General features: G+C 72.3%; 44 protein-coding genes and 1 pseudogene (2 of these 45 only partly in view). 22 read left to right on the top strand and 23 right to left on the bottom strand.

Features of this window, described 5'->3' with window-relative positions:
• Both SKED_RS02965 and SKED_RS02960 read left to right on the top strand, forming a co-directional pair.
• A protein-coding gene (locus SKED_RS02965; RefSeq protein ID WP_012865636.1) for a ribonuclease J crosses the window boundary here: on the top strand, positions 1 to 1,638 show its 3' portion. The gene continues 33 nt to the left of window position 1, outside the view; only the last 1,638 of its 1,671 coding nucleotides appear in the window; its start codon lies beyond the left edge, outside the window; its stop codon occupies positions 1,636 to 1,638.
• Between the two features lie 125 nt (positions 1,639 to 1,763).
• On the top strand, positions 1,764 to 2,309 hold the full coding sequence (locus SKED_RS02960; RefSeq protein WP_012865635.1) for a hypothetical protein: 546 nt from the start codon (positions 1,764 to 1,766) through the stop codon (positions 2,307 to 2,309).
• A gap of 20 nt (positions 2,310 to 2,329) precedes the next feature.
• Here the strand turns inward: SKED_RS02960 and SKED_RS02955 are convergent, their stop codons facing one another.
• A complete protein-coding gene (locus tag SKED_RS02955; protein ID WP_012865634.1) occupies positions 2,330 to 3,274 on the bottom strand; it encodes a glycoside hydrolase family 26 protein in 945 nt (314 codons plus the stop codon).
• A 242-nt stretch (positions 3,275 to 3,516) separates the two neighbouring features.
• Between SKED_RS02955 and cds1 the strand changes: the two genes are divergently transcribed.
• From cds1 to SKED_RS02940, 3 genes are all read left to right on the top strand, one after another.
• Entirely contained in the window at positions 3,517 to 4,599 is a 1,083-nt protein-coding gene (cds1, locus tag SKED_RS02950) for an L-cysteine desulfhydrase Cds1 (RefSeq protein WP_012865633.1), read from the top strand.
• A 100-nt stretch (positions 4,600 to 4,699) separates the two neighbouring features.
• Entirely contained in the window at positions 4,700 to 6,403 is a 1,704-nt protein-coding gene (locus SKED_RS18835; RefSeq protein ID WP_012865632.1) for a SpoIIE family protein phosphatase, read from the top strand.
• Positions 6,400 to 7,218 (top strand): HAD hydrolase family protein, encoded by an 819-nt coding sequence (locus SKED_RS02940; RefSeq protein ID WP_012865631.1) that lies wholly within the window; start codon positions 6,400 to 6,402, stop codon positions 7,216 to 7,218. Before SKED_RS18835 ends, SKED_RS02940 begins: the two co-directional genes overlap by 4 nt.
• A 6-nt stretch (positions 7,219 to 7,224) precedes the next feature.
• Here SKED_RS02940 and SKED_RS02935 read toward each other — a convergent pair whose 3' ends face one another.
• Together SKED_RS02935 and SKED_RS02930 are read right to left on the bottom strand one after the other, a co-directional pair.
• Entirely contained in the window at positions 7,225 to 7,890 is a 666-nt protein-coding gene (locus SKED_RS02935) for a hypothetical protein (protein WP_012865630.1), read from the bottom strand.
• A 44-nt stretch (positions 7,891 to 7,934) separates the two neighbouring features.
• Positions 7,935 to 8,225, bottom strand: a complete 291-nt coding sequence (locus tag SKED_RS02930; protein WP_012865629.1) for a hypothetical protein — start codon at positions 8,223 to 8,225, stop codon at positions 7,935 to 7,937.
• Positions 8,226 to 8,484: 259 nt separating this feature from the next.
• Between SKED_RS02930 and SKED_RS18830 the strand changes: the two genes are divergently transcribed.
• Positions 8,485 to 9,126: a GntR family transcriptional regulator gene (locus tag SKED_RS18830; protein WP_169310126.1), complete on the top strand. Its 642-nt coding sequence runs from the start codon at positions 8,485 to 8,487 to the stop codon at positions 9,124 to 9,126.
• Between the two features lie 51 nt (positions 9,127 to 9,177).
• On the opposite strand, the gene SKED_RS02920 is transcribed toward SKED_RS18830, so the two are convergent.
• The 7 genes from SKED_RS02920 to SKED_RS02890 form a co-directional block, all read right to left on the bottom strand.
• Positions 9,178 to 10,476, bottom strand: a complete 1,299-nt coding sequence (locus SKED_RS02920; RefSeq protein ID WP_012865627.1) for a GNAT family N-acetyltransferase — start codon at positions 10,474 to 10,476, stop codon at positions 9,178 to 9,180.
• Between the two features lie 42 nt (positions 10,477 to 10,518).
• A complete protein-coding gene (locus tag SKED_RS02915) occupies positions 10,519 to 11,769 on the bottom strand; it encodes a P-loop NTPase family protein (RefSeq protein ID WP_012865626.1) in 1,251 nt (416 codons plus the stop codon).
• 90 nt (positions 11,770 to 11,859) lie between these two features.
• Positions 11,860 to 12,681, bottom strand: coding sequence for an ABC transporter ATP-binding protein (locus SKED_RS02910; RefSeq protein WP_012865625.1), 822 nt, complete (start codon positions 12,679 to 12,681; stop codon positions 11,860 to 11,862).
• The gene (locus SKED_RS02905) at positions 12,678 to 13,475 is read right to left on the bottom strand and encodes an ABC transporter ATP-binding protein (RefSeq protein WP_012865624.1); all 798 of its coding nucleotides are present in this window, start codon (positions 13,473 to 13,475) and stop codon (positions 12,678 to 12,680) included. Before SKED_RS02905 ends, SKED_RS02910 begins: the two co-directional genes overlap by 4 nt.
• Positions 13,472 to 14,392 carry an ABC transporter permease gene (locus SKED_RS02900; protein ID WP_012865623.1) on the bottom strand — a complete coding sequence of 307 codons (921 nt, stop codon included), beginning with the start codon at positions 14,390 to 14,392 and terminating at the stop codon, positions 13,472 to 13,474. Before SKED_RS02900 ends, SKED_RS02905 begins: the two co-directional genes overlap by 4 nt.
• A complete protein-coding gene (locus SKED_RS02895) occupies positions 14,389 to 15,354 on the bottom strand; it encodes an ABC transporter permease (RefSeq protein WP_245534602.1) in 966 nt (321 codons plus the stop codon). Before SKED_RS02895 ends, SKED_RS02900 begins: the two co-directional genes overlap by 4 nt.
• Before the next feature lie 125 nt (positions 15,355 to 15,479).
• Complete coding sequence (locus tag SKED_RS02890) at positions 15,480 to 17,003, bottom strand: ABC transporter substrate-binding protein (RefSeq protein WP_012865621.1); 1,524 nt, start codon at positions 17,001 to 17,003, stop codon at positions 15,480 to 15,482.
• Positions 17,004 to 17,606: 603 nt separating this feature from the next.
• Here SKED_RS02890 and mtr point away from each other — a divergent pair.
• Positions 17,607 to 19,040 (top strand): mycothione reductase, encoded by a 1,434-nt coding sequence (mtr, locus tag SKED_RS02885; RefSeq protein WP_012865619.1) that lies wholly within the window; start codon positions 17,607 to 17,609, stop codon positions 19,038 to 19,040.
• Positions 19,041 to 19,142: 102 nt separating this feature from the next.
• Here mtr and SKED_RS02880 read toward each other — a convergent pair whose 3' ends face one another.
• Complete coding sequence (locus tag SKED_RS02880) at positions 19,143 to 20,759, bottom strand: methyl-accepting chemotaxis protein (RefSeq protein WP_012865618.1); 1,617 nt, start codon at positions 20,757 to 20,759, stop codon at positions 19,143 to 19,145.
• Positions 20,760 to 21,005: 246 nt separating this feature from the next.
• On the opposite strand from SKED_RS02880, the gene SKED_RS02875 reads away from it, so the two are divergent.
• The gene (locus SKED_RS02875) at positions 21,006 to 22,451 is read left to right on the top strand and encodes a hemolysin family protein (protein WP_042438477.1); all 1,446 of its coding nucleotides are present in this window, start codon (positions 21,006 to 21,008) and stop codon (positions 22,449 to 22,451) included.
• The gene (locus tag SKED_RS02870; RefSeq protein WP_012865616.1) at positions 22,448 to 23,476 is read left to right on the top strand and encodes a hemolysin family protein; all 1,029 of its coding nucleotides are present in this window, start codon (positions 22,448 to 22,450) and stop codon (positions 23,474 to 23,476) included. The genes SKED_RS02875 and SKED_RS02870 overlap by 4 nt, the downstream gene beginning before the upstream one ends.
• An 84-nt stretch (positions 23,477 to 23,560) precedes the next feature.
• On the opposite strand, the gene SKED_RS02865 is transcribed toward SKED_RS02870, so the two are convergent.
• On the bottom strand, positions 23,561 to 25,114 hold the full coding sequence (locus SKED_RS02865; RefSeq protein ID WP_012865615.1) for a GAF domain-containing protein: 1,554 nt from the start codon (positions 25,112 to 25,114) through the stop codon (positions 23,561 to 23,563).
• Between the two features lie 271 nt (positions 25,115 to 25,385).
• Between SKED_RS02865 and SKED_RS20905 the strand changes: the two genes are divergently transcribed.
• Positions 25,386 to 26,444 carry a GNAT family N-acetyltransferase gene (locus SKED_RS20905; protein WP_012865614.1) on the top strand — a complete coding sequence of 353 codons (1,059 nt, stop codon included), beginning with the start codon at positions 25,386 to 25,388 and terminating at the stop codon, positions 26,442 to 26,444.
• Positions 26,445 to 26,619: 175 nt separating this feature from the next.
• On the top strand, positions 26,620 to 27,567 hold the full coding sequence (locus tag SKED_RS02850; RefSeq protein ID WP_012865613.1) for a CPBP family intramembrane glutamic endopeptidase: 948 nt from the start codon (positions 26,620 to 26,622) through the stop codon (positions 27,565 to 27,567).
• Positions 27,568 to 27,638: 71 nt separating this feature from the next.
• On the opposite strand, the gene SKED_RS02845 is transcribed toward SKED_RS02850, so the two are convergent.
• The 4 genes from SKED_RS02845 to SKED_RS02830 form a co-directional block, all read right to left on the bottom strand.
• Entirely contained in the window at positions 27,639 to 29,210 is a 1,572-nt protein-coding gene (locus SKED_RS02845; RefSeq protein WP_012865612.1) for a rhamnulokinase, read from the bottom strand.
• Positions 29,207 to 31,276, bottom strand: a complete 2,070-nt coding sequence (locus SKED_RS02840) for a bifunctional rhamnulose-1-phosphate aldolase/short-chain dehydrogenase (protein WP_012865611.1) — start codon at positions 31,274 to 31,276, stop codon at positions 29,207 to 29,209. Before SKED_RS02840 ends, SKED_RS02845 begins: the two co-directional genes overlap by 4 nt.
• Before the next feature lies 1 nt (position 31,277).
• Positions 31,278 to 32,453 (bottom strand): L-rhamnose isomerase, encoded by a 1,176-nt coding sequence (gene rhaI / locus SKED_RS02835; RefSeq protein ID WP_012865610.1) that lies wholly within the window; start codon positions 32,451 to 32,453, stop codon positions 31,278 to 31,280.
• Between the two features lie 114 nt (positions 32,454 to 32,567).
• On the bottom strand, positions 32,568 to 32,909 hold the full coding sequence (locus tag SKED_RS02830) for an L-rhamnose mutarotase (protein WP_012865609.1): 342 nt from the start codon (positions 32,907 to 32,909) through the stop codon (positions 32,568 to 32,570).
• 179 nt (positions 32,910 to 33,088) lie between these two features.
• Here SKED_RS02830 and SKED_RS02825 point away from each other — a divergent pair, with 179 nt between their 5' ends.
• The gene (locus SKED_RS02825) at positions 33,089 to 34,132 is read left to right on the top strand and encodes a LacI family DNA-binding transcriptional regulator (RefSeq protein ID WP_012865608.1); all 1,044 of its coding nucleotides are present in this window, start codon (positions 33,089 to 33,091) and stop codon (positions 34,130 to 34,132) included.
• Between the two features lie 49 nt (positions 34,133 to 34,181).
• A complete protein-coding gene (locus SKED_RS02820) occupies positions 34,182 to 35,396 on the top strand; it encodes a Gfo/Idh/MocA family protein (RefSeq protein ID WP_012865607.1) in 1,215 nt (404 codons plus the stop codon).
• A gap of 98 nt (positions 35,397 to 35,494) precedes the next feature.
• Here the strand turns inward: SKED_RS02820 and SKED_RS02815 are convergent, their stop codons facing one another.
• The gene (locus tag SKED_RS02815; protein WP_012865606.1) at positions 35,495 to 37,081 is read right to left on the bottom strand and encodes an MDR family MFS transporter; all 1,587 of its coding nucleotides are present in this window, start codon (positions 37,079 to 37,081) and stop codon (positions 35,495 to 35,497) included.
• Between the two features lie 123 nt (positions 37,082 to 37,204).
• Positions 37,205 to 38,449 (bottom strand): MFS transporter, encoded by a 1,245-nt coding sequence (locus SKED_RS02810; protein ID WP_012865605.1) that lies wholly within the window; start codon positions 38,447 to 38,449, stop codon positions 37,205 to 37,207.
• A 234-nt stretch (positions 38,450 to 38,683) separates the two neighbouring features.
• On the opposite strand from SKED_RS02810, the gene SKED_RS02805 reads away from it, so the two are divergent.
• Genes SKED_RS02805 through SKED_RS02795 form a run of 3 tightly spaced genes read left to right on the top strand, consistent with a single transcriptional unit; the run spans position 38,684 to position 42,376 of the window.
• A complete protein-coding gene (locus tag SKED_RS02805; RefSeq protein ID WP_012865604.1) occupies positions 38,684 to 40,390 on the top strand; it encodes an extracellular solute-binding protein in 1,707 nt (568 codons plus the stop codon).
• 4 nt (positions 40,391 to 40,394) lie between these two features.
• Complete coding sequence (locus SKED_RS02800; RefSeq protein WP_012865603.1) at positions 40,395 to 41,435, top strand: ABC transporter permease; 1,041 nt, start codon at positions 40,395 to 40,397, stop codon at positions 41,433 to 41,435.
• Entirely contained in the window at positions 41,435 to 42,376 is a 942-nt protein-coding gene (locus SKED_RS02795; protein WP_012865602.1) for a carbohydrate ABC transporter permease, read from the top strand. The genes SKED_RS02800 and SKED_RS02795 overlap by 1 nt, the downstream gene beginning before the upstream one ends.
• A 26-nt stretch (positions 42,377 to 42,402) precedes the next feature.
• On the opposite strand, the gene SKED_RS02790 is transcribed toward SKED_RS02795, so the two are convergent.
• On the bottom strand, positions 42,403 to 43,068 hold the full coding sequence (locus SKED_RS02790) for a TetR/AcrR family transcriptional regulator (protein WP_012865601.1): 666 nt from the start codon (positions 43,066 to 43,068) through the stop codon (positions 42,403 to 42,405).
• A gap of 146 nt (positions 43,069 to 43,214) precedes the next feature.
• On the opposite strand from SKED_RS02790, the gene SKED_RS02780 reads away from it, so the two are divergent.
• The 6 genes from SKED_RS02780 to SKED_RS20640 all read left to right on the top strand — a co-directional run bounded on the left by SKED_RS02780 (position 43,215) and on the right by SKED_RS20640 (position 48,936).
• A complete protein-coding gene (locus tag SKED_RS02780; RefSeq protein WP_012865600.1) occupies positions 43,215 to 45,020 on the top strand; it encodes a glycoside hydrolase family 5 protein in 1,806 nt (601 codons plus the stop codon).
• Positions 45,021 to 45,087: 67 nt separating this feature from the next.
• Positions 45,088 to 45,432 (top strand): PadR family transcriptional regulator, encoded by a 345-nt coding sequence (locus tag SKED_RS02775; protein ID WP_012865599.1) that lies wholly within the window; start codon positions 45,088 to 45,090, stop codon positions 45,430 to 45,432.
• Positions 45,429 to 45,863, top strand: a complete 435-nt coding sequence (locus SKED_RS02770; protein ID WP_012865598.1) for an HAAS signaling domain-containing protein — start codon at positions 45,429 to 45,431, stop codon at positions 45,861 to 45,863. Before SKED_RS02775 ends, SKED_RS02770 begins: the two co-directional genes overlap by 4 nt.
• 197 nt (positions 45,864 to 46,060) lie before the next feature.
• Positions 46,061 to 47,185, top strand: coding sequence for an ice-binding family protein (locus tag SKED_RS02765; protein ID WP_012865597.1), 1,125 nt, complete (start codon positions 46,061 to 46,063; stop codon positions 47,183 to 47,185).
• A 156-nt stretch (positions 47,186 to 47,341) separates the two neighbouring features.
• Positions 47,342 to 48,145, top strand: coding sequence for an alpha/beta fold hydrolase (locus SKED_RS02760; protein WP_012865596.1), 804 nt, complete (start codon positions 47,342 to 47,344; stop codon positions 48,143 to 48,145).
• Entirely contained in the window at positions 48,142 to 48,936 is a 795-nt protein-coding gene (locus SKED_RS20640; protein ID WP_245534601.1) for an esterase/lipase family protein, read from the top strand. Before SKED_RS02760 ends, SKED_RS20640 begins: the two co-directional genes overlap by 4 nt.
• Before the next feature lie 604 nt (positions 48,937 to 49,540).
• Here SKED_RS20640 and SKED_RS20635 read toward each other — a convergent pair.
• From SKED_RS20635 to SKED_RS02735, 4 genes and pseudogenes are all read right to left on the bottom strand, one after another.
• Positions 49,541 to 51,097 (bottom strand): annotated as a pseudogene (locus tag SKED_RS20635) (transglutaminase-like domain-containing protein); the annotation flags it as partial.
• Between the two features lie 137 nt (positions 51,098 to 51,234).
• Positions 51,235 to 52,467 (bottom strand): DUF58 domain-containing protein, encoded by a 1,233-nt coding sequence (locus SKED_RS02745; RefSeq protein WP_012865593.1) that lies wholly within the window; start codon positions 52,465 to 52,467, stop codon positions 51,235 to 51,237.
• On the bottom strand, positions 52,464 to 53,459 hold the full coding sequence (locus SKED_RS02740; protein WP_012865592.1) for an AAA family ATPase: 996 nt from the start codon (positions 53,457 to 53,459) through the stop codon (positions 52,464 to 52,466). Before SKED_RS02740 ends, SKED_RS02745 begins: the two co-directional genes overlap by 4 nt.
• A gap of 139 nt (positions 53,460 to 53,598) precedes the next feature.
• Positions 53,599 to 57,671, bottom strand: partial view of a fibronectin type III domain-containing protein gene (locus SKED_RS02735; protein ID WP_012865591.1) — the 3' portion only. It continues 2,086 nt past the right edge of the window; the window shows 4,073 of its 6,159 coding nt (coding positions 2,087-6,159); the start codon falls outside the window, past its right edge; the stop codon is at positions 53,599 to 53,601.

Here is a 57,671-nt window from a genome sequence, read left to right as displayed (position 1 = left end):
GGTGGCCTGCGCATCGTGCCGCTCGGCGGCCTCGGCGAGGTCGGCCGCAACATGACCGTGTTCGAGCACGAGGGCAAGCTGCTCATCGTCGACTGCGGCGTCCTCTTCCCCGAGGAGCACCAGCCCGGCATCGACGTGATCCTCCCCGAGTTCACCTGGATCCGCGACCGCCTCAAGGACGTCGTCGCGATCGTCCTCACCCACGGCCACGAGGACCACATCGGTGGTGTCCCGTACCTGCTCAAGGAGCGCGCGGACATCCCCGTCATCGGGTCCAAGCTGACGCTCGCCTTCATCTCGGCGAAGCTCAAGGAGCACCGCATCCGCCCGCGCACCATCGAGGTCGAGGCCGGCGGCTCCTCCAAGCAGGGCCCCTTCGACCTCGAGTTCATCGCGGTCAACCACTCCATCCCCGACGCCCTCGCCGTCGCAATCCGCACGCGTGCGGGCCTGGTCATCAACACCGGTGACTTCAAGATGGACCAGTTCCCCCTCGACTCGCGCATCACGGACCTCAACCACTTCGCCCGCCTGGGCGAGGAGGGCGTGGACCTGTTCATGACCGACTCGACCAACGCCGAGGTCCCCGGCTTCACGATGTCGGAGCAGGACCTCGTCCCCGCCATCGAGCAGGTGTTCCGCACGGCCCCGCGCCGCGTCATCGTGTCGAGCTTCGCGAGCCACGTGCACCGCATCCAGCAGATCCTCGACTCGGCGCACGAGGCCGGCCGCAAGGTCGCGTTCGTCGGCCGCTCGATGGTCCGCAACATGGGGATCGCGGAGGAGCTCGGCTACCTCAAGATCCCCCGCGGCCTGGTCGTCGACCTCAAGAAGCTCGAGTCGATGCCGCCCGAGAAGATCTGCCTCGTGTGCACCGGCTCGCAGGGCGAGCCGATGGCTGCGCTGTCGCGCATGGCCAAGAGCGAGCACGTCATCAAGGTCGGCGAGGGCGACACCGTCCTCCTCGCCAGCTCGCTCATCCCGGGCAACGAGAACGCGATCTACCGCGTCATCAACTCGCTCACCGACCTCGGCGCGACCATCGTGCACAAGGGCAACGCGAAGGTGCACGTGTCCGGCCACGCCTCGGCCGGCGAGCTCGTGTACTGCTACAACATCGTCAAGCCGCGCAACGTCATGCCGATCCACGGCGAGTCCAAGCACCTGCGTGCCAACGGCGCGCTGGCGGAGAAGACGGGCGTGCCGTCGAACAACGTCGTCATCGCCCAGGACGGCACGGTCGTCGACCTCGTCAAGGGCAAGCTGTCGATCGTCGGCAAGGTCCCCGCCGGCTACGTGTACGTCGACGGCCAGACCGTCGGCACCGCGACCGAGGACACCCTCGCCGAGCGCCGTGCACTCGGCTCCAAGGGCATCGTCACCGTCCTCGCCCTCGTCGACCTCGACCTCGGCGTCCTCGCCGAGACCCCCGAGTTCATCACCCGCGGGTTCGTGCACGACGGCCACACCTTCGACGACGCGGTCGTCGAGATCGAGAAGGCCCTCGCGCAGATCCCCAAGAAGGACGTCGGCGACATCGACCGCCTCGAGGCGACCATCGCCAAGTCCGTCGCCCGCTGGCTCCAGCGCAAGTACCGCCGCGAGCCGCTCGTCAACGCCATCGTCGTCGACGCGTGAGCTGATCCAGCAGCGATGAACCGTACCGTCTGACGGTACGCACGCACCGAGGGCGCCGCCCGGTCCGAGAGGTCCGGTCGGCGCCCTCGCGTCGTCCTGAGACCTCCGTGCAGTACCTTTCCGACATGGCCAGCCCTCTCAGCGAGCTCCGGTGCCTCGGAGAGCCCACCCTCGAGCACGTCGACCTCGACCTGCTCGACGCGTACCGCTTCCCTGACGGGGGTGGCTTCCCACCGTCCTACCGCGAGATGGTGCGCCACGCCGGGTGGGGTCGGACCTTCGGGCTCTGGCTCGTCTACCCGCCGCTGCTGCCGGGGTTCGCCGACAGCTGGCAGGGGCGGGCCTCGGTGCTCACGCGGCGGGTCGTCGAGGCCTACGCCGACGGTCAGCGCGAGGACTTCGACTGGATGGTGGAGCCGGACGGCAGCTGGTCGCTCGTGGCGGACCTCTGCGTCTTCGGGTGGAGCGAGAACGGTGACGCTCTCCTCTGGGACACCGGGTCGCGCGGTGCCGACGGCGAGCTCCCCGTCTGGGAGTCGCGCGGCCTCGACTCCCTGCACCGGCTCGGTGGCTCCCTGGCAGACGCCCTCCCGCATCTTCGAGACCGCGGGGCGCTCGTGTCCGGGCCGCGCGAGCACGACGTCGAGCCGCTCCCCCCGGTCCGTCTCTGACGCTCACCAGCACCTGCGTGTCAGGAGGTCTGGAAGAGCTCGTCGGCGGCCAGCTCCCGCACCGCCGCGAGCGAGTCCTCCGACGAGCGGACCCTCCAGTCGCGCTCCTTGTCGACGTCGAACCACACCAGTGCGCGGATGTCGGGGAACTCGTCCCGCAGGGTCGGGACGATCCCCTCCACCCATGCCGCCTTGCTGCCGCCCTCCTCTGCCGACGCGGTCTCGCCGACGATGATCGGCTTGCCGAGCGTGCGGAGGTCGTCATACATGTCGCGGAAGACCTCCTCGAAACCCTGCCACTCGAAGTCCGGGTCGGAGGTCCCCCAGTTGTAGCCGTCGATCCCGGTCCAGTCGACGTAGTCGTCGCCCGGGTAGTAGTCCAGGGCCGGGGGCGCCCCGGCGCTGTCGACGTTGTTCGGCGCCCACACCCAGACGACGTTCCCGCCGTCCTTCCCGTCGAAGGCGTCGTGCACGTGACGGTAGGCGGCGACGTAGAGCCCGGGGTCGTGGCCGCCCCACCCTTCTTCTTCGTTCATCTCGGCGGCGAGGTCGAGGAAGGCCGGCTGGGTGAGCCCGGCGGCCTCGTCCGCCCGTCGGGCGAGCAGGTCGTCGTACCGGCCGTCGACGACGTCCTGGAGGTCGACACCGAAGGGCTCCCAGTTGACCAGCGACAGCTGACCGCGCTCGACGTCCTCGGCGAGGACGGCGTCGGTCGTCCAGGGGTCCTCCCAGCCGACGTAGGTGAGGTGCAGCTGCGGGACGCGGCCGACCGCGTCGTCGGTCTCGTCCTGGGTCCCGTCGCCGTAGTACATGCCGAGGTACACGCCGGTCTCAGGGACGAGCGGGGCGTCGAAGGACGTGGGAGCCCCGTGCGCTGCGGCGCCCGGTGGGACCGAGGTCCGGCTCGCGTCGGGTCCCCCAGCAACGGGCGACGCACAGCCCGCGACCAGGAGCACCGTCAGCACGCCTGCAGCACCAGCCGACGCCCGGCGGGGACGGGAGGATCGAGGCGCCATCGGACCACCAGGTGTGCGTGCGGGTGACCGACAGGTCCCCCGAGAGGACGCCTCGCGGTCAGGTCCCCGGGCGACGCACCAGGGAGCTCTGGCGCGGACCGCCAGCCTAGCCGCGCCACGAGCCACCGCGGAGGTGTGAGGATAGGTGCGGCACGACCGACGGGCAGCGCAGGCAGCAGGAGGCACAGACGGTGACAGGCGACGACAGCGCACGCAGGTGGAGCAGCGAGGCGGTGCGGCTGCTCGAGGCGGACGCGACGCGGAGCGCGGACACCCACCTGCTGGTGTTCCCGCTGCCGGCCGAGTGGGGCATCGACCTGTACCTCAAGGACGAGTCGATGCACCCGACGGGCTCGCTCAAGCACCGGCTGGCGCGCTCGCTGATCCTCTACGGTCTGGTGAACGGTCGGATCCATGAGGGCACGACCCTCGTCGAGGCGTCCAGCGGCTCGACGGCCGTGTCCGAGGCGTACTTCGCGCGGATGCTGGGCCTCGACCTCGTGGCGGTCATCCCGCGCGGGACGAGCGCCGAGAAGATCCAGCGCATCGAGTTCTACGGCGGCCGCTGCCACCTGGTCGACGACCCGGCGTGCATGTACGACGAGGCCGAGCGCCTGGCGCGGGAGTCTGGCGGGTACTACCTCGACCAGTTCACGCTGGCCGAGCGCGCCACGGACTGGCGCAGCAACAACAACATCGCGGAGAGCACCTTCGCCCAGCTCTCGGCCGAGCGGCACCCGGTGCCGTCCTGGGTGGTGGTCGGCGCAGGCACCGGCGGCACGAGCGCGACCTTCGGCCGCTACGTCCGCTACCGGCGCCACCCCACGCGCATCGCCGTGGTGGACCCCGAGGGGTCGGCCTTCTACGGCGGGTGGAGCACCGGCGACCTCTCGTACACCACCGGCCTCTCGAGCCGCATCGAGGGGATCGGCCGGCCACGGGTCGAGCCGTCCTTCGTGCCCGAGCTCGTCGACGAGATGATCCCGGTGCCCGACGCCGCGTCGCTCGCGGCGATCCGGCTGCTCCAGGAGCGCACCATGCACTGGGCGGGCGGCTCGACGGGCACCAACCTCGTGGGCGCCTTCCAGCTCGTCGCCCAGATGCTCGCCGCCGGCGAGCAGGGCAGCGTCGTCACCCTGCTGTGCGACGGCGGCGCACGCTACGCGAGCACCTACTACGACGACGCCTGGGTCGCCGCGCAGGGCTTCGACGTGGCCCCGCACCTGGAGCGCATGGAGCAGTTCCTCACGACCGGGGAGTGGTCAGAGGCCTGACCTGCCGAGGCGCTGCCGGACCGACGCCGGCCACGCGCTGGCACCGCGCCCGCCCGGCGCTGGCCCGGCGCCTGTCAGGAGCCGCCTGTATCCTCCCCGGGTGATCTCTGAGTGGTTCTCCCACACCGCCCACAGCAGCCAGTCCGGCCGTGAGGCGATGGCCTTCCCCTGGCACGAGACCCCGCTGGGGGACCCGTCCACCTGGGACGAGACGCTGCGGCAGTCCGTCCGGCTGTGCTTCAGCACGCAGTTCCCGGTGATGATCGCCTGGGGCCCGGAGATGACCATGATCTACAACGACGGCTACGCGCAGATCCTCGGGCCGAACAAGCGCCAGCACGCGATGGGCAAGCCCATCCGCGAGGTCTGGACCGAGATCTGGGACGACGTCGAGACCATGTTCGGGATGGTCTTCTCGACCGTCGCCCCCGTGGGCGGCGCGGAGCACAAGATCGTCATGAACCGGTCGGGCTTCGACGAGGAGACCTACTTCACCTTCTCGTGCAGCCCGCTCGTCGACTCCACCGGTCAGGTGGTCGGCGTCATGGACATCTCCGCGGAGATCACCGACCAGGTGGTCTCCGTGCGCAGGCTCTCCACCCTCGACGACCTGCACAGCCAGATGCAGACCAGCAGGGGCGACGGTGTCGACCGCATGGGCCTCGCCCTGGAGGTCCTGGCCGAGAGCGTCGACCTGAGCCGGAGCGCGATCATGCTCGAGTCCGACGGGCAGCTGGTCGCGGTCCCCGGCAGCGACGTCGGCCTCGACCTGACGGACCCGGAGGGCCTCTACGCCGCCGTGCTGCGCGAGGGACGCACGCAGTTCGTCGGGCACGACGTCGCCGTGCCGCTGGTCGTCGACGACCACGGCTCCATGGTCGGGCTGCTCGTGGCCGAGGGGTCCCCGATGCGCCCGGTCGACTCCTCTCTCGTCTCCTTCGTCGAGCTCATCGCCTCTGCGCTCTCGGGCGCGCTCCAGGCGGTCAGCGCGCAGCGAGCCGTCCTCGACGCCCGTGACGCGCGCACCGCGCTCATCGAGGCGACCGAGCGCCAGTCACGAGAGACCTCGATCGCGCTGCAGCAGTCGATGCTCACGCCGCCCGTCCAGCCCTGCGGTCTCGACCTCATGGCGTGGTACCAGCCGTCCCGCGAGGACCTGCAGATCGGTGGGGACTGGTACGACTCGTTCCTCACCAAGAACGGGTGCACCACCCTGGTGGTCGGTGACGTGACCGGGCACGACCACGTCGCCGCGGCAGCGATGGGTCAGCTCCGCGGCCTCGTCCGCGCGATCGCCTTCGACAGCGAGCAGAGCCCGGCGCGGATCTTCGAGCGGGCGGACACCGCCATCGCGGGCCTCGACCTGGGGAACCACAGCACCGCGACCGCGGTCGTGGCGCAGATCGAGGAGCCCGCGCCCGGCTCGACCGGCACCTCGCGCACCCTGCGGTGGTCGAACGCGGCGCACCCCTACCCTGCGGTCGTCCGTGCGGACGGCAGCGTCGAGCTGCTGCGCCGGACCAACGACATCCCGCTGGGCATCACCCAGGGCTTCGACCGCCGAGAGCACGAGGAGCTCCTGCACGAGGGTGACACCCTCGTGCTCTACACCGACGGTCTCGTCGAACGTCGGGGCGAGATCCTCTCGACGGGCCTCGCGCAGCTCACCGATGCCCTGGCAGACGGGCACGCACGCACGATCGTCGACCTCGCCGAGCACGTCCTGTCGTCTCTCGCGCCGACCCCCACGGACGACGTCGCGCTCGTCCTGGTGCGCGTGCTGCCCGCAGGTGACGCCCGATGAGCCGCTCCGACCGCAGGCTCGTGTTCGTCGACATCGACGGCACCTACGCCCACCACGGTGCGGTGCCCGCAGCCCACGAGGCGGCGGTGGTCGCCGCCCGTGCCGCCGGGCACCGGGTGCTGCTGTGCACCGGACGGTCGGCCGGGATGCTCCCGCGGGGCATCCTCGACATCGGCTTCGACGGGATCGTGGCCTCCGCGGGCTGCTACGTGGAGGTCGGGGGCACCGTGCTCGTCGACCGCCGCATCCCCGAGGACCTCGCCGTGCGGGTGCGCAGCGCCCTCGACAGCAGCGGGGCGGCGTACATCCTCGAGGCACCCGACGGCGTGTACGCCCACCCCGGCGTCCCCGACCGGCTCCGCGCCCTGCTCACCGCCCCCGGCGGCCCGGACGGGACCGTCGACTTCCTGGACATGGTCGAGGCTCGCGCCGACCTGTCGCAGACGTCCTTCGCGAAGGCGACCTACCTCGAGTCGGCGTGGACGGCGGCGGAGGTCCTCGACGCGGTCGGTCCGGGCCTGGGACACGTCCCCACCTCCCTCGCGCACGCCGACGACCACAGCGGCGAGATCCACCTCCTCGACGTGCACAAGGCCGTCGGCATCCGGGCCGTCGTCGACCACCTCGGGGCGCACGACGACGAGATCGTCGCCTTCGGAGACGGCATCAACGACGTCGAGATGCTCGAGCTGGCGGACACGGCCGTCGCCATCGAGGGCTCGCACCAGCGCGTCCTCGACGCCGCGGACCTGGTCGCCGCGCCGCCGCTCGAGGCCGGGCTGGCCGCCGTCTTCGCCGAGCTCGGCCTGCGCTGAGCACCGCTACCGCCGAGGGACCAGCACGTCCAGGAGGTTGAGCGGGAAGCGTTCGTCGTCGACGGCGAACGCGGCGCAGGCCTCGCAGCCGCGCAGGTGCTGCAGGTACCGCTCGGTGGCCGCAGGCCCGCGCAGCCCGTGCCGCAGGAGAGCGCTCCGGCTCGTCACCCACCAGCAGGTGTCGCTCGCCTGCTCGTCCAGCCGAAGCTGGTCGAGCCACGCCGTGTGCAGCCGCACCTCGGCACGTCCGACGAGGACGGCGACGTCCTCGGGCCAGGTCGAGGTGGCGAGGGCGATGCCCACGTGCGACTCCCCGTCCACGAGCGCCGCCCAGAGCACCCTCTGGTCGAGCCGGTCGAGCATCCTGAACGCTCGCAGGATCGCGGCCTCCGGCTCGTCGGTCCGGTGCAGGCGCGCACCGAGGAGCACGCTCGTGTGCAGGTGAGCGGCGAAGCCCGAGACCGCGTCGGTCCCCGCGGCGACGTCGTCCAGCAGGGACGCGAAGGCACGCCGCAGGACGGTCTCGGCCACCTCCGGGTCGTCGACCACCGACGTCGCCACCGCCCGGGCGTCCTCGACGTGGCGTCTCCACAGCACGAGGCCGGCGTCGCAGGTCCCGCGTCGGAGCTCTTCGACGAGCAGGCTGTCGGGAAGGCCGTCCAGCACGGGCACCCCCTCCGTCCTCGCACGCGGTCCGGGCACGACGCGCGCCCGCGCTAGAGGCGCCGACGCACGCCGACGGCCGCTCCCGCGGTCGTGACGGCGGCGACCAGCAGGACGACGGCGAGGAGGTCAGGGTGCGGGAGCCCGGTCGGGCAGTCGTGGACCGCCGACACCGGCTCGGGGGCTGTCGCGTGCGACGCGGCACGAGACGCCGCGCACGGCGACGGGTGGGTGACCTGGACCGAGGCTCCCGCGACGGCTGGCGCACCCAGGACGACCCCGCCGACGAGGGCAGCGACGGCTGCGCACCTCGGCAGCCGTCGGTCGGGAGAGCAGACAGCCATGCCCTGCGTCCTCTCTCCTCCGGCGCGAGTCGGCGCGTCTCGCCGCACCTCGTCGCCGTGGTCGTCGCGACCACCACAACTAGGCTACTTAGTATCCCAGTTGATCCCGGGGACCTTGGTCCTCCTGGGCGGGTGTGCCGACGACGGCCGGGCACGCTGCCGCCGTCCTGCCGCGAGGCCGGCCCCGGTCTCCTCGACGGAGCCGGTTAGCATGAGCGAGAGCCCCCACGACCAGCAGAGACGAGCCGAGAGGTCCCGCGTGCCAGTCCCTCCCGCCAGCAAGAGCACCGTGCGCCCCCTCTCGTCACGAGAGCGCGCGGCAGCAGCCCTGCGCACGGCGATCCTCGACGGGACGCTCCGGCCGGGCGAGAGGCTCAACGACCAGGAGCTCGTCGAGTGGCTCGAGGTCTCGCGGGTGCCGCTCCGCGCGGCGATCCACGACCTCGTCGACGAGGGGCTCGTCGAGACCCGCGCCCAGAGCCACACCCGCGTCGCGACCCCCGACCCGAGCCGGCTCGTCGAGTACACGCAGACCATCGGGGCGCTGCTCGGCGGGGTCGCCCGCATCACGGTCCCCGGGCTCGACGAAGCCCGGTCCGACAGCATCGTCGAGCACGCGCTCGACGTACGGTCTGCGCTCGAGGGCGGCGACACGGCCACGATCGCGCAGTCGCACCTGCTGCTCATCCACGCGTTCCTCGACGCCTGCTCGAACCCGGTCCTCACCGGTGCGACGCGGACGGTCCTCGAGGCGGCGCACTTCCACGCGTCCCGGTCCTTCCAGCCGTCAGACCTGGACCTGGACGACCTCGCGCAGACGATGGACGAGCTGGTCGAGGCCGTGAGGACCCTCGACGGCGTTCGGGCCGAGCTGGCCCTGGAGCACTTCTACGACCTCTGAGACGCACAGGGCGGCACGCCCCTCAGGAGGGGAGCAGGGAGCCTGACCGCCTCAGAAGTGCGAGTAGAACCGCAGGGTGTCGGCGATCGAGAAGACCCGGTCGGCCTGCGCGAGGGCTGCGCCGTCGCGGGCGACGAGCCGCGCCGACCGGGCGAGCTGGGTCGCCGACAGGCCACCCACGAGCAGGGTGCCGAGCGTCGACACGTCGAGAGACAGGTCCCAGTCCTCGTCGACGTGGCCGTCCTCCGCCCGGTTCTCGGCACCGTCTACGACGACAGGCTCGACCACGGCGACGCCGTCCGCGACGCGGAGCCGCAGGTCGCCTGCGGCGTGGCCGAGCGGGTCGTAGACCCGCAGCACGAGGGACTCGTCGAGGCCGGGCATGTAGGCACGCTGCGCGAGCGCGGCGGCGGGGTCGACCACCCGCACCCACAGCTCGTCCTGCACCAGGGTCGTCGACACCCGGCGGGGGTCGGACACGGCGTGCCGCAGCACCTCGTCGGCCGACGCGCGGGGGAAGGTCACCGTGTCGACGAGGTCGAGCCCACCGAGGGTCGACCACAGCGCCAGGTAGGCGTCGTCCGTGGCGGCGACGAGGTCGAGGACCTCGACGGTGGCGGTGCCCTCGAGGGACCGGTAGAAGGCGAAGCCGTCCACCTCGCCGCTGTCGCCGACGTGCGCGAGCCCGCGGACGGCGCGGTCGAACCGGTCGCTGTCGTTCTCGCGGGCGACGCGGTCGGTGTAGGCGGCCCGGCGGCTCACCGACCCGAGGGCTCCCTCGTGGAACCTGTCGAAGACCGCCGGGGCTTGGCCGACCAGCCACTCCGTGCCGACCTGCTGCACCTGACCGCTGCCGCGCGAGCGCAGCGGGAGGCCGCCGCGGGTGTCGACGGTGAGGGTCGACCGCCACACGGCGGCGCCGAAGCCGAAGCGCTCGTAGATGCTGCCCTCGGTCGCGGTGAGCAGCACCATGCTGTGCCCAGCACCCGACGTCCGCACGAGGGCGTCCTCGACCATGCGGCGCAGCAGGCCGCGGCGCCGGTGGGTGGGCCGGACGGTCGCCGAGGTGAAGAGCGTCGCGGGCAGCAGACCGGCTCCGAGGTTGATGGTGCCGGCCATCGTCGTGCAGGTCCCGACCGGACGCCGCTCACCGTCGAGGGTCTCCTCGCCGTCGGGGTACGCCGCCACGAGCGTCGCGTCGTCGGCCACGGTCTGCTCGACGAGGTACTCCAGCCGGGCTGGCGTCGGGTCGGGCTCGAGGAAGGCCTGGCGCACGGCGCGCGTCCACGCGCGGGTGCGGTCGTCGGCTGCTGCGGGGAAGTGGTCGAGGGTGAAGGAGTGTGCTGGCACCCGGACGATGCTATCGCCCGGTCTCGACCGGCGCCCGGCTCGTCAGAGGGTCCGCGAGGACCCGGTGCCGTCCGGCCAGTCGCTCGTGAGGAACGCCTCGACCGCGCGGTGGCGGAACGTGTAGGGCCGCCCTCGGCTGATGATCCCGCGCACACGGTCCAGGCGCTGCGAGGCGGTCCCCGCGTCGGCAGCCTTCGAGAACCCGGCCGCGGCCGCGATCTCGGACAAAGACCGTGCTCCCGGGGACAGCTCGGCCATCGCCATGACGAAGTCACGCTCTCGGTCAGGCAACCTGTCGAGGATCCGTTCGACGTGAGCGACGGCCTCCGACTGCGCCTGACGCCACCCGTCGAGGACCTCGCCGCGAGTGACCACGGATCCAGTCCCTGCATACCAGGCCCGCTCGCCCACCAGCTGGAACAGGAACGGCTCTCCGCGGCAGAGGTCGATGATCGCCTCGGTCGCAGCCTCCTCCATCCGGACGACACCCACGCCGCCGGCGTCGTCCGAGACCCCCCACCCGGAGACGACGAACAGACGCAGGGCACTGCGCAGGTCGTCGTCGTCGATCGGCTCGAGGACGGTGGTGCGGAACCGACGGGCGAACGTCGCACCCTTCCGAGCCCCTGACGTCTCGTCGAACTCCGGCAACCCCGTCAGGTACACCGCGATGGGCAGCGAACGCTCGACGGTACCGATCGAGGGGACGCGCACCTCGACCTTCCGGGTGATCGAGTCGCCGAGGGCGATGAGCACCTGCGAGAGCGCGACCTCGTCGGTGATGTTCTGGATCTCGTCGAGGTGGATGAGGACCACGTTCCCCCGGTCGACCGCGGCGAGGCCGATCTCGACCAAGAGGTCAGTCAGGTCTGTGTGCGGCTCGTGCCCTTCCGACGCTCGGAGCGAGAGCGACGCACCGCTGACCGCGACCGACTGGACCCGTTCGAGGAGTCGTCCCACGCGGTGCTCCCGAGCCGCAGACAGGCCCGCCTTGTCAGCGAGGCGGAGGGCCTCGGTCGCGAGCCGCTTGATCGGGTCCGAGCCGAGTGCGATCCGAATCTGTGGCGTCACCCAGTCGCCGGCCCGCTCCGCGTCGTCAGCGATCCGACGCACGAGCGACGACTTGCCCAGCCCCGGCTCGCCGAGGACCGTGCGTCCTCGCTCGAAGAGCCCGTCGATGAGCCTCGGCCTCAGGACGTCACGCCAGTCGCTCAGGTGCGCCGTCCGACCGGCCCAGACGGCCGGGACGACGTCGGAGCCAGGTTGGAATGGATTGTCACGAGATGTGCGCACGTTGTTAAACTTAACATCCTCGACGAAGCGTTGTTAAATTTAACATCGACGCCGATGGCGCTCCCACCGACCCTGCTCGCCCCGCACCGCTCACCCCAGCGTCGGCACCGCGTCGAGCAGGGCGCGGGTGTACGGCGACGCCGGTCGCGTGAGCACCTGACGGGTCTCGCCCGCCTCCTCGACGCGACCGCCGCGCAGCACGACGGTCTCCTCGCAGAGCTGCCCGACGATCGCCACGTCGTGGCTGACCAGCACCAGGGTGAGGCCCAGCTCGGCGCGCAGCCGGGCCAGCAGCTCCATGATCTGCTGGCGCACCGAGACGTCGAGCGCGCTCACCGGCTCGTCGCCGACGAGCACCTTCGGCGACGGGGCGAGGGCCCGCGCGATGGCGATGCGCTGGCGCTGCCCGCCCGAGAACTGCGCCGGGTACTTGCGCCGCGCGTCGGCGTCGAGGCCCACCCAGCCGAGCACCTCGTCGACGCGCGCAGAACGCTCGCGCTGGTCGGCGCCGATGCGCAGCGACTGCAGCGGCTCGGCGACGATCTGCGCGACGGTCATGCGCGGGTCCAGCGACGAGCGCGGGTCCTGGAACACGACCTGCACCTCACGCCGGAAGCGCTTGAGCCGCGCCCGGTCACGGCGGTCGAGGGTCTGGCCGCGGTACGTGACCTGCCCCGACGTCGGGGTGTCCAGGCCGAGCATGAGTCGCAGCAGCGTCGACTTCCCCGCCCCGGACTCCCCCACGATCCCGACGCTGCGCCCCTCGTGCACGGCGATGTCGACGCCGTCGAGGGCCGTTGTCGTCCGACCGCGACCGCCGAACTCCCGGCGGACGCCCTGCAGCGCGAGGAGAGGGACGCCCGAGGTCGTGCCTGCTCCGTCGCTCTCGCCGGCCGCTGTGTCCTCGCTCATCGCTCGTCCTCCTGAGGCAGCCGGCTGACGGCGCGCGCGGCGGCGAGCAGCTGGCGGGTGTACGGGTGCGCGGGCGCCTCGAGGGCCTGCGCGACGGTCGACGCCTCGACCACCTGCCCCGAGCGCATCACCACGAGGTCGCGGGCGACCCGGGCGACGACCGGCAGGTCGTGCGAGACGAACACCAGCGTCGTCCCGGTGCGCTCGATGAGGTCGTCGAGCAGGTCGAGCATCTCGGCCTGGACCGTCACGTCGAGAGCGGTGGTCGGCTCGTCGGCGAGCAGCACGCGCGGCTCGCAGGCCAGGGCCATCGCGAGGCTGACGCGCTGACGCTGGCCTCCCGACAGCTGCCACGGGTACGAGCCGAGGATGCGCTCGGCGTCGTCGAGGCGCACCAGCCGGAACAGGTCGGCCGTGAGCTCGCGAGCCCTCGCGCGGGACACCCCGCGGTGCAGGCGCAGCGGACCCGCGACCTGCCGCCCGACCGTCATCAGCGGGTCGAGGGCGGTGAGCGGCTCCTGGAACACCATCGCGACCTGCGCCCCACGGACCCGGCGCATCGCGCGCTCGCCGAGCGTCAGCAGGTCACGCCCGTCGAGCAGCACCTGGCCGGTGGCCGTCATGCCCTCGGGCAGCAGCCCGAGGACCGCCGCGGCGGTGAGCGACTTGCCCGACCCGGACTCGCCGATGATGCCGAGACGCCCGCCGAAGGGCACCTCCCAGCTCACGGAGTCGAGCAGTGTGCGTCCGCCCGACGTGCGCACCGTCAGGTCGCGGACCTCCAGGCCGGTCATCGGTCTCCTCGCAGGCTCGGGTCGCTGCGCTCGCGGATGCCGTCCCCGAGCAGGTTGAGGCCCAGCACCGTCCAGGCGATGAGCAGGCCGGGCAGGATCGCGGCGAGCGGCGCCGCCGTGATGGTCGACTGCGCCTCGTTGAGCATCCGGCCCCACGACGCGTAGGGCGGTCGGGGGCCGAGCCCGAGGTAGGACAACGACGCCTCGGCGAGGATCGCGGCCCCGGCCAGCAGCATGAGCTGGACGAGCAGCGTCGGGGCGACGTTGGGCAGCACGTGCCGCCGGACCGTCCCCCACCACCCCGTGCCCGACGCGGCGGCGGCGACCACGTAGTCCTCGCGGAGCACCCGCGAGGCGTTGACCCGCGTGATCCGCGCGATCACCGCCGCACCCGAGATGCCGATCGCCGCGATGACGGACGACAACGACGCACCGCGCACCGTGACGATGAGCATCGCGAGCAGCAGCGTCGGGAAGGCGATCATGAGGTCGACGACGTTGAGGACCGCGACGTCGACCCACCGGGTGGTCGAGGCCGCGAGGATGCCGAGCGTGATCCCGATCGCGGCCGCGATCGCCACGGAGCACACCGCGACCACCACCGCGTTGGTGGCGCCCGCCATGAGCTGGCTCAGCACGTCCCGGCCGAGCTTGTCCGTGCCCAGCCAGAACTCGGCGCTCGGTCCGCCCAGACGCTCGCCCGTCCCCCGGCTGCCGATCGTGTACGGGGTCCAGAAGAACGCCACGAGGCCGACGAGCACCACGACGGAGACCATCGAGGCACCGGCGACGAAGGACGGGCTGCGCAGGCGGCGGGCCGACGCGCGGCGCGGCGCGGTGACCTCGACCTTCTCAGTCTCGCTCTTCTCCGCGTCAGCACCTGCGGGGACGCGGGGCGCGTCCAGCTGGTCGGTCATCGCGAGCCTCCTGACGTGCCGAGCGTCGACCCGTGCCGCAGGCGCGGGTCGATGGCCCGCTGCAGCAGGTCGACGAAGAAGTTGACGACGAGCACCACCGCCGTGATCGCCAGGACGAGCGCCTGGACCACGGGGAGGTCCCGGCCGTTGACCGAGTCGAGCAGCAGCGTGCCCAGGCCCGGCAGGGCGAACACGTTCTCGATGACCACCGCGCCGAGCAGCGACGTCGCGAGCTCGATGCCGAGGATCGCGACCACCGGAACCGCGCCGTTGCGCAGACCGTGCCGCGCGAGCGCCTGCCACCGGCCATAGCCGAGCGACCGTGCCGTCCTGATGTAGTCCTGGTCGAGGACGTCGAGCGTCGCCGACCGCACGTACCGGACCATCACCGACGACATCGCGATCGACACCGTGACCACGGGCAGCACGAGCGACCGGACCGCGGCGGCCGGGTCGTCCCAGCCCTGCCGTGGGAACCCGCCCGGCGGCAGCACCCCGAGGCGCAGCGCGAAGACCCACACGAGCAGCACGCCCACCCAGAACACCGGGACCGCGACCCCCAGCTGGGAGACCGCCGACACCGCGACGCCGATCACGCCGCGGCGCCTGACCGCGGCGATCACGCCGAGCGGCACCGACACGAGCACCGACAGCACGAAGGCCGCCAGGCTCAGCGGCACCGTGATGGGGAGCTTGCTGCTGATGAGCTCGCCGACCGGCAGCCTCGACACGAAGGACGTGCCGAGGTCGCCCGACAGGAGAGCCCCGGCCCACTGGCCCAGCTGCGTCAGCGCCGACCGGTCGGTGCCCAGCTCGCTGCGCAGCTGGTCCAGCTGGTCCGTCGTCGTCCCCACACCCAGCGTCGTGCCCGCGCTGTCCCCCGGGAGGAGGCGCAGCACGACGAACACCACGACGGCCGCGAGCACGAGCGACACGACGAGGGTCACGAGGCGGACCGCCACGTACCGGAGCATCGGTCCGCTCGCCCTGAGGGCGCGCCTGGGTGCACGTGCCGGTGGCGCGGCAGGCTGCTGCTCGACCGCGGGAGGGTGCAGGGACGACGTCATGGTGATCTGGTCAGTCCGTGTCAGTCAGCGCGGACGATGTCGGCGACGTAGAAGCTCTCCGTCACCTGGTCGACCGGGAAGCCGCTGATCTCCGAGCGGGCCACGCGGATCTGCGGGTCGAGGTACAGCCACGCCGTGGCCGCCTCCTCGCCGATGGTCTGGTTGACCTGCGTGAGCAGCTCGACCTGCTCCTCCTCGGACGTCGCCGCGTCGGCGTCAGCCACCCACTGCTGGACGTCCGCGTTGTCGTAGCCCCAGTAGAAGTCCGGGTTCGCGTACCAGACGACGTCGCGCGGGTTCACGTGACCCATGATCGTCGTCTCGAAGTCGTGGTCCGTGTAGATCTTCTGGTACCAGGTCGCGTCGTCGATCGGGTTGAGCGTCAGCGTGACACCCACGTCCGCGAGGTCCGTCTGGATGAGCTGCGCGATCGTGTCGGACGGCTCGCCCGCCACGTAGTCGACCGTGATCTCGAGGTCGGACACGCCGGCCTCGTCGAGGAGCGCCTCGGCGGCTGCGGGGTCGTAGGCGTGCTCGTCGGCCAGGTTCTCGATGAACCACGGGTCCGTCGGGGGGACCATCGAGCCGATGACCTGGCCGTAGCCATCCCACACGGTGTCGAGGATGCGCTCGCGGTCGAGAGCCTTGTAGAGCGCCTGGCGGACGCGGACGTCGTCGAAGGGAGCCTCGCGGTCGTTGAAGGCCCACAGCTGCTTGGTGGTCGAGGTGCCCTCGGTGATGGTGAAGTCGTCGTTGCCCTCGAACTGGAGGAGCTGGTCCGGGGAGTCCTCGGCGATGACGAGGTCGAGGTCACCGGTGAGCAGCGCGTTGTTGAGCGCGGTGGTGTCCTTGAAGAACCGGAAGGTCACGCCCTCGTTCTTGGGCTGCTCGCCCCAGTAGTCGGCGTTGCGCTCGATGGTGAGGTGGTCGCCCTGCGTCCACTCGACGAACCGGTACGGCCCCGTGCCGTTGTCGCTGGTGAGCTCCGTGTCGCCGTCCTTGACGACGGTGACCGACGCGAGGTTGAACAGCAGCGACTGGCTGCGGCGCGAGAGCGTGAGCTCCACGGTCTCCTCGTCGGGCTGGGCGATGTCGGTGATGACGAGGAGGTCGTTCTTGCGAGCGCTCTTGGAGTCGGGGCCGATGGCCTCCGAGATGCTCCACGCGACGTCGGCCGCGGTGAACGGCGTGCCGTCGTGGAAGGTGACGCCCTGCTGCAGGTGGAAGGTGTAGGTGAGGCCGTCCTCGGACACGTCCCAGGACTCGGCGAGCGTGGGGACCACGGTGCCGTCCACGTCGACCGAGGTGAGGCCCTCGTAGACGTTGCGCGTCATGGTCTGCGAGATGCCGGAGCTGCCGCCGACGTTGCGGACCAGGCCGGTGGGCTCGTTGGTCGAGCCGATGACGATCTCGTCGGAGAACCCGGTCGCCGAGGTGCTGCCGGAGCCCGCCTCGGTGTCCGAGGCGTCTGCGGAGCACGCGGTGAGGACGAGGGAGGCGGTGATCAGGGCCGCTGCGGCCTTGGCCGCGGTGGGGATTCGCACAGGTGGTCCGTTCTGCCCGGACGGTCGGTGGACCGCTCGGGCGAGGATGGCACGCTCCCGGCGTCGACCGGGACGTGAGGGGTGAGGGGGTGCGCGGGTGCTCCTCGGCAGCCCCGGGCGTCCGGGGTGCGGGAGCGGAGGTGCGACGACCGGGTCCGTCGGGTCGACGGGCCGGGGTGCGGAGGGGCTCGAGGGGTCGAGCGGCCTGGTCGAGGTCAGCGAGTCCCGCGCGGTGCGCGGGTGGTGACGGCGATCAGGGAGCGGTCGGGGACCGTCTCACGTGTCTGGCCCCTGCCCTGGGCCGTGCTGCGAGTCTGGTGGCGAACCGCTCAGCGGCTACAGCGACAACAGCAGCCGGCGCCGGAGAGGCGGGGCTGTGCAAGGGGGCTGACGTGCTGGAGCACGGTCGTGTCGCGGCGCATGATGGGATGACTGTCGCACTGGCGTGCCGCGATGTGAGCAGGCGTCTTGCGATGCGGACGCGGGCGTCTCGCGGCCCCCGTGGCTCGCTCGAGGCGGTGAGCGCCGACGGAGGGGCGGGTCTAGCGTGAGCGCGTGAAGACCCCGAGCTCGCCCACCCGCCCTCGCGCACCAGGAGCCACCGTGACCGCCACCGAGCCCGGCACCGACCGCGACCTCGACGCCGACCTCGACGCCGACGCCCACTACGACCTCATCGTCCTGGGCGCGGGCTCCGGCAACTCGCTGCCGGGCCCGGAGCTCGACGGCTGGTCCGTCGCGATCGTCGAGGAGGGCCGCTTCGGCGGGACCTGCCTCAACGTCGGCTGCATCCCCTCCAAGATGTTCGTCTACACGGCCGACGTGGCCCGGGCCACCGAGCACGCGGGACGGCTGGGCCTGGACGCCGCGGTGCACGGTGTGGACTGGCCCGGGATCGTCTCGCGGGTGTTCGACCAGCGCATCGACCCGTTCGCAGCCGGCGGCGAGGCCTACCGGCGCGGTCCGCAGACCCCGAACATCGACGTCTACGACCAGCACGCCGTGTTCGTCGGTGAACGCACCCTGCGCACCGGCCAGGGCACCCACCAGAAGATCATCTCCGCAGACCAGGTGGTCGTCGCGGCGGGCTCGCGCCCGGTGGTCCCCCAGGTGATCGCCGACTCCGGGGTGCACTTCCACACGAACGAGGACATCATGCGGCTGCCCACGCTGCCGAGGTCCCTCGTGATCCTCGGGGGCGGCTACATCGCGATGGAGCTCGGGCACGTCTTCGAGGCCCTCGGCACCGCGGTGACGATCGTCGCCCGCTCGTCCCTGCTGCGCACGCTCGACGCGGACCTGCACGAACCCTTCAACCGGATGGCCGCCGAACGGTTCACCGTCCTCGCCGGGCGCGGCGTCGTCGGCGCCGACCAGGACGCCGACGGGGTCACGCTGCGGCTCGACGACGGCTCAGCCGTGACCGCCGAGGCGCTGCTGGTCGCCACCGGCCGCACGCCCAACGCCGACCTCCTGGACCTCGCCGCCGCCGGCATCGCGACGACCGACGACGGGCGCGTCGACGTCGACCCGAACGGCCGCTCGACCTCCGCGCCGGGGGTGTGGGCCCTGGGCGACGTCTCGTCGCCGTTCATGCTCAAGCACGTCGCCAACGCCGAGATGCGCGCGGTGCGCCACAACCTGCTCCACCCCGAGGACCTGCGCCGCATGCCCCACGAGAACGTCCCCTCGGCGGTGTTCACCGACCCGCAGGTCGCCACCGTCGGCATGACCGAGCAGCAGGCCCGGGACGCCGGGCACGACGTCGCCACGTCGCTGCAGCGGTACGGGGACGTCGCCTACGGCTGGGCCATGGAGGACACGACCGGGTTGGTGAAGCTCGTCGCAGACCGCACCACCGGGCGGCTGCTGGGAGCCCACTACATGGGTCCGCAGGCCTCCACCCTCATCCAGCAGATGATCACCGTGATGGCCTTCGACCTCGACGTGCGCGAGGTCGCCGACCGGCAGTACTGGATCCACCCCGCGCTGCCCGAGGTCACCGAGAACGCGCTGCTCGGCCTCGACCTCACCTGACCGCCTCGGCACCGGGCGCCGCCGATCCTGCCGCATCCGGCTCGACGGGGCGCGGTCCCCGGGCCGGTCCCGCGCCCCGTCGTCGTCGGTGCGCGGCCGTCGTCAGTACGTGAAGGCAGCCACCGACCGGCGGAGGTCTGCGGCCATGTGCGCCAGCTCCGCGACCGCCGCCGTCGTCTGCGACAGCGCCTGAGTCGTGGACACCGCCGCGTCCGAGACACCCGTGATGTTCGCGGCGATCTCCCCCGCCCCGGTGGCCGCGTCGCCCACGTTCCGGCTCATCTCCGTGGTCGTGGCCGTCTGCTCCTCGACCGCCGAGGCGATCGTCAGCTGGTAGTCGTTGATCGAGGCGATCACGCCGGAGATGTGCTCGATCGCACCCACCGCGCCTGCGGTGTCCGACTGGATGGTCTCCACCAGCCGGCCGATCGACTCCGTGGCCCGCGCCGTCTCCTGCGCCAGCTCCTTCACCTCGGAGGCGACCACCGCGAAGCCCTTGCCCGCCTCGCCGGCGCGAGCGGCCTCGATGGTCGCGTTGAGCGCCAGCAGGTTCGTCTGCTCGGCGATCGTCGTGATCACCCGCACCACCTCGCCGATCTGCTGCGACGACGTCCCCAGCGCCGCGACGGACCCGGTCGCCGACCCGGCCGCGGTCACGGCCTCGCCGGCCACGCGCGCCGCGTCTCCGGCCGACTGCGAGATCTCCCGGATCGAGGCGCCCATCTCCTCGGCACCCGCCGCCACCGTCTGGATGTTCCCGGACACCTGGACCGCCGCTGCGGACACGACACCCGCCTGCACCGAGGTCTCCTCGGCCCCGGCCGCCATCTGCTGCGAGCTGGCGGACAGCTCTTCCGACGCCGCCGCGACCGCGTCCGCCGACCGCACGACGGTGCCCATCACCTCGGCGAGCCGTCCGGTCGCGACGTCGAGCGCAGCGCCCATGCGCCCCATCTCGTCCCGCGACGTCAGCCCCGACGACCTGGTGAGGTCACCGTCGGCGAGGTGCTCGGCGACCTCCTGCACGGCCGCCGCGTCGCGGGAGATGCGGCGTGCGACGAACCACCCGAGGGCGAGCGCGAGGACCGCGCCGAGCACCAGCACGACGACCGACACCGTCCGCTGCTGGGCGTAGTGGGTCTCGGAGTCCTCGACCGCCGTGGCGGCGAGGGCGCGCTCCGTCTCGACGAGGGACGAGATCTGCTCGTTCATGGCGGTGGTGAGCGGTCGCGACTGCTCGTCGTTGGCCTCCATCCACCCACGGACGTCGTCCGCGAGCGCGAGCGGTGCCATGACCTCGCGCTGCACCTGCAGGTACTGGTCGACGGTGTCGTTGAGGTCCGCGAGGGTCTGCTCGCGTGCCGCGTCGAGCGGGGTGTTGGCGTAGAGGTGCTCGGCGGCGTCGAACGTGGCCTGGGCGTCGTCGAGCTCGGCGAGCCTGTCGCGGACGCCCGCCTCGTCGAGGGCGAGGATGGCGTCGCGCGACCGCAGGCGCATGTCGTTCATGGCGAGGTCCATGTCGCCGGCGTAGACGACGCCGAGGACGTTCTCCTCGTAGAGGTTCTCGGTCGTGGCGGCCGACGACGCGAGGGCCTGGAGGCCGAGGATCCCGACGGCGAGGGCGACGGTGGTCGCGGTGGTCACGGCGCCGAGGACCTTGGTGCGGACGCTGAGGTCGTGGATCCTGCGGGTGGGTGGTCTGCGGTGGGTGTCGCTCATGGTGTGCTCCGATATCTTCAGGGGGAGGAACCGGGGCTCATCGACACCGCCAGGAGGTAGTTGAGCGTTGGACGGTGTGAGTCTCAGCCGTCGGCCCACACCCGGGCCACGACCGGGAACCTTCCTGCACAGCCGCCCGTTATCTTGCTACCTCCGATCTTCATACCCCCGACTGAGAGTGATGATGGACGCAGACAGTAGACATCCCCTTGTGCCGAACGTTGACACGAGGGGATGTGAGTGCCCGTGTGGATTGTGACCCTCCTGATCGGACTCGTGGTGATCGTCGTGATCACCGCGGCGACCGGATACTTCGTCGCCCAAGAGTTCGCCTACATGGCCGTCGACCGCTCCCGGTTGAACGCCCGCGCCGCAGCAGGTGACGCCGGCGCCAAGCGCGCCCTCGCCGTCACCCGGCGGACCTCCTTCATGCTGTCCGGTGCCCAGCTGGGCATCACCGTGACCACCCTGCTCGTCGGCTACGTGGCCGAGCCGCTCGTCGGCCAGGCGCTCGGCGACGCCCTCGGTGGCGTCGGTGTGCCCACCGGCGTCGGCATCGCGGTCGGCACCGTCATCGCGCTGGTCTTCTCGACCTTCGTGCAGATGCTCTTCGGCGAGCTGTTCCCCAAGAACCTCGCCATCGCCCGGCCCGAACCGGTCGCACTGTGGCTCGCGACGTCCACGACCGTCTACCTCAAGGCCTTCGGCTGGCTCATCCGGGTGTTCGACCAGGCGTCGAACCTGCTGCTGCGCGCCCTGAAGATCGAGCCGGTGCACGACGTCGAGCACTCCGCGACCGCTCGAGACCTCGAGCACATCGTGGCCGACTCCCGCGTCAGCGGAGACCTGCCCGCGGAGCTCTCCGTGCTGCTCGACCGCATCCTCGACTTCCCCGAGCAGGACGCCGAGCACGCGATGATCCCGCGCGCCCGCGTCGACGTCCTCCACGAGGACGACACCCTCACGCACGTCCGCGAGACCATGGCCAGCGGCCACTCCCGCTACCCCGTGCTGGCGCTCGACGAGCAGGTCCTCGGGGTCGTGCACCTCGACGACGTGCTCCGGACGACGAGGGGCGGCGAGACCCCGGTCACGGAGCTCATGCGCCCTGCCGTCATGGTCCCCACGACCATGGCGCTCCCCGACGCCCTCAACCACCTCACGTCGACGCACAACCAGCTGGCCTGCGTCATCGACGAGTACGGCGGCTTCGCCGGCGTGCTCACCGCCGAGGACCTCGCGGAGGAGCTGGTCGGCGAGATCACCGACGAGCACGACCCCGCCACCCCGACGATCGCCCCGCGCGACGACGACGGCCGGTGGGTCATGGCCGGTGACGTGCACATCGACGAGGTCGAGCGCGCCGTCGACCACGACCTCCCGCGCGGTGACTACGAGACGATCGCCGGGCTCGTCATCGCCGAGCACGGGTCGCTGCCGGACGTCGGCACGACGGTGCTGGTCCAGCTGCCGCTGGACCGCTCCGACCTCGCCGACGCCGGCGAGCCGGAGCCCGTCTGGCTGTCGGCCGAGGTGCTCGACGTGGACCGGCACGTGCCGTCCCTCGTCCGGGTCCTCGTCCCTGCCGAGCCACCCGAGCCCGCCCCGGAGCCTGAGCTCGAGGGCGCCGCGCACCGGCAGCCGGTCGCCGACCGCGCCGAACCCAGCACCGACGGAGAGGACGCCCGATGAGCAACCCCTGGATCGTCGTCGCCGTCACGGCGCTGCTCATCGTCCTCAGCGCGTTCTTCGTCGCCGTCGAGTTCGCGCTGCTCGCGGCGAAGCGGCACCGCCTCGAGGACGCCGCCCCGACGAGCCGGGCGGCGCGCGCCGCGCTGCGCAGCTCGACCGAGCTGACCGTGCTGCTCGCCGGCTCGCAGCTCGGCATCACCGCCTGCACCCTGGCGCTCGGCGCCATCACCAAGCCCGCCGTGCACTACGCGATCACCCCGGTGATCGAGGGGTGGGGTGCGCCGCTGTGGGTCGCTGACGTCGCAGGCTTCGTGCTCGCGCTCGTCATCGTCACGTTCCTGCACCTCGTCGTGGGCGAGATGGCGCCGAAGTCGTGGGCCATCGCGCACCCTGAGCGGTCCGCGACGCTGCTCGCCATCCCGATGCGCGGGTTCATGTGGTTCACCCGGCCGCTCCTGGTCGCCCTCAACCGCATGGCGAACTGGTGCCTGGTCAAGGTGGGCGTCGAGCCCGCCGACCAGGTGAGCAACGGTCAGAACCCGGACGACCTGCGTCAGCTGGTCGAGCACTCGGCGAGTGTCGGGTCGCTCGAGGCCGCGTACGTCTCGCAGCTGTCGGGCGCCCTGGACCTCCAGGCGCTGACGGTCCGCGACCTCCTCACCGAGGGCACGCACCCGACGACGGTCCCCGTGGGGGCGACCGTCTCCGACGTGCAGGACGCGACCCGTTCGTCGGGTCACCTGCGCATCCTCGTCGGGGCGCCCGAGTCCATCTCGGGGTTCGTGCACGTCCGTGACACCCTCGGCCGGGCCGACGACCAGCCGGTCGGCGACCTCGTCCGCACGGTGCCGTCCTTCGCGCCGGACACCCCCGTGTACAGCGCTCTCGCGACGATGCGCGAGACCCGCAACCATCTTGCCGTCGTCACCGACGAGGAGACCGTGCTCGGGGTCATCACCCTGTCCGACGTGCTGTCGCGCCTGTTCCCCCGGGCACCCGAGAGCCCGACCCTGGCCCGCGCGTAACGTCCACCCGTCGACGGCCCGTCCCCGAGAGGGGGCGGGCCGTCTGCGTGTCCCGGGGTCCGGCACGGCGCCGGTCCGCCGACGTCAGCCGAGGATCGCGCGGGTGACGGCGGCCTGCTCGGTGAGGACCCCGCCGATCGTCGTCTGTGTCTCGTTGATGCGCTCGACCGACGACCCGATGCTCACCAGGGACCCGACCACGTCGTCCACGAGCTGCTGGATCGCGGAGATGCGCCCCTCGACGTCGCTGGTCGCGCGGGCGGTCTCGACCGCGAGGTCCTTCACCTCGTTGGCGACGACCGCGAAGCCGCGCCCTGCCTCGCCGGCTCGGGCCGCCTCGATGGCGGCGTTGAGGGCCAGCAGGTTCGTCTGCGCGGCGATGCGCCCGATGGTGCTCACGACGCTGCCGATCTGCTCCGAGGACTCACCCAGCCGCGTCACCTCGACGTTCGCGCGCTCGGTGAGGACGAGGCTCTCCGTCGCGACCGCCGACGCGGACAGGACGTTGCGCTCGACCTCCTCGATGGAGACGACGAGCTCGTTGCCCGCGTCGGTCAGCCGCGACGCGGCCTCGACGCGCTCGAGCGCCTGCCCCACGAGGAAGGCGGTGTTGCGCAGCGCCTCCTGACGCCCCCGCGAGAGCACGAGGGTCGACGTCGAGAAGAAGTCCATCGTCCCGACGACCCTCCCCCGCACCAGGATCGGCAGGCAGACCCCGGACTTCACCCCGGCGCGCTGCGCGGCCGGTGCACGGACGCAGTCCGTGACCTCGGCGAGGTCGCTGACGAACACGAGGTCGCGGGTCCGCCACGCGCGCCCGGCGACGCCGACGCCCTCGGCGAAGGAGGCGGACCGGGTCACCGCGCGGAACTCCTCGTTGACCGAACCGGACTCGCGTCCGAACCGCAGGACCTGCGCGGCCTCGTCGACCTGCCACACCGAGCCGTAGTCCCAGCCGAAGTCGGCGCGGATCGAGTCGAGGGCGCCGTCGAGCGCCTCCGAACGGGTCTGGGCGACCGAGACGTGGCGCAGCACCGAGCTCACCGCGTCGACGTCCTGCTTGTCGAGCGCCTGACGCTCGGCGACCACGACCCGCTCGAGCGCCTGCGAGACGAGGACGCCGATGCTGCGGAGGGTCTCGACCCGCTGCGGGGAGAGGTCGAGGACCTCGGTCGCGAAGAAGTCCATGGTCCCGGCGACCTGGCCGTCCTCGGACAACGGGAAGCAGATGCCGCTGCGCACGCCGACGCGCTGGGCCGCGGGTGCGCGGACGCAGTCGCGGAGCTCGCCGAGGTCCTCCACGACCACGAGGTCGCGGGACTTCCAGGCCCGCCCGGACAGACCGACGCCCTCGCGGAACGACGCCGTCGCCGTCACCGCACGGAACTCCTCGCCGACGGTGCCCGACTCCTGGGCGAACTCGAGCTCGGGGCGGTCGTCGGCGATCCGCCAGTAGGAGCCGTAGGCCCAGCCGAACTGCTCTCGGACGACGTCGAGGACGCGCTGGACGGCGTCCTGCTTCTCGCGGCTGCGCGCGAGCGCGTCGACGACCGCCGTCACCGCGGCGGTGTTCTGGCGTGCCTCGGCCAGCTCGTGGGCGGCGTCCCTCTCGGTGGTGCTGCGTCGTAGCGTGAACATGGTGGTGCTCCTCTGGCGCCCTGCGGCGCTGCCTCGGTCGTACTCCGGTTGAAGTGACCCCCTCCACCGTCCTCATCGGCACACCGGGCCAGTAGTTGAAGCGTTGACGACTGTGAGGAACGAGATGGCCGTACCAGTTGCGAGCCGCAGGATCTGGGGGAACATCGACCTCCGCGCACCTGTGTCACGTGGACAGAACGTGAAGATCAGCACACGTCGCAATTCGCCCAGGCTCACGCCCTCGATCCCGACCTCCGCGTACCGTGGGAGAGTGACTGTCCAGCCCGAGACGACCGCGTCGTCCCCCCACCAGCCCTCCACGGCCACGAGCCGTCCGGAGCCGGCGGTCCCCGACGCGCCCACCGCCCCGACCGCCGCAGCCACCGACGCCCCCGTCGCTGCGCCGACTCCCGCACCGACCCCGGGCCCCTCGGCGCCCCTGGCGTCCGCGCGCGGGACGCTGCACCACCTCGAGATCTGGGTCCCCGACCTCGAGGAGGCGCGCGCCTCGTGGGGCTGGCTGCTCACCGAGCTCGGCTACTCCCCGTTCCAGTCCTGGGACACCGGCTTCAGCACGCGGCTCGGCGGCACCTACCTCGTGTTCGAGCAGTCGAGCGCGCTCTCCTCGTCCGAGCACGACAGGCTCCGTCCCGGCCTCAACCACCTCGCCCTGCACTCCGGCTCGCAGGCGCGGGTCGACCGCCTCTACGCCGCAGCGCAGCAGAACGGGTGGACCCCGCTCTTCGCCGACCGCTACCCGTGGGCAGGCGGCAAGCCGTCGGACGGACGCCCCGGCCACTATGCGGCCTTCCTGCAGAATGCGGCCGGCTTCGAGGTCGAGCTCGTGGCCGCGCCGGCGGACGTCGTGCTCCGCCCGCTCCTCTCAGCCGACCTCGACGTGTTCTTCCGCATGGAGCAGGACCGCGAGGCCAACCGCATCGCGGCCTTCACCGTCAAGGACCCCACGGACCGCGGGCGCTTCGACGCCCGGTGGACCGTGCTGCGCGAGGACCCTCAGGTCACGGCACGCACCATCCTCGTGGGCGGCCGCGTGGCGGGGAGCATCAGCACCTACGTCGAGGACGGCGAGCACGAGCTCACCTACTGGATCGGCCGCGAGTTCTGGGGCCGCGGCATCGCGACCAAGGCGCTGCGCGCGATCCTCGCCGAGGTCCCCGACCGCCCGATGCACGCCCGCACCGCCAAGGACAACATCGGGTCGCTCACCGTGCTGAGGCGCTGCGGCTTCGAGGTCGTCAGCGAGGACTCCGGCTTCGCCAACGGGCGCGGCGAGGTCGTCGAGGAGTTCATCCTCGCGCTCACCGACTGACCCTGTCTCCTCCACGGCCGACCTCAGCGGGCTCGGGGCGTCCGTCGCGTGCAGGTTGCGTCTTTCGATGGAGGTCTGCCGATCGGTCCTCCTGGGCCTAGAGGCGTGACCCGCCGGTTCCTAGTGTCGATCGTGCCCTCGGACCACGGGGGCTCGACCGACCAGGGAGGCCTCCATGTCCCGCACCGACACCTCGACCCCGGCACCTCCGGGCGCCACGCCCACGTCCGGCGGGAAGGCCGGAGACCTCGTCCGGCGGCACCCGCTCGTCGCGTTCTTCACGCTCGCGCTCGGCCTCAGCTGGCTCGCCTGGCTCCCGTGGATCCTCTCCGACAACGGTGTCGGGCTCCTGCCGTTCTCGTTCCCCGAGGTCCTGGGCAGCACGCAGATCACCGGGATGCTCTTCGGCGCGTACCTCGGGCCGCTCGGCGCGGCGTTCGTCGTCACGGCGCTCACCGGCGGACGGGCCGGGCTGCGCGTCTGGGTCGGCCGGCTGCTGCGGTGGCGTGTGCCCGGCCGGTGGTACGCGGTCGCGCTGCTCGCCGTCCCGACGGCGGTCCTCGCTCTCGGCGCCGTCGCCGCGGGAGGCGACGTGCGCGGTCCGACACTGAGCGCCGTGGCGCTGTACGTCCCGATGCTCGCATTCCAGATGCTCACGACCGGCCTCGCCGAAGAGCCCGGGTGGCGCGACTTCGCGCTCCCCCCGCTCCAGGACCGGTTCGGTCCCCTCGGCGCGGCCGCGATCCTCGGTCCGCTGTGGGGCGTCTGGCACCTGCCGCTGTTCTTCACCGAGTGGGGGTCGTGGCCCGAGGTGACGGTGCTGGACGCCGTCGTGTTCGTCGCCTTCAGCGCCATGTTCAACGTGGTGGTCATGTGGCTGTTCAACCGGTCCGGGCAGAGCCTCCCGGTGGTCATGCTGTTCCACGTGAGCGTGAACTCGACCGTCTCGGTCTTCTGGGCGGAGATGTTCCCGACGGTCGACGGCGCCGTCCACGTGCTGCTCGTCGGTGCGACGATCGCCGCCGCGGCGACCGTCGCCCTCACCCGCGGACGGTTGGGGCTCCCCCGCTCCACCCCGCTCCTCGGAGCCCGGGCACCGCGCGCCGGCGCTGTCACCGGGTGACGCGCAGACCCCGGTCGGCTCGGTCGCACAGGCGCTCCCCGCAGCGCCGGGAGACCTGACGGGCCCGTCGGTCAGGTCGCTGCCGCGACCGCTCGCCCGTCGACCCGCAGGGCCGCCGCGGCCCAGTGCTCGACGCCGAGACTGCCCGCCCCGGCCCCGGGCGTGTACCGGCGCAGCTCGACGCCGCGGGCACCGACCTCGCGGAGCGCTGCGAGGTCACCGCTCAGCACACCGGCGGCGCGCGCCTGGACGAGCACGTTGCCGAGGGCCGCGCCCTCGACGGGGCCCGCCACCACGGGAAGCCCGGTGGCGTCGGCGGTGAGCTGGCACAGGAGCTCGTTGCGCACTCCCCCGCCGACCATGTGCACGACCTCGACCTCGCGGCCGGAGAGCTCGCTCGCCTGCTGCACGGCGCGGCGGTAGGCGACGGCGAGGGAGTCGAGGATGCAGCGGACCGTCTCGGCCTGCGACTGCGGCGGCGTCTGGCCGCTGCGCTCGGCGGCAGCCGCGATCCGCGCGGGCATGTCGCCAGGTGCCAGGAACTCGGGGGCGTCCACGTCGATCACCGTGGTGAGCGCCGGGACGCGAGCCGCCTCGGCGAGCAGGTCCGGGAGGTCGGCGGGCAGTCCCGCGGCGTTCCAGGTGCGCAGGGACTCCTGCAGCAGCCACAGCCCCATGACGTTGCGCAGGTACCGGACGGTCCCGTCGACACCGAGCTCGTTGGTGAAGTTGGCCTCGCGGCTCGCCGCGCTGAGCACCGGCTCGTCGAGCTCGAGCCCGACGAGCGACCACGTGCCGCAGGAGACGTACGCGAAGCGGTCGGTCTCGGCGGGCACGGCCACCACGGCGGAGGCCGTGTCGTGCGAGCCGACGGCGACCACCGGGACCCCGGAGGGCGCACCGACGGCCCGGGCGACGGCGTCCGACAGCGGCCCGACGACCGTGCCGGGCTCGACCAGCCCGGGCAGCAGACCGTCCGCGCCGAGCAGCTCGGGCAGGGAGGGGAACGCCTCGCGGAGCCGGGCGACGAGCGGCACGGACCACTGCCGCGACCCGACGTCCAGCAGCCCCGTGGTCGACGCGTTGGTCACCTCGGCGACCTGCCTCCCGGTGAGCCACGCCGTGAGGAGGTCCGGGATGAGCAGCAACCTGCGCGCGGCGCCGGCCTGCGCGGTCCCGGCGGAGGCGACCAGCTGGAACTCGGTGTTGAAGGGCTGCGTCTGGAGGCCGTTGACCGCGTAGTGCTCGTCGGCGCCGACCGCCGCGTAGACAGTGCCCGGGACGCCGTCGGTGCGGGAGTCCCGGTAGTGGACCGGGTTGCCGAGCAGCGCGCCGTCGGCGTCGAGCAGCCCGTAGTCGACAGCCCACGAGTCGATGCCGATCCCCGCCAGGACGTCACCGCGCGCCTGCGTCTCGCGAACGGCGGCGCGCAGCCCGTCGAGGATCCCCTGGTGCAGCCGCAGCACGTCCCAGTGCAGGGTCCCGTCGACCTCGACCGGGCCGTTGGGGAACCGCGTGACCTCGTGCAGCTCGACACGGGTCCCGCCGCCGTCGGGCGCGTCCCCGGGGAGCACGCGCCCGACGATCACGCGCCCGCTCGAGGCCCCGAGGTCGACCGCGACGAAGGCTGCTGCCCCCGTCATCGCAGGAACGCCGCCGCGACGCCCGAGTCGACGGGCACGTGCAGGCCGGTGGTCTGGCTGAGGTCCGGCCCGGTGAGGGCGTAGACCGCTGCGGCCACGTGCTCGGGGAGCACCTCGCGCTTGAGGAGGGTCCGCTGCGCGTAGTACGCACCGAGGTCCTCCTCGGCGACGCCGTAGACCGCAGCACGCTTGGCGCCCCAGCCGCCGGCGAAGATGCCCGAGCCGCGCACCACGCCGTCGGGGTTGACCCCGTTGACCCGCACGCCGTGCTCGCCGAGCTCGGCCGCGAGCAGCCGCACCTGGTGCGCCTGGTCGGCCTTGGTGGCCGAGTAGGCGATGTTGTTCGGCCCGGCGAAGAGCGAGTTCTTCGACGCGATGTAGACGATGTCGCCGCCCATCTTCTGGGCGATCATCGCGCGTGCCGCCTCGCGGGCGACGAGGAACGACCCCTTGGCCATGACGTCGTGCTGGAGGTCCCAGTCCTTGGCCGTGGTGTCGAGCAGCGGCTTGGAGATCGACAGGCCGGCGTTGTTGACCACGAGGTCGACCCCGCCGAAGGCCAGGGCGGCCTCGTCGACGAGTGCGGCGACGTCGTCCTCGCTCGTCACGTCGGCGCGGACCGCGACGGCCACGTCGGGCCCGCCGAGCTGGTCGGCGACCTCCTGCGCGCCCTCGAGGTTGAGGTCCGCGATGACGACGCACGCCCCCTCGGCGGCGAGGCGCTCGGCGATGGCCCGGCCGATGCCGGAGCCGGCTCCGGTGACGAGCGCGACGCGGGTGGCGAGCGGCTTGGGCGCGGGCATGCGCTGGAGCTTGGCCTCCTCGAGCGCCCAGTACTCGATGCGGAACTTCTCGGCCTCGTCGATCGGTGCGTAGGTGCTGATCGCCTCGGCGCCGCGCATCACGTTGATGGCGTTGACGTAGAACTCGCCCGCGACGCGCGCGGTCTGCTTGTTCTTGCCGAAGGAGAACATGCCGACGCCCGGGACCAGGACGATCGCCGGGTCTGCGCCGCGGATCGCCGGGGAGTCCGGGGTCGCGTTCCGGTCGTAGTAGCCCTGGTAGTCGTCCCGGTAGGAGGCGTGCAGCTCCACGAGCCGCGCCGAGATCTCCTCGACGGACGCGGAGGCCGGCAGGTCGACGACGAGCGGCTTGACCTTGGTCCGGAGGAAGTGGTCGGGGCAGCTGGTCCCGAGCGCCGCGAGCTCGGCGAGATGCTCGCGCGAGAGCAGGTCGAGGACCACGTCGGAGTCCGTGACGTGCCCGACCTGCGGTGCGTCGGTCGACGCGAGCCCGCGGATCACCGGGGCCAGCCTCGCGGCCTTGGTGCGGCGCTCGGCCGGGTCGAGGGCCTCGTACCCGGGGACGACCGCACCGAAGGGGTGCTTCCCCTCGGCGGCGAGCCGCTCGGTGCGCTCGGCGATGAAGGCCTCGGCCGTCGCGACGATCTCGAGGCTGCGCGCCTCGGCCTCGTCGCTCGTCTCGCCCCAGGCGGTGATGCCGTGCCCGCCGAGGACGCAGCCGATGGCCTGCGGGTTGGCGTCCTTGACGGCCGCGATGTCGAGGCCGAGCTGGAACCCGGGGCGGCGCCACGGGACCCACACCACGCGGTCGCCGAAGCACTCGGCCGTGAGGGCCTCGCCGTCGGCGGCGGTCGCCAGGGCGATGCCGGAGTCGGGGTGCAGGTGGTCGACGTGCGGGGCGTCCACGAGACCGTGCATCGCGGTGTCGATCGACGGTGCCGCGCCGCCCTTGCCGTGCAGGCAGTAGTCGAAGGCCGCGACCATCTCGTCCTCGCGCTCCACGCCGGGGTACACCCCGGTGAGCGCGCGCAGGCGGTCGAGGCGCAGCACCGCGAGGTTCTTCTCGGTGAGCGTGCCGAGGTCGCCGCCGGATCCCTTGACCCAGAGCAGCTCGACCGGCTCGCCCGTGACCGGGTCCGTCTCGGTGCCCTTGGCGGAGGTGTTGCCGCCGGCGTAGTTGGTGGTCCGCGGGTCGGCGCCCAGGCGGTTGGATCGCGCGACGAGGTCGGCCGCTGGCGTGGTGGTGCTCGAGGTGGTCGTCATGTCAGGCTCCCCATCCGGCCTGCGTGCCGCCGACACGCTCGGCGACGATCTTCTCGGCGTAGCCCGACGCGGCGTAGGCGGCGAGCGGGTCCGGGTGCAGGCCCTGCTCCTCGCGGAGACCGGCGAGCAGCGGACGGACGTCGGTGTTGTAGGCGTCCATGAGCGCGCCGTTCGCGCCGAGCACGTCACCGGACTGCTGCGCGGTGTCGAGGGCGGCGGCGTCGACGAGGAGCGCCTTGGCGGTGGCCTCCTGGACGTTCATCACCGAGCGGATCTGCGCGGGGATCTTGGGCTCGATGTTGTGGCACTGGTCGAGCATGAAGTTGACGCCCGAGTCGGGCGCGAGCGCACCCGCCTGGACGATCTCGTGCATGATCCGGAACAGCTGGAACGGGTCGGCGGCACCGACCATGAGGTCGTCGTCGGCGTAGAAGCGCGAGTTGAAGTCGAAGGCGCCGAGGCGTCCCTGGCGCAGCAGCTGGGCGACGATGAACTCGATGTTGGTGCCCGGGGCGTGGTGCCCGGTGTCGAGGACGACGACGGCCTGCGGGCCGAGGGCGAGGCAGTGCAGCAGCGCGGTGCCCCAGTCGGGGATGTCGGTGGCGTAGAAGGACGGCTCGAAGAACTTGTACTCCACGACCAGCCGGTGCTGGGGGTCGAGGGCCGCGTAGATCTCCGCGAGACCGTCGGCGAGGCGGTCCTGACGGGCGCGGAGGTTGTCCTGGCCCGGGTAGTTGAGGCCGTCGGGCAGCCAGAGCTTGAGGTCGGTCGAGCCGGTGGCGCGCATGACGTCGATGCACTGGAGGTGGTGCTCGACGGCCTTCTTGCGGACGACGGGGTCGGGGTGCGTGAGCGACCCGAGCATGTAGGCGTCGTCCTGGAAGAGGTTCGAGTTGATGGCACCGATCTCGACGCCGAGGTCCTTCGCGTGCGCGGAGAGCTTCTCGTAGTCGTCGGTGAGGTCCCACGGGATGTGCAGGGAGACGCGCGGCGCCGTCGCCGTGTATCGATTCACCTGTGCAGCGTCCGCGATCTTCTCGAAGGGGTCACGTGGGACACCCTCCTGCGCGAACACCTTGAACCGGGTCCCGGAGTTGCCGAAGGCCCAGGAGGGCAGCTCTATGGTCTGCGCGAGCAGCGCGGTGCGCGCGTCGGCGCTCAGTTCAGCGTGTGACATCTGGCTCTCCACCTCGTTGTGAATCGTTTCAAGAGAACTGTACGGACGTCCCGCCTCGCCCGTCAACACCGGGAGGACGACGGCGAGCGGCACCCCGACCCGCCACCAGGGCCCTCAGCGCGTCGGGAGACCGGCGTCCGCGAGCTGCGCCTCGAGGTGGAACACCTGGTCGAGGCGCACCATGCCCTCGTCGGGGGCGGTCTCGTCAGACACGAAGAACTGCCCCATCTCGGCCTGCCAGCGGGCGTTCACCGCGGTCCGCCCCATCGCCGCCTGGACCTGCTCGTAGTCGTCGACGTCGACGAACCCCACAAGGAGACCCTCGGGCGACAGGAACAGGTGGTAGTCGCGCCACCCGCAGTCGCGCAGGGCCTCGAGCATCTCGGGCCACACGGCGGCATGATGCGCGCGGTACTCGTCGAGCCGGGCGGGGTCGACCTGGGACACGAAGCACACTCTGGCCACGACGGACCTCCTCGTCCTCGGTAGCGATGCGCTACATTCTTGTGAATCGGTTCACTGCGATGCCGAGGACGCTACGTCCCACGTTCTCGGCGGGTCAAGCGCCGTAGGATCCAAGGGCACCGGGGCCCGACGACGCGCCCCGACGCCCACCCATCGAAAGGCCAGACACGGTGACCACGCCCACTGCGCGCAAGCGGAGCTCCATCAGCGACGTCGCGCGAGCCGCCGGCGTCTCGGTCGGGACCGTCTCGAACGTCCTCAACCGGCCCGACCGCGTCTCCCCCACGACCCGCGAGCGCGTCGAGGCCGCCATCGGCGAGCTGCACTTCGTGCCCAACGGCTCGGCCCGTCAGCTGCGTGCGGGGACCATCACGACGGTCGGCGCGATCGTCCTGGACATCGGCAACCCGTTCTTCACCGAGGTGGCCCGCGGCATCGAGGACCGCCTCGCCGAGGACGACTTCACGCTCATGCTGGCGAGCTCGGACGAGGACCCGGACCGTGAGGCCCGCTACCTCAAGCTGTTCGAGGAGCACGGCGTGCACGGGGTCCTCGTCGTCCCCTCGACGGACGACATCGAGCCGCTGCTCGAGCTGCGCGCCCGAGGAGTCAACGTGGTGCTGCTCGACGCGACCTCCCCCGTCCCCGACATCTCGTCCGCCGCGGTCAACGACGTCGTCGGCGGGCAGCTCGCCGGGAACCACCTCGTCGCGGAGGGACACACGCACATCGCCTTCGTCAACGGCGCGCACAGCATCCGGCAGTGCGGCGACCGCCACGCCGGCCTGCTCCGCGCGCTCGACGCCGCCGGCCTCGACCCGGCGACGCACCTCACCGAGATCACCGCCTCCGCCCTCAACGCCGACGGCGGCGAGGCCGCGATGCGCCACCTGCTCGCCACGACCACGGCCGGCGTCGACCGGCCGACCGCCGTGTTCTGCGTCAACGACCTCGTGGCGCTCGGAGTCCAGCGCACGCTGCGCGCCGAGGGCATCGCGATGCCCGGCGAGATGGCCGTGGTCGGGTACGACGACGTGAACTTCGCCGGCGAGCTCGCCACCCCGCTCACCTCGGTCCGCCAGCCCACCCACCAGCTCGGGTACCGGGCCGCCGACCTGCTGCTGTCCCAGCACACGCAGGGCGACCGGTTCCGGCACGAGCAGGTGCAGTTCCAGCCCGAGCTGATCGTCCGCGCGTCGAGCCACGCCGGCTGACACCTGACCACCTCACACCACCACGCACTACCTGACGGAGCGAACGACGATGTCTGACTCTGCACTCCCCGCCTCGGCGACCCCTGCGCACGGAGGCCCGCCCGGCACCACGACGACGGCGGAGCGCGCCGCGTGGGAGCCGATCGGGCACGACCGCCCGGTCCGCGCCGCGATCATCGGCACCGGCGCCGTGGCCCACCTCCACGCGCAGGCCCTCGCCCTCGACCCGCTGGCCGAGCTCGTCGCGTGCTCCAACCGCAACGCCGAGCGGCGCGAGGCCTTCGCGGACCGGTACGCGGTCCCGGGGCGCTACGAGACCCTCGAGGAGCTGCTCGCGGCCGAGACCGTCGACGTCGTGCACCTGTGCACCCCGCCGGACCTGCACCGCGAGCAGACGCTCCAGGCGGTCGCGGCCGGCGTGCACGTGGTGTGCGAGAAGCCCCCGGCACTGTCCCTCGCCGAGCTCGACGACATGCAGGAGGCCTGCGACGAGGCCGGCCTGGCCTTCGCCATCATCTTCCAGCAGCGCACCGGCACCGGGGCGGCGCACGTCCGGGACCTCCTGCGGTCAGGCGCGCTCGGCCGGCCGCTCATCGCCCAGTGCGAGACGCTCTGGTACCGCGGGACCGACTACTACGCCGTCGACTGGCGCGGCCGCTGGGACACCGAGGGCGGAGGGACGACGCTCGGGCACGGGATCCACCAGATGGACCTGCTCGCGCACCTGCTCGGGGACTGGCAGGAGATCAGCGCCCAGACGTGGCGCCTCGACCGCGAGACCGACATGGAGGACGCGTCGACCGCGACCATCCTGTTCCGCAACGGCGTCGTCGCGACCGCGGTGTCCTCGACGCTATGCCCGCGCGAGACCAGCCACGTGCGGGTCGACTGCGAGCGCGCGACCATCGAGGTCGAGCACCTCTACGGGCACGCGACCGAGAACTGGCGGATCACCCCGGCGCCGGTCGTGCCGGCAGAGGAGGCGGCCGGGTGGGCGTTCCCCGAGGAGGACGAGCCCAGCGGGCACATCCCCCTGATCCGCGAGACCTTCCGCGCGCTGCGCGAGGGGACCGTGCTGCCCGACGTCGCGTCGTCGGCCCGTCGTCCCCTCGAGATCGTCACGGCGATCTACGCCTCCGCCGACGCCGGCGGACGACGCATCACCGCCGCCGAGCTCCGCGAGACCGGCGTGCTGTCCCGCGGCCTCGAGAGCACCGTGCGCGACCCGCGCGCCGAGCTGGGGCTGACCGTCGCGGCCGGCTGACGGGCAGGCGAGAGGGGCTGGGAGGTGGTTCGGGGGTCCCGCGCGACCGTGTACCGGGCGGTCCGACGGGTGCGGTTCCCGGCCGAGACCGGTGACCGTCAGCCCTGAGCGCGCGCCACGTCGTCCTGCGGCTCGACGTCCCCCTCGAGAGCACCCTCGACGTCGGCCTTGCCGGCGAGGGGGATGTGCGGGAGGAACAGGGCGACGACGCTCCCGGCGAGGAACATCGGGACGAGGAAGGCGAAGAGCGGGATGAGGGCGTCGGTGTAGGCGTCGACCACCCCGGACTGGACCGCGTCGGGCAGGGACCGGACGATCGCAGGGGTCAGGCTCGTGGCACCGGGCAGGTCGAGGCCCTCGGTCCCGCTGAGCACGTCGGCCAGACCTGAGGTGAGGCGCGAGGCGAACACCGTGCCGAGGATCGCGGTCCCGAGGGTCACGCCGATCTCGCGGAAGAAGTTGTTCGACGACGTCGCGGTCCCGATCTCGCGCGGCGGCACCGCGTTCTGCACGGTGAGCACGAGCAGCTGGAAGAACAGCCCGATGCCCAGGCCCATGAGGGCGAGGATCCCGCACACCGACCACAGCCCGGTCTGGTCGCTGACGCGCGAGAGCAGCAGCATCGCGGCAGCGGCGATCACGGTCCCGACGACCGGGTACACCCGGTAGCGTCCCGTCTTGCTCACCATCGCGCCGGAGAACAGCGACCCGGCGAGCATGCCGACGGTCATCGGGATGAGCAGCAGGCCGGACTCGGTCGCGTTGACGCCGTAGGCCATCTGCAGGAAGGTCGGCATGTAGGCCAGAGCCCCGAACATGCCCGCCCCGACGAAGAGGCCGAGGGTGGTCGCGACCACGAAGGTCCGGTTGCGGAACAGCGCCAGCGGGATGATCGGCTCCGCGGCGCGGTGCTCGACGACGAGGAACGCCGCGGTCGCGAGGACACCGACCGCGCCGAGCCCGAGGATGGTCGGCGACGACCACGCGTACTCGGTCCCGCCCCAGGTGCACACGAGCACGATGCCGGTGACCGCGACGGCCATGGTGGCGATGCCGAGGTAGTCGATGCGCGCGGTCGACGTGCGCCTGGGCAGGTGGATCATGGTGGCGGCCACGGCGAAGGCCGCGACGCCGAGCGGCAGGTTGACCCAGAAGATCCAGCGCCAGTCGACGGAGTCGGTGAGCCAGCCGCCGAGCAGCGGGCCGGCGACGGACGCGACGCCGAACACCGCACCCATGGGCGCCATGTACTTGGCGCGCTCCCGGGCGGGCACGAGGTCGGCGAGGATCGCCTGCGAGGTGATCATGAGGCCCGCACCACCGAGGCCCTGGAGGGCGCGGAAGCCGATGAGCTGGACCATGTCCTGCGCGACGCCGCAGAGCGCCGATCCGAGCAGGAACACCGCGATCGCGAAGAGGAAGAGCTTCTTGCGCCCGACGAGGTCGCCGACCTTGCCGTAGACCGGCATGGCGATGGTCATGGCGAGCACGTAGGCCGTCACGACCCAGGCCATGTGGTTGACGCCGTCGAGCTCGCCGACGACGGTCGGCAGGGCGGTGCCGACGATGGTCTGGTCGAGGGCGGCGAGGAACATGACGAGCAGCAGGCTCGCGTAGATCCAGCCGATGCGGGGTGCGGCCTCGGCGCGCGGCGCCTCGGTCACGGGGGTCTTCTCGGTGCTCACTGGGGCTCTCTCGGTCTGGAGATGGTGGGTCCGTGGCGCTGCACGACGACAGGCACGCACGTCACAGGGTAGGGCCGACCGCTGACGAGCGGGCTCCGCCGGGAGGCGGTGGCGACGACCGGCTCAGGACGGCGGAGCGACCTCGTCGACCTGTGCTCGGCGTCCGACGAGCCGGTTGAGGCGCTCGGACATGAGCAGGCCCAGAGCCGCCAGCACGGCGAGGAACAGCGGGAACGTCCACATCCCGACCCCGGTCGAGACCAGGCCGAACGCCGGCGGTGCCAGGGTGGAACCGGTGTACGCGGCGGCCATCTGGATGCCGATGATCGCCTGCGAGCTGCGTCGGCCGAAGTTCACCGGGGTGGAGTGGATGATCGCCGGGTAGATCGGTGCGCACCCCAGCCCGACGGCCACGAGACCGACGAGCGCCGGCGCGTCGGTCTCCAGAGGGAGCGCGAGCATCACGACACCGAGGCCGACCGTCACGAAGCCCCCGCGGATCAGGTGCCGGTCGCCGACCCGGTCGGCGAAGAACCCGGCCAAGAACCGTCCACCGGTGATGCCGATCAAGAACAGCGAGGCGAAGGCTGCCGCCGTGGCCGGGTCGACTCCCCGGTCGGTGACCAGATACGTCGCCGCCCACAGGATCGCCGTGCTCTCGAGCGCGCAGTAGGCGAAGAAGGCGACCAGGACCAGCACCACCCCGGGGATGCGCAGCGCCTCGGCGAGCGGCACGTGGGTGCTGCCTCGGCCCGACGGCTCGAGTCCGGTCGCCTGCTCGTCACCGCCGGCGACGTCGTGCCCGGGCGGGGCCGACCGGGCGGCCTTCCCCCACACCGGCAGGCTCACGATCAGCACGAACGTGAGCACGACCTGGGTGAGACCGACGATCCGGTAGGCGCTCGACCACCCCTGGCCGGAGGTCAGGGCGTAGCTCATGATGAACGGGCTGATCGACGCCCCCAGCCCCCAGAAGCTGTGCAGCCAGTTCATGTGCCGGGCCGCGTAGTGCAGGGCCACGTAGTTGTTGAGGGCCGCGTCGACCGCGCCGGCTCCCAGCCCGTAGGGGACAGCCCACAAGCACAGCACCCAGAACGAGCCGGAGACGGAGAAGCCGACGAGGGCGGCGGCGGTGAGCCCCACGCTGACGGCCGTGACGACGCCGGTGCCGAGGCGGCGGGTGACCCGCTCCGAGGCGAGGCTGGACACGATCGTGCCGCTGGCGATGATCATGGTCACGATGCCGGCATAGGCCACCGGGACGCCGAGGTCCTGGTGCATGACCGGCCACCCGGCCCCGACGAGGGAGTCCGGGAGGCCGAGGCTGATGAAGGCGATGTAGATGATCGCCAGGAGGAGCGAGTACACGGCGGGGTGGGCTGCCTTTCACAGGAGCGACGAGCGGTGGGCGCGAGGTGGACCACCGACATGCGTACGAACGTACAGGCGACGGCGACGCGGGGCCACCGTCGTGCGCCCGACCGGTTCCGTCGGCACATCCTCGCAGGTCACGATCACTTACTGAACGTTCGTTAGACAATTTCCAGACCGAGCGCTACCGTCGTGCCTGATTGAGCATCACCACCTTCAAAGGAGAAGCGGATGTCCTCGGCACCCATCGGTCACCGACTCAGCACACCTCTCAGCCGACGCGGCTTCCTCAGCCTCACCGGTCTCGCGGCGATGACCGTGACCCTCGCCTCGTGCTCCGGCGGCGGAGGTGGCGGAGGACGCCCGAACCCCCGCGAGGCCAAGGCCCTCGCCCTCCCCACCTACGTCGCGCCGCGCGAGGTCCCCGGCGGCATCGTCAGCGCGGTCGAGGGCATGCCGACCATCTACACCCAGCCCATCCAGGAGTACTACGACTCCGTGACCGCAGCGCCGCTCTCGGGCGGGAAGGTCACGACCTTCCAGGTCCTGTGGGGCGCACCGCCCCAGTCCGCCCCCGCCAACGAGTACTGGGCCGGGCTGAACGAGCGCCTCGGCGGGACCTTCGAGCCCACCCTGGTCGCCTTCGACACCTACAACGAGAAGATGGCCACGACCATCGCCTCGGGCAACGTCCCCGACCTCCTGTTCGTCCAGGACACCAACGCCGTCGCCGCCAAGGCGATCAACGACGGCGTGTTCGCCGACCTCTCCGAGGCGCTCGCCGGCGACGAGGTCCTGCGCTGGCCCAACCTCGCCAACGTCGGGTCGAACGCCTGGAAGGCCTCGGCCAAGAACGGGCACCTGTTCGGCATCCCGAACGAAGACCCGTACCTCACCAACTTCCCCGCGATCCGCTGGGACCTCATGGCCGCGGCCGGCTTCGACGAGATGCCGGCCGACGCCGAGGGCTTCCTCGAGATGATGACCGCCGTGGCCGACCTCAGGTCGGTGAACGGCAAGCAGCACTGGGGCATCGGCGCCTTCGACGGCAAGCTCCAGGCCGTCGTCGAGTGGATGTTCCGGGCCGGGACCACGTGGCAGCTCGACGACTCGGGCAAGCTCGTCAACGTCATCGAGACCGACGCCTACGCCGACGTCCTCGAGTACCACACCAGGCTCTGGAAGGCCGGGGTCTACCACCCTGACGCCCTGGCGCTCGCGACGCAGGGCAACAAGGCCGCCGAGATGTTCACCAACGGCCAGCTCGCCCTCACCGTCGACTCCTTCAACGGGTACTTCGGCGCCAACATCCTGCGCGACACCGTCGACATCACCGAGGGGGCCGACCCGCGCATGTTCGTCCCGCCGGCCTTCGACGGCGGCGAGATCGTCGTGCAGCGCAACGACGGCTACTGGGGCATGGTCTCGATCTCGGCGAGGGCCGCCGAGGACCCGGAGCGCCTCGCGGAGCTGCTCGACGTCATCAACTACTGGCGCGCGCCCGACGGCAGCACCGAGGCCCTGTTCATCCACACCGGCGCCGAGGGCTACAACTACGAGCTCGGCGAGGGCAATGCGATCGTCGACCTCGGCGACGAGACCGCCAACAACGACCGCGCCGCGCTCCAGTGGCTCGGTGCGTTCAAGTCGCCGTCCTTCGTCGTGGCACCCGCCTCGCTCGAGTTCGTCGAGAACTTCCAGCAGTCCCTCGAGCCGCTGGTCGCGGCGACCGTGCCCAGCCCCGTCGTCGGCCTCTACAACGAGCCCAACGTGAGCGAGGGCGCCAAGCTCTCCGCGGTCGACACCGACTACCGCAACGGCATCGTGTCCGGGCGCATGTCGCTCGACCAGCTCGACGAGTACCGCGACGCCTGGCGCAAGGCCGGCGGCGACCAGGTCCGCGAGGCGTACGAGACCGCCCTCGCCGAGCAGGCCTGACCGCATGTCCGTGACCCAGGACGGGGCGCCGGCACAGGCCGGCGCCCCTCGGGCGGGGAGCGACGACCCGAGCGGTCGGCGCGGACCGTCTCGACGCCGCCGCAAGACCCCGGACCCGCGCCTCCAGCACGTCGTGCGCGAGCAGGCCTCCGTCTGGACCCGCATGAAGCGGGAACGGTGGACCTACGCGTTCATCCTCCCCGGGCTGCTGTTCTTCCTGCTGTTCGCCTACGTCCCGCTGCTCGGCAACGTCGTCGCGTTCCAGGACTACTCCCCCTACTGGGGCGTCGGCGGCTCCGAGTGGGTCGGCTTCCAGAACTTCACCGCGATGTTCTCCGACCCGCAGTTCCTCGGTGCGCTGCAGAACACGCTCATCATCTCGTTCCTGCAGATCGCCTTCGCCTTCCCCGCACCGATCCTGCTGGCGCTCCTGCTCAACTCGCTGATCTCCGAGCGGGTCAAGCGGGTGGTCCAGTCGATCGTCTACCTGCCCCACTTCATCTCGTGGGTGATCGTCATCTCGATCTGGCAGCAGGTGTTCGGCGGCGCCGGCCCCGCGGCAGAGCTGTTCTCGGCCATCGGGATCGACAACGTCAACATCATGTCCGACCCCGACACCTTCAAGGCGCTCGTCGTCTCGCAGGTGATCTGGAAGGACATCGGCTGGGGCACGATCATCTTCTTCGCCGCGATCAGCGGCATCCCCACAGAGCTCTACGAGGCGGCTGCCGTGGACGGTGCCGGGGCGGCCCGGCGCACCTGGCACATCACGCTCCCCGGCCTCGTCCCGGTCATCACGCTGCTGCTCATCCTCACCATCGGCAACGTGCTCACCGTCGGGTTCGAACAGCTGCTGCTCCAGCAGCCCGCGGTCGGCGCGAACGCCGCCGAGGTGCTCGACACCTTCGTCTACTACCGCGGCATCGCGGGCGGCGACTGGGGCCTGTCGACAGCAGCGGGGCTGTTCAAGGGAGTCATCGGCACGATCCTCGTGATCGCCGCCAACAAGTTCGCCAAGAGGCTCGGGACCGGAGGGTTGTTCTGATGACAGCAGCACCGCAGGCGCCAGCACCCCTGCTCGACCGTGTCGAGCCGGTCTACCGGCCGTCCGGCAAGCGCCCCGTCTGGATGGGCACCCCCTCGCCGGGGGTGCAGCTCCTCAAGGCGATCACCATCGCGCTCATCGTCCTCGTCATGCTCTACCCCTTCGTGTACGTCATCGCGATGAGCTTCGCCTCGCGCGAGGCCGCGGCGTCGGGCGGGTTCTTCCCGACGACCTTCTCGCTCGACGCCTACCGGTCGATCCTCGGCGGGGACGTCGTCACGCGGGCGATGCTCGTGTCGATCGGCATCACCACCGTGGGCACCACGCTGTCGATGATCTTCACCACGACGCTCGCCTACGGGCTCATGCGCACCAAGGACGTCCCGGGGGCCAAGACGATCCTCGTCATGGTCCTGTGCACCATGCTGTTCGGCGCCGGGATCATCCCGAACTACCTGCTCGTGCGGTCGCTCGGGCTGCTCGACTCGTACTGGTCGCTCATCGTCCCGGGGCTCATCTCCGCCTTCAACATGGTGGTGGTGCGCAACTTCTTCATGGGGCTGCCCAGCGAGCTCTTCGAGTCGGCCCGGCTCGACGGGGCGAGCGACTGGCGGATCTTCACGCGCATCGTCATCCCGCTGTCCAAGGCGGTGCTGGCCGTCATCGCGCTGTTCTACGCGGTCGGGTACTGGAACTCGTTCTTCAACGCGATGATCTACCTCAACGACACGTCCAAGTGGCCCATCCAGGTGGTCCTCAACCAGTACGTGGTCCAGGGCTCGGCGCTCACCTCGATCCAGGCACCGGACCAGCCGCCGCCGCCCGGGCAGACCCTCCAGATGGCCGTCATCGTCGTCGCGACGGTGCCGATCCTCATGCTCTACCCCTTCGCCCAGCGGTACTTCACCAAGGGGGTGCTCACCGGGGCGATCAAGGGCTGACGGCGATCGAGGGCTGACCGCGCCCCTCAGTCCTCCTCGGGGGCCAGGGAGGCGACGAGGGCGTCGATGGTGCGGTGCGTGACGGCCGCCATGTCGACGGCGCCCGGGTCCAGCAGCCACTGGACCTGCAGCCCGTCCATCACGGCGATGATCGCGATCGCCGTCTCGGTGACGTCGGCGTCGTCACGCAGCTCGCCGATGTCGCGGGCCTGGGCGAGGGCGGTCTGGACCATCTCGCGCAGGCCCACGTACCGGTCCCGGAACCACTCCTGGGCCGGGTGGTCGGTGGTCACCGACTCGGCCGACATCACGGCGTACAGCTGCGTGATGCCGGGCCGGGTGCTGTTGAGCGCCGCCGTGTCGACCAGGTGCCGCAGGAAGTCGAGCCCGACCAGCTCCTGGCCGTGCGCGGCCTCCTCGATGTCGACCATGTCGCGGGTGTGCAGCACCTCCGTGAGGAGCTGGTCCTTGGTCTTGAAGTGGTGCAGGATGCCGGCCGCCGAGATGCCCACCTCGTCGGCGATCTCCGCGAGCGAGGCGTTGTAGAACCCCTTGTTCGCGAAGGTGGTGAGCGCCGCCTCGAGGATCTCCTTGCGGCGGCGCTGGGTGCGGGCCTTCTGCACGCCGACGGGTTCGGAGGTCACGACGTCGGGGGCGTCGGCGGCCGTCGGAGGACTCTGCTCAGGTGCCATACCAGCGAAGCGTAGACGACCACCGGGCCCGACGACGACCACCTCACGACCGCACCAGCACCTCCCCCTGACCGCCCGCTGACCATCCGATGACCACCCGGCCACAGCGCCGGACCACCACCCCGAACCGACGGACGGACCACCCGATGACTCCCCTCGACCACACCGACCCGCAGACCGAGAGCACCAGCGCCAGCCCGAGGACCAGCGCCGCGAGCGCCTTTACCACCACCGTGTCCCGGGCGGGCGGCCCGCCCGCCGGGAGGCCAGCGGGCGTCGTCCGCAGGAACGGCACGCAGGTGGTGGACGGCGCGGGCGAGCGGGCGCTCTTCCGGGGCGTGGGCATCGGGACCTGGCTGCTCCCCGAGGGCTACATGTGGCGCCTGCCGCACGTCGACCCCGCCGCGGGCTCCGGCGTCCCGGCGCAGTCGCCGCGGGAGATCGAGGCGCTCGTCGCGAGGCTCGTCGGCGACGAGCGGGCCGCGGCCTTCTGGGCCGGGTTCCGCGAGGCGTTCTTCACCCGCTCGGACGTCGACCGCATCGCCGCCGAGGGCTTCGACCACGTGCGGCTGCCGATCAACGCCCGGGTGGTCATGGACGACGACGGGACGTTCCTCGAGGAGGGCCTCGCCCTCGTCGACGCCTGCGTCGGCTGGTGCCGCGAGGCCGGGCTGCACGTGGTCCTCGACCTGCACGGGGCACCCGGCGGCCAGACGGGCACGAACATCGACGACTCCCCGCGGGGGCGTCCCGAGCTCTTCACCGACGAGCGGTACCGGGCGCTCACCGTCCGGCTGTGGACGGAGATCGCCCGGCGGTACGCCGGCGACGAGACCGTGGCCGCCTACGACCTGCTCAACGAGCCGCTGCCCGACGAGCACGCCGTGCGTCACCGGGACGACCTCGTGGCCCTGTACCGCGACCTCACCGCCGCCGTCCGGGCCGTGGACCCGGACCACCTGATCATGTACGAGGGCACGCACTGGGCGAGCGACGTCTCGATCTTCACCGAGGTGTGGGACGAGCGCTCCGTGATCCAGTTCCACCGGTACTGGGCCGCCCCCGACCTCGACGGCATCGCGACCTTCCTCGAGGTGCGTGACCGGCTCGGGCTGCCGCTGTACATGGGCGAGGGTGGCGAGAACGCACCCTCGTGGCTCGCGACGGCCTTCGGGCTGTACGAGGGCCAGGGCATCGGCTGGAACTTCTGGACGTGGAAGAAGCTCGACAACCCGCACTCCCCCGCCGTCGTGGTCCCTCCGGCCGGCTGGGCCGACGTCCAGGCCTTCGTCGCCGGGACCGGGCCGCAGCCCGCGCCCGAGGACGCGTGGGAGACGCTCGTCGCGCTCGTCGACGCGATGCGCCTGGAGCGCTGCGAGTGGCACCCCGAGGTGGTCGCCGCGCTGCTCCGCCGCACGCCCGTCGAGCTGCCCGCCTACGCCTACGGGACGCACGGCGAAGGGGTGTCGTGGGAGACGTCGGCGCGGTCGTCGGACGCGCCGGGGGCACGAGCGGGAGGCGCGCCTCCCGCCGCGCCGGGCTCGTTCCGTGCGGACGACGGTGTCACGGTCGAGCGCCACGGCGGTGAGGAGGGCGCGAACCCCTTCGCGGCCGACCCCGCCGAGCGCGCCCGCGCCGGGCGGCTCTGGGTGCTGCTGCAGGACGGCGACAGCGTCGCGTACGACGTCTCCCTCGGGGAGGCGACGCTCGCGGCCGGGCGGCTCGCCGTCACCCTCGACGTGTGCCCGGCGGACGGGGTCGGAGCGGCAGACCGTGCCGTCCAGGTGAGCATCGACGGCGTGGAGGTGCCGGGCGGCTGGTCGGGCGACACCTGGTCCGGGGCGACGCGAGCGCTCCCGCAGGGCACGGCGACACCGGTCGGCGGTCAGTCGCGGGTGACCGTCCGGTGCGTCGGCGACGACCTCCGCCTCGGCGCCGTCACGCTCACCTGAGGCACGTCCCGTAGGTTGCGGAGCGACCTAGGTTGTCGCGTCACCTAGGTTGTGCCACCATCTACCCATGGACACACCGAGCTGGCCCGCCGAGTGGCTGCGCAGCGCTCTCAGCGGCGCCGTCCTGTCGATCGTCAGCGAGGGCGAGACCTACGGGTACGTGATCGCCCAGCGCCTCGCCGACGGCGGCATGGGCGTGGTCAAGGGCGGCACCCTCTACCCGCTCCTGGCGCGGCTCGAGCAGGACGGCGACGTCACCGCGACGTGGCGCGAGGGGACGAGCGGCCCCGGCCGCAAGTACTACGCCCTCACCGAGGCAGGGACGGTGCGCCTCGAGGCGCACCGCAGGGACTGGGCCGCCTTCACCGAGGCGAGCACCGCGATCATCATGGGGACGAGAGGCACGTCATGACCGAGCGACCGCACACCGAGTACACGAACGAGCTCGCCGAGACGCTCGACCTGCGCGACGTCCCGGCCGACGCGGTCGCGCAGATCGTCCGCGAGGTCGAGAGCCACCTCGCCGAGTCCGGCGAGGACCCCGTCGAGGCCTTCGGGCCCGTCGCCCGCTACGCCGACCAGTTCGCCCCGCGCTCCCGCGAGCGCGGACTCCTCACGCTCGCCGTGTCGGCCGGGCTCCTCGGCTTCGGCGGGGCGTTCCTCGTCATCAGCGGGGTCTTCGGGCTCCTCGACGAGACCGCGGAGCTCTGGGGGCTGCCTCCGTGGGCCCGGATCGTCGGCGGTGCGCTCCTGATCGCGACCTTCGCGGCCATGGTCGTCGTCCTCGCCGTCCGCTCGCGTCGCCGCGCGGCAGCCTGGCGGCTGGGCCAGACCGACTCCTGAGGGGCCTCAGGGCCCCTCCTGGCGCGTCCCGCCGGGAAGGCGCGCCGCGCTGACCTGCGGGGCGACCCGAGCCCTCGCGCAGGCCCGTGCGGGGTGCTCTACTCAGGTCAGGCGGTCGACCGTGCCGCCGGTGCTTTCTCGATCTGGACGGCCCCTCCGGCGTCCCCGTCTCGGGGCGCCCTACGAGAGGCTGCCTGATGATGACTGCACCCAGCAGAGTCCGTCCGATCCGATCCGCGCGCACGGGCGGGGGCGGTCCGCTCGCCGTCTCCGTCGTCGCGGTGCTCGCCCTGGGGTCCACCCTGGTCGTGCTGAGCCAGCTGCCCGCCGAGGCAGCAGACCCACCCGTCCCGCTCGGCACCGCGGAGACCTTCTCCGTGCTCGGTGCCGAGACGGTCACCAACACCGGCCCGAGCGTCCTCGGGCAGAGCCTCGGGGTCAGCCCGGGCACCACGGCCCCCGGCTTCCCGCCAGGGCTCGTCGGCGGCGAGACGCACCTCGGCGACGCCGACGCGCTGCAGGCGAAGGCCGACCTCTCCACGGCCTACGGCGACGCCGCCGGACGCACACCCTTCACCAGCCTGCCCGCCGAGCTCGGTGGGCAGACCCTGACGCCCGGCACCTACCGGCTCCCTGCCGCGCAGCTCACCGGGACGCTCACGCTGAACACCCTCGGCGACCCCGCGGCCGTCTTCGTCTTCCAGCTGACCTCGGGCCTCACGACCGCCTCCGACAGCGCCGTGGTGTTCCTCGACGACGCCGCGTCGTGCAACGTCTACTGGCAGGTCGCCGAGAGCGCCACGATCGGCAGCGGCACCGACTTCGTCGGGACGGTCATGGCCTCGACGTCCATCAGCATGGCGACAGGCGCCACGCTCGAGGGCCGTGCGCTCGCCCAGACCGGCGAGGTCACCCTCGACACGAACACCATCACCGCGCCGGTGTGCGACGTCGTGACCCCCACGCCGACGGACACACCGACCGCGACGGACACGCCGACAGACACCCCGACGGACACCCCGGCGCCGACGGTCGCCCCGACCACGGCACCGCCCGCAGTCCCCTCGGAGACGCCCGTGCCGACCCCCGAGGTGCCCGGCGCACCGCCCACCGGCCCGGACGCGGGCGTCGTCGTCCCGCCGAGCCCCACCGCGTCGTCTCCCGGAGACCGACGCTCGACCACCGAGAGCGACCGGTACCGCGACGAGGACCTCTCGGAGACCGGCACCGACGCGGCCCCGCTCCTGCTCGCCGGCGGAGTCCTCGTAGCCCTGGGCGTCACCACCCTCGCCGTCCGCCGCCGCCGAGGCACCCGCCCCTGACCCATCTCTCCCCTGACCCACCCCTCCCATGCCCGGGGCGCGCTGACCAGGTCCCCCCCAGGGGGCCTCGGCCTCGCGCCCCGGGCATGAGGGCGGGCGGGTGCGGGGTGGGGGTAGCGGTTACGATCTGGTCTTCAGCTGAGACGAGGTCTTCCGGTGCCGCACACCCTTCGCGCGTCGAGCGCACCCAACGGCCTGAACATCCAGGTGACGCGCGTCGAGCACGACGGGCTGTACCTGCGCATCTGGCGGGCGTCGGTCGACGAGCTCATCGAGGTGGACTCGGCCGACCGCCGCGACTTCGTGCTGGTGCACGGGATCGGCGTCTCCTCGCAGTACTTCGAGCGGCTCGCGCTGACGCTCGCGAAGGTCGGGATGGTCTACCTCGTCGACCTCCCCGGCTTCGCGGGCGTCCCGCGGCCCTCGCACCCCCTCGAGATCGCGGACTTCGGCCGGTTGGTCGGGGGGTGGATCGAGCAGCAGGGGCTCGTGGACCCGGTGATCATCGGGCACTCGATGGGTGCCCAGGTGGTCACCGAGGTGCTCGCCCAGCACCCCGGGCTGTCCACGCACGCCGTGCTCATCGGCCCGCCCGTCAACGTCGAGGAGCGCTCGACCACCCTCCAGGCACTGCGGTTCCTGCAGAGCACCGTCTTCGAGTCCTCGCGCACGCGCCGCATCGCGATGAGCGGGTACGTGCGCTGCGGCCCGCGGTGGTTCGCGCAGACCCTGCCGCGGATGATGCGGTACCCCATCGAGGAGCGCCTCGCCGAGGTCGACGCCTCGGTCCTGGTGCTCCGCGGCGTCCACGACTGGGTCGCCCCCGAGGGGTGGGTCGACCTCGTCGCCGGGCTGCCCACCAAGGGCCGCTGGGAAGAGGTGCCGGGGGCCGCGCACGCGGTCATCTACGACCACAGCGACGAGGTCGCCGCCCTCGTCATGGACCACCTGCGGCGGTGACCGGCGTGAGCCAGCCCGGGACGTGGGACCGACTGCGCGCGAGCGTCCGCGCCGCGCGTCGGGTCCCGCGCGGCTGGTGGGCCTGGACCTCCGACTACGTCTACGTCGTGTGGCGCCAGCTCCGCGGCCTGCTCACCCGCCCGGACCCCGCCGCCCTCGCCTCCGGCACCCGCACACCCGTGGTGCTGCTCCCCGGCATCTACGAGACGTGGTTCTTCCTCGAGCCGCTGGCCCGCGTGCTGCACGACGCCGGGCACCCGGTCCTCACCGTGCCGGGCCTGCGGTGGAACCTGTCCGACCTCGAGACGTCCGCCCGGCTCGTCACCGAACGCCTCGCCGAGGCCGGCGCCGGCCCGGTCGTGCTGCTCGCGCACTCGAAGGGCGGGCTCGTCGGCAAGGCCCTCATGTCCCACCCCGGGGCGGGCGACGACGTCGTCGGCATGGTCGCCGTGAACACGCCCTTCGCGGGGTCGGTCTACGCGACGTACTTCCCGTCACGCCCGGTGCGGGCGCTCTCCCCACGCTTCCCGGCGATGCGCGCGCTGGCCCGCGAGGTCGGCGCGCACCGGCGCATCGTGAGCGTCTACGGGATCTTCGACCCGCACGTCCCCGGCGGCAGCGGGCTGGCCGGGGCTACCAACGTGCAGCTGCCGGTGATGGGCCACTTCAGGACCGTCGCGCACCCCGCCGTGCAGCGCGCGGTGCTCGAGCACGTCGGTCGTCTCGACCGGTCGCGCGCTCCCGGGCCCTCGCCCGAGACCGCTCCCCACGACGACGACGCAGCGACGTGAGGGACACCGAGCCCCGCAGGCGCGCCCACGTCGAGCCGTGCCCACGGATCGCTCGGACCGTCTCGTCGACGGACGCCCAGTAGCGCGACACCCCTCGGGTCCCTGCGCCGTCGGCCGAGAACACCGCCGCGTCGGCCTGCTCGGCGAGCAGCGCGACGGGGGCCTTCGGGAAGGTCTCGAGCAGCGCCCGCGACGCCTCACGACGTGTCGCGTCGGTCGGCGGGGGGACCCGGAAGTCGTGCGCGGTGTCGAGGACCTCGTCCCACCCGCCGCTGATCTGCTGCTCCGCGGTCGGGGCCCTGCGGCGCCGACGACGGCGGCGCGCCTTGAGCGCGAGCACCACGAGGACGGGCACCAGGAGGAGCAGGAGGGGGACGGCCACAACCGCCACGACCACGAGGACGGCCCGGAGGTCGCCCGCGGCCTCGGTGTCCTCCTCGTTGGTGGTCACCGACGGGTCCTCGGCGTCGTCCGACGGCGGTGCGACGGGCTCGGCGGGCGGCGGCGGGGGCTGGACGACCTGCGGCTGCGGCTCGTTCTGCACCTCCTCGTCGGCCGTCTCGGGGGTCCGGTTGGTCTCCGGGGTCGGGAAGTACGGCACCCAGCCGACGCCCTCGTAGGCGATCTCGGTCCAGGCCTGGATCTCGCCGCCCTGGAAGGTGATCGAGTCGTCGCCGCGCTGCTCCTCGGTGGGCACGAAGCCGAGCACCACGCGGGCGGTGAGGCCGGACTGGGTGGCCATGAGCGCCATGACCGAGGCGTACTGCTCGGCGTCGCCGACCATGAGGTCGTCGCCGAGCAGCAGGTTCATGCGGTAGGCGGAGTGCCCGGCGAGCGACGGGTAGTCGTCGCCGTGGCTGAAGTACCCCGTGTCGTGGAGGTAGGTCTCGATCGCGCGGGCCGCGCCGGCAGGTGAGCTCGCGTTCGCGGTGACCTGCTTGGCGCGCTCGACCACCACGTCCGGGACCTGCTGCGGCGCGGGGAGCGCGAGGCTGCTGGCCCGCGCGGAGCCGATCTCCTCGTCGGTGACGGGGCCGGGGACCACGGCGTCGAGGGTGTACCGCTGCCCGGGGACGAGCGAGGTGCTGAGGACCCCGGTGCCGGTCGCGTCGTTGAAGCGGAACGCCTCGCGGTCGCGGTCCGCGTCGGGCCCGGAGAAGGTGACCGAGCGGGTCTCGCCGACCGTCGGCAGCCACGGCCCGCCGAGCGCGTCCACCTGGACCTCGACGGTGGCGTCCTGCCAGACCGTGGCAGCGCTCGTGGAGACGGGGATGGTGTCGCCGACCTTGCGGAAGGCTCCGGAGGCCTGCGGCTCGCCGTCGCCGACGACGTTCCACACCACGCCGTCGAAGCTGTCCATGGTCGCGAGCCGGACGAGGCCGTCCTCGGGGAGCCCGTCGACGGTGAGCAGGTCGGTCTCGCGCTGGTCCTTGATGAACGCGCGGTACGCCGACAGCGGGCTGGCGTGGTCGCGCGGGTCGAAGGGCGGGACGATCACGCTGCGCAGCACGAACCGTGGGGTGTCGCTCGCGACGACCGGCGCGAGCAGCACGCCGCCCCCGACGGACAGCAGCGCGAGGACCGCGAGGGACGGCACGCGCTGCGGCCGCCAGCCGCCGCGACGCCACGCGACCCACACCACGACCAGCACGGTCACGGTCGCGCCGACCACCACGGCGAGGGTCCGCTGGACGGTGCCGAGCAGGATGGCCAGGACGAGCACGGCGGGCGGCACCACGACGGCGCCCAGCAGGCGCAGCGACGCGGCGCGCCCCGTCGACGCGCGCGTCGCGGCGAGCAGCCCGCCGCCGAGCACCGCACCCAGCCCGAGGACGAAGGGCGCGACGAGCGCGGTGCCGCTGGTCCCGATCGGCGGCTCGAGGGTGAGCACCTGCTTCCAGGACGTCACGACGCCCTGACCGAGCGTCACGAGGGTGCGGCCGGTCGGCAGCACCCCGGCGGTGGTGGTCGACGGCGCGGCGAGCGGCCCGCCGAGCAGCACGTACGCGAGGAAGGTCGCGGCGAGGGTGACGACGACGGGCCAGCGGCGCACGAGCGCGGCCACGGCGAGCACGGCGCCCACCACGACGCCGCCGACGACGGCAGGCGCCGCGGCGCCCAGGCCGAAGACGGGGACGAGCGGCACGAGGGCGAGGAGCACGGCGAGGGCGAGCACGACGACGTCGACGAGCTGCGCACCGAGGCTCCGGGAGCCGACCGGTGCACCGACGAGCCGGACGCTGCGGCCCTGCGAGTCGGTGGTGGTCTCGGGTGGTCGGCGCGTGCCGAGCAGGCCGGTCACCCGGTCACCAGCTGTCGGAGCAGGCGCGGGAGGTCCTCGACGGCGCCGAGGGTGGAGACGGACAGCGGGCCCTGGGTGCGGAGGCTGACCTCGGCACCGGGCTCGCACTGCACGAAGACGGTCCGCAGCCCGGCGGGCAGGTGCGCCGAGCTGCTGCGCAGCTGCGCACGGCTGGGCACGCTGCCGGTCACGACCACGGCCATCGAGGCGGTCGGGGCGACCCGGGCGACGGTGCGGGTGAGGTCGACGGCGTCGTCGGCGCGCGGCGCGGCGGCGATGCCGGCGCAGTCGTCGAGGAGCCGGCGAGGGGTCTGGGTTCGGAGCCTCGCGGTCCCGGCGAGGGCGGTGATCTCGAGCCCGTCGCGGACCACGTGGGTGCCGAGCGACGCGAAGGTGCTCACGGCGAGCTCGAGCTCCTCCTCGTCGCGGTAGTCCTCGGTGTCGGCCGAGACGGCCAGGGCGGTGTGGGTGCGCCGGGTGTCCTCGAACTGGCGGACCATGAGCGTGCCCGTGCGGGCGCTGGTGCGCCAGTGGATGCTGCGGCGGTCGTCGCCGGGGATGTACTCGCGGAGCGCGTGGAACGACATGTCGTCGTCGGAGATGGTGCGGGTGGACTGCCCCTCGAGGTCGCGCAGCAGGCCGGCACGGGTGCCGTCGAGCGACACCGTCACGGGGTGGACGTAGAGCTCGACCGGGTCGGTCCAGAGCACCTCGCGGCGGGCCATGCCGAGCGGGTCGGCGCGCACCGAGCGCACCGGTCCGACGACCACCACGGCCCGGCGCGTCGTGGGGATCGCGTAGACCTCCTCGTGCTCGGCGCCGGCGGCCATGCTGGGCAGCGCGAAGCTAGCCGAGCCGATGCCGACCGGCAGCTCGATGCGCGCCGGGAGCAGGCGGCGGCGCCCGACGTTGCGCACGCCGATGCGCCCCATGGCGCGCTCGCCCACGGTGACGGACTGGTCGGCGAGGTCGACGTCCACCGCGTAGTGCGAGCGCCCGACGGTCATGGCGGCGGACACGAGGACCGCGACACCGAGCACGCACCCGGCGACGACGAGCTCGGCCCAGCCGTAGCGGCGGCCGACCACGAGGGTGACGACGGACGCGACGAGCATGCCCCAGCCGAGCGCGGTGAGCCCTGCGCTGCGCGCGCGCACACCCCGGACGGCGGAGCGTGCCAGACGCTGGGTCGTGGCCCTCCTGCCGGAGGGTGCTGCGGGCGTGCTCATGTCAGGGTGGCTCGTTCGGTGGGCGGGACGGTCTCGGTGAGGATGCGCTCGACGATCTCCTCGGGGGTGACCCCGGCGAACTCGGCCTCGACGTCGAGCACCAGTCGGTGCGAGAGCACGGCGACGGCCAGCTCCTTGACGTCGTCGGGGACGACGTAGGCGCGCCCCTGCGCGGCGGCCCACACCTTGGCGCAGCGCACGAGGGCGAGGCACCCGCGGACGGAGGCGCCCAGGCGGGTCTCGGCGTCGGTGCGGGTGGCCTCGGCGAGGCGTGCGACGTAGTCGTTGATCGACGTGTCGACGTACACGGACGCGGCGAGGTCGGCCATGCTCGCGACGGCGGCCGACGTGATGACCGACGTCATGGCCGAGGTGCGGTCCCGGGCGGCAGACCCGGCGAGGATCTGCACGGTCGACGCGTGGTCGGGGTACCCGAGGGACGTCTTCATGAGGAAGCGGTCCAGCTGAGCCTCGGGGAGGCGGTAGGTGCCGGCCTGCTCGATGGGGTTCTGGGTCGCGATGACCATGAACGGCCGGCCCACCGGGTACGAGGTGCCGTCGACGGTGACGCGCGACTCCTCCATGACCTCGAGGAGCGCGGACTGCGTCTTCGGGGAGGCGCGGTTGATCTCGTCGGCGAGGACGACGGAGGCGAAGATCGGGCCCTTGTGGAACTCGAAGACGCCCGTCTTCTGGTCGTAGATGGTGACGCCGGTGACGTCGGAGGGCAGGAGGTCCGGCGTGAACTGGATGCGGTGGTGCGAGCCGTCGACGGTCGCGGCGAGCGCCTTGGCGAGCATCGTCTTGCCGGTGCCGGGCGCGTCCTCGAGGAGGATGTGCCCCTCGGCGAGCATGGCCGTGAGCGTGAGCCGCACGACGTGCGTCTTGCCGAGCACGGCCTGGCCGACGTTGTCGACGAGCGTGCTGAAGGTCTGGGCGAACCAGGCAGCCTGCTCGGCCGTCATGGGGCCGGTGGTCGTGTTCGAGGTCATCAGGACGTCACGCTCTCTGTCGGTCGCAGCGGGGCTGCGGGTGTGGTGCTGGTCTGCGGTGCTGGTCGCGGGCTCTGGGGGACATCATGACCGGCCGCCCGCCCCGGACGCGGGACGGGAGGCGGCTCGGCGTCACCCTTCACCCCGTGCCGGGGTCCGTGCCCGGGTCGGTGGGCTCGGGCTCAGGCGTGGGTGGCTCAGCGATCGTCACCTCGATCGGCGGGGCCGTCGTCCGACCCTTCGGGCTGACCGCGGACACCTCGACGCGCCAGATCCCCGGTCCGACACCCTGCTCCGCCGCAGTGGCCGTCGCGGTCGTGGCCGAGGGGCCACCGGAAGCCTGGTACCAGCGTGAGACGGTGCCGTTCGGGCGCGTCAGTCGGTACTCATACCCAGTGATCGGGCTTCCGTTCTCGCTCGCCGGGCTCCAGTTCATCGTGATCGACGGTGGCGCGTCCATCGGCGTCGCGGTCACCGCGGCCGGGGCGGTCGGCGGCTGCGATGCCGCGGGGCCGCCCTGCTTGCTCTCCGGCAGGCTGTCGCCCTGGGCGTTGACGGCGACGACCTGGACCGTGACGAGACCGTCGAGCGGCACGTCGATCGACATCGAGGTCCCAGCCGTCGAGGACTCCGCGCCGTTCACCCAGACCTTGTACCCGGTCACCGACGACCCACCGTTGTTCTCGACGACCCACGACGCGTTGACGCTGCGGAACCCGTTGGGGGTGATCGTGACGACCGGCTTCTGCGGCACGGTCCGCACGTCGACCGGCGCGATCGTCGTCCACTCGCCCACGGCCTCACGGTCGTTGATCGCGCGGACCCGGAACTGGGCGGACTGCGTCCCGCCGGCGATCGGCGAGACGGTCTTGCTGGTCTCGACGAGGCTCTCTATGCCGCCAGGGCCCTCGAGCTCGTAGCGCGCGACGCGGATGCCCACTCCACCGGTGTCGGTCGGGGCGTTCCACGAGAGCGTGACCTGGCCGTCGCCGAAGGGCCGGCCCGAGGCAGCCGCAGCGCGCGCCCCGGTCGGCGCCTTGGGCGGCGCGAAGGTCGAGGTCGGCGCGCTGACGCCCGGCGCCCCCTCGCCCACCGAGTTCCGGGCGGTGACGGACACCGTGTACTCCGCGCCGTTGACCACGGAGGTGAACAGCGTCTCGCGGTCTCCGCCGCCGACCGACGCGGTGAGCGTCGGGTGCCCCGGGCTCTGCGCGACCACGCTGTACCCGGTGACCTCGGCGCCGTTCGAGCCGGCGGCGGTCCAGGCGGCGCGGATCTGCCCGCCGAGCACCGTGTCCACCCGTGCCGCGCTGACCTCGGGGGTCCCTGGCAGGCCGGCGGGCACGGCGGCGCGCGACCCGTCGCTCCAGGCCCCGCCCTCGGGCGGGGTGGCGGCGTTGTGGGCGCGGACGCGGACGGTGTAGCCGGAGCCGTTCTCGAGGCCGGAGAACACGATGGTGGTCCCGGCGATCTCGCGGGACACGATGCCGCCGGGTCCGGAGAGCTCGGCCGTGTACTTGGTGACGGGCGTCCCGTCGTTCGCGGGGGCGCTCCAGGTGGCGGTGACCGTGCGGTCGCCGGCCTCGAGGCTCGGGGCGCCAGGGATGCCGGGGACGGCGTCCGGGGTGGCCCGGACGCTCGCGGTCGACTCGGGGCCCCAGCCGAGGGCGTTCTCGGCCGCGACGGTGAAGGTGTACTCCGTCCCGTTGTTCAGGCCGGTCACGGTGCAGGTGGTGGTGGGGCAGGACGTCGTCTGGCCACCGGGCGACCGGGTCACCCGGTAGCCGGTGATGGGCGAGCCGTTGGTGGTGGGCGCGTCCCAGGCGAGCGGCACGGCGCGGCTGGTCACGGCCCCGACCCGGGGGGGCGACGGTGCGCCGGGCACGTCGCGGACGGCGACGCGGATGGTGCCGTCGACCTCGCGCAGCGGGTCGCCGGTGACGTCGCGGACCCGGTACCGCACGACCATCTGCCCGGTGAAGCCCTCGGCGGGCCGGATCACCACGTTGCTGCCGGAGACGCGCGCGGTGCCCTGCGCGGCGACGACCGGCGAGGCGCTGAGCAGCGTGAGCGGCTCGCTGAAGGGGTTGCCTGCCCCGGCCAGCGCGTTGATCGTGGTGTCCCGACCGGCGGCGCCCTCGGCCTCGTGGACCATGAGCGAGGCGAGCTGGCGCGAGCTCGCGGCGACCTTGAAGGTGACCTGGACGTCCATGGTCCCCTCGGTCCCGTAGCCGAGGCGCACGGTCGCGCTGCCGAGGGTGCCGCGGGCGACGTCGGCGGGGACGCTCACGGCGAGGCGCGTGGTGCCCGGGGTGATCGAGGCGAGGAACCCGTTGCCGGGCGCCTGGACCACCTCGTAGGTGTACTTCTGCTCGGCCGACGCTCCCTGGGGCCCACGGGTGAACCCGAGCAGGTCGACGCTCGTGGACTCGCCCTGCGGCACGAGGAGCTCGCTCGGCGTGAAGGTCGGCGGGCGGGCGTCCTCGGTGAACACGGTGATGGGCAGCGTGAGCGTCGAGCGGCGTGCGCCCTGGTCGTCGCGGGTGGCACCGTCGGTGACCTCGACCGTGATCGAGGCGGGGCCCGCGTAGCCGGGGGCCGAGACGAACCGGAGGGTGGTGTCGTCGACCACGAGGTCGCTCTGGTCGGAGTTCGTCGCCGAGACCCGCTCGGCGTCGCGGACGCGCGCGGTCTTGCCGGTGCCGACCTGGACGAACTCGGCGAGGGAGATCTCGAGCTCCTCGCCGGAGGCCACGCGCAGCTCGCGCGTCTTGGGGCGCAGCGTGGGCGGGAAGTCGCCGAGGGCGGGCACGGTGATGAAGGCGTACGCGCCGGCGCCGTCGGCCTCGGGCCGGGTGTTGACCAGGCGGTAGGGGATGTTCTGGGTGCGGTCGGTGAGGGTGACCAGCACGCGGTCGCCGGCGACCACCTGGGCGACGTCCGAGTGCGACGACGGCACCCGCACCTCGAGGTCGCTCAGCGGCCCGGAGGGGTTCTCGGCGAGGGCGAGCACGTCGACCTCGACGCTCGTCTTGTCGACCACCTCGATCGGGGCCACCGTGACGTCGCGGGCGATCGGCGGGGCGATGGGCGCGTCGTCGACGACGTAGACGGTCAGGGTCGCGCGGGCCGTGGCACCGAGCTCGTTGGTCACGGTGTAGACGATGGAGAGCGGCTCGGTGGCCTGGTCAGGCGCGGTGACCACGACACGGCGCTTGTCGACGTGCGCCTCGATGCCCTCGGGCACCTCGAGCTCGGGGGCGAGGGTGAGCTCGCCGCCCGAGGGGTCGACGTCGTTGCGCAGCACGCGGACCTCGACGCGCTGGCCGGGCCGGACCGTCGCCTCGTCGTTGCGGGCGACGATGGCCTGTCCCTGCGCGCTGCGAGCGGAGATCCCGACGCGGACGGTCGCCTGGGCGCGCTGCCCCGTCCAGTCCTCGACGGCGTACTGGAACGAGTCGGTGCCGGAGGACCCGGGGAAGGCCTCGTACTCGAGGTAGTCGGCCCCCACGGCGACGATGCGCCCGAGGGTGGGCACGCTGTCGCCCTGGCCGAGGAGGGTGACGCCGTCGCCGTCGTCGTCGATGCCGGTGAGCGGCACGGGGATGCGGACGGTCTCGCCGTCGAAGGTGCGCGCGGTGAGCGCGCGGGGCCGCGGGGCGGTCTTGGTCTCGGGGTCCGAGGCGTGCACCGAGATGGTCAGCCGGGCGGTCGTGACGTTCCCGCCGGTGTCCTGGACGCTGTACGTCGTCTCCACGATGCCCGGGGTGCCGGTCGCCTGGAAGCGCAGCACGTCGCCCGAGGCGAACAGCAGGCCCTGCTCGGGGCTGAGGTCTTCGAGCAGGTCGGGGACGACCGACATCACGTCGCCGTCGGGGTCGACGGCGCTGTCGAGCACGGGGATCGTCACGACGCCCGTGGTGCGCACCGACGCCTCGAGGTCCTGGAGGACCGGCGGGCGGTCCTCGCCCGTGGGCTCGACGGGCTGCACGAGGATCTCGCCGGAGACCTCCTCGAGGCCGTTCGACACGCGGTACTCGAGGGTCTCGGGGGCGGCGAGGTCGCGCTGGGAGCTGATGCGGACGTACCGGTGGTCGACCACCACGGCCTGCAGCGCGGAGCCGTCGACCGCGGCGACGGAGGTCACCACGAGGACGCCGCCGGCGGGGTCGACGTCGTTGGCGAGCGGGTCGACGATCACCTCGCCGCCGC

Source organism: Sanguibacter keddieii DSM 10542, from assembly GCF_000024925.1.
Classification (GTDB): domain Bacteria; phylum Actinomycetota; class Actinomycetes; order Actinomycetales; family Cellulomonadaceae; genus Sanguibacter; species Sanguibacter keddieii.
The sequence above is the reverse complement of the archived record's forward strand: the minus strand, read 5'-3'. Positions and strand labels throughout refer to the sequence as shown.

What these genes read in the sequence shown, in the direction of transcription:
- SKED_RS02960 (WP_012865635.1), top strand. Translation starts at nt 1,764, where the DNA reads ATGGCCAGCCCTCTCAGCGAGCTCCGGTGCCTCGGAGAGCCCACCCTC.
- SKED_RS02940 (WP_012865631.1), top strand. Translation starts at nt 6,400, where the DNA reads ATGAGCCGCTCCGACCGCAGGCTCGTGTTCGTCGACATCGACGGCACC.
- SKED_RS02930 (WP_012865629.1), bottom strand. Translation starts at nt 8,225, where the DNA reads ATGGCTGTCTGCTCTCCCGACCGACGGCTGCCGAGGTGCGCAGCCGTC.
- SKED_RS02910 (WP_012865625.1), bottom strand. Translation starts at nt 12,681, where the DNA reads ATGAGCGAGGACACAGCGGCCGGCGAGAGCGACGGAGCAGGCACGACC.
- SKED_RS02905 (WP_012865624.1), bottom strand. Translation starts at nt 13,475, where the DNA reads ATGACCGGCCTGGAGGTCCGCGACCTGACGGTGCGCACGTCGGGCGGA.
- SKED_RS02900 (WP_012865623.1), bottom strand. Translation starts at nt 14,392, where the DNA reads ATGACCGACCAGCTGGACGCGCCCCGCGTCCCCGCAGGTGCTGACGCG.
- SKED_RS02880 (WP_012865618.1), bottom strand. Translation starts at nt 20,759, where the DNA reads ATGAGCGACACCCACCGCAGACCACCCACCCGCAGGATCCACGACCTC.
- SKED_RS02870 (WP_012865616.1), top strand. Translation starts at nt 22,448, where the DNA reads ATGAGCAACCCCTGGATCGTCGTCGCCGTCACGGCGCTGCTCATCGTC.
- SKED_RS02865 (WP_012865615.1), bottom strand. Translation starts at nt 25,114, where the DNA reads ATGTTCACGCTACGACGCAGCACCACCGAGAGGGACGCCGCCCACGAG.
- SKED_RS02850 (WP_012865613.1), top strand. Translation starts at nt 26,620, where the DNA reads ATGTCCCGCACCGACACCTCGACCCCGGCACCTCCGGGCGCCACGCCC.
- SKED_RS02845 (WP_012865612.1), bottom strand. Translation starts at nt 29,210, where the DNA reads ATGACGGGGGCAGCAGCCTTCGTCGCGGTCGACCTCGGGGCCTCGAGC.
- SKED_RS02840 (WP_012865611.1), bottom strand. Translation starts at nt 31,276, where the DNA reads ATGACGACCACCTCGAGCACCACCACGCCAGCGGCCGACCTCGTCGCG.
- rhaI (WP_012865610.1), bottom strand. Translation starts at nt 32,453, where the DNA reads ATGTCACACGCTGAACTGAGCGCCGACGCGCGCACCGCGCTGCTCGCG.
- SKED_RS02820 (WP_012865607.1), top strand. Translation starts at nt 34,182, where the DNA reads ATGTCTGACTCTGCACTCCCCGCCTCGGCGACCCCTGCGCACGGAGGC.
- SKED_RS02805 (WP_012865604.1), top strand. Translation starts at nt 38,684, where the DNA reads ATGTCCTCGGCACCCATCGGTCACCGACTCAGCACACCTCTCAGCCGA.
- SKED_RS02800 (WP_012865603.1), top strand. Translation starts at nt 40,395, where the DNA reads ATGTCCGTGACCCAGGACGGGGCGCCGGCACAGGCCGGCGCCCCTCGG.
- SKED_RS02795 (WP_012865602.1), top strand. Translation starts at nt 41,435, where the DNA reads ATGACAGCAGCACCGCAGGCGCCAGCACCCCTGCTCGACCGTGTCGAG.
- SKED_RS02790 (WP_012865601.1), bottom strand. Translation starts at nt 43,068, where the DNA reads ATGGCACCTGAGCAGAGTCCTCCGACGGCCGCCGACGCCCCCGACGTC.
- SKED_RS02780 (WP_012865600.1), top strand. Translation starts at nt 43,215, where the DNA reads ATGACTCCCCTCGACCACACCGACCCGCAGACCGAGAGCACCAGCGCC.
- SKED_RS02775 (WP_012865599.1), top strand. Translation starts at nt 45,088, where the DNA reads ATGGACACACCGAGCTGGCCCGCCGAGTGGCTGCGCAGCGCTCTCAGC.
- SKED_RS02770 (WP_012865598.1), top strand. Translation starts at nt 45,429, where the DNA reads ATGACCGAGCGACCGCACACCGAGTACACGAACGAGCTCGCCGAGACG.
- SKED_RS02765 (WP_012865597.1), top strand. Translation starts at nt 46,061, where the DNA reads ATGATGACTGCACCCAGCAGAGTCCGTCCGATCCGATCCGCGCGCACG.
- SKED_RS02745 (WP_012865593.1), bottom strand. Translation starts at nt 52,467, where the DNA reads ATGAGCACGCCCGCAGCACCCTCCGGCAGGAGGGCCACGACCCAGCGT.
- SKED_RS02740 (WP_012865592.1), bottom strand. Translation starts at nt 53,459, where the DNA reads ATGACCTCGAACACGACCACCGGCCCCATGACGGCCGAGCAGGCTGCC.